Genomic DNA, 54,221 nt, shown 5'->3' with positions numbered 1-54,221 from the left:
GCTCGCCTATGTCTTCCCGCTCGCGCTCGGGGTCGTGCTGGTGACCCAGGAGTACAACTCCCGCACCATCACGGCCACCCTGCTGTCCGAACCCCGGCGGATGCGGGTGTACGGCGCCAAGCTGCTGGTGGGACTCTGCACGGCGTTCGTGTACGGAGCCGTGTCGGTGGGCGCCAGCGCGCTGGCGGCGGCCGCGCTGCTGTCGGGGCACGGGGAGCACTCGTACCTGACGGACCGACCGGTGCTGGGGGCGCTCTTCGGCAGCGTCGTGGTGATGACGCTGTGGGGCGCGATCGGCGTGGGTGTGGGCGCGCTCGTACGCAACCAGGTCGTCGCGATCGTCGGGCTCCTGCTCGTCACGCAGTTCCTGGAGCCGACGCTGCGGATCATGTCCTCGTCGATGGGCCATCCCGGTCTGGGCAACCTCCTGCCGGGCGGGGCCGGGGACATCGCCGGCGGCGGCACGATCATGACGGCGGCGGCGGGCGCCGAGGGCGCCTCCCAGGGCCTCGGGTTCCTGGTGCTCGCGCTGTACGCGGCCGGTATCGGCGCGCTGGGCGGCCTGCGGTTCGCGCGCTACGAGGTGTCCTGACGGGCCGTCCACGGCAACACGAAGCCGGACCGACGACCGTGCACGGCACGGCGGTCGGTCCGGCGTTCTGTGTTCCGGCGCCTTTTGTCAGCCTGCGTCGCGGGTCCGTTCCCTTTTCTGCTGCATGACATTGACCAGACCGAGGACCACCGCGAGCAGCAGTGGAATCGCCACGGCGGTGGGGCTGTCCCCGAACAGCGGCGCGACGAGCGCCAGTATCAGCAGAATCGCCACCGGGGTCCAGCGGAGAGTTTCCTTCTTCTTCCCCATCACGGTCTCCTTCTCTCGTTGTCTCTTACCGCGCGGCGGGAAGGTGCGCGGGCATACGTGCCGCGAGCTGGCTCCGGTCCCGGAAACCGGTTTTCTGCAGGATGTTGGACATATGGAATTTCACCGTGCTCTCGGCGATGTAGAGAGCTCCGGCTATTTCGCTGTTGTTCATGCCCTGGCTCACGAGTGACACGACCTCGTACTCGCGGGCGGTGAGCGCCGGATCGCGGCGCCTGACGCGGGCCGCGGTGTGCGAGGGCAGGTGCGCGGCCTGCTCGGTGTGAGGGCCGCGCAGCAGTGGGCGTACGAGCGTCGGCGAGATCCACCCGTTCCCCGCCGCGACCTCGTGAACGGCCTCCAGAAAGGCCTCGTCCAGGTCGTCCCGATCCACCACTGCGCGGACATCGGCCTTGAGGACACCGAGGTGACGCACATCGGTGCCGTAGGTCAACGCCGCGATGGGCACCGGTTCGTGCACTTCGTCGAGCCGGTCGATGTCCACGACGAGCACATCACAGGGCGGAAGGACCTGACTGCCCTCCACCTCCATCGATTGCCACCCTCTGGTGGCGAAAAGACGCTTGAGTCTTCGTCTCAATGACATTCTGGAGACAATGAGTCCGACCGCCATACAGTCGTCTTCCCTGCCCATTCATGCCCTACTTCCCCCGTACGGCCGCCTGTCGGCGTGCGCGGGTCAACGCGCACGGCGATCCTAGCTTTCCCAGGGAAACCACTGCAACTGGCGGGAGAGTCCAAGGTGGATGCCGATAAAGCCCGGCCATTCGACGGGTCACACCCCCGCCGAGTGGCGGGGGTCGGCGCACCGAATCTCCTCCTGCGGAATGAGCGGGAATGCCCAGGAGGCCTTTCTCGTCACGGCCGGACGGGGAAATCGGCGCGGACGACGAATCCGCCGCCGGGCACGGTCTCCGTACGGAACGTACCGCCGAGAAGGTGCGCCCGCTCCCGCAGACCCACCAGGCCGTGTCCGCCGCCGGGAAGGTCCAGCGGCGCGGTGGACCGGTCGGCGCCGGTGTTGCGCACCTCGACGCGCAGGGCCCCGTCGACCGGCCTCACACGGACATGGACGTCCGCGCCGGGCGCGTGCTTGCGGACGTTGGTGAGCGCCTCCTGGACCGTCCGGTACGCGGCCCGCTCCACGGCCTCGGGCCATCCGCCGGTGGCCCCGGGAGTGTCGAGGCTGACCCGCAGCCCGCTGTCCCGGACGAGCGCGGGCAGATCCGCGAGGCGCGGCTGGGGGGTGAGTTCGGACGTGGCGCCCCCGGTGGCGGCCCTCAGCACCCCCACCATGTGCTGAAGCTCGGCGATGGTATTCACCGACAGCTCGCGTATCACTCCCGCGCTCTCCCGGACGGTGGCCGCGTCCGGCTCACTGACCTGGAGCGCCCCCGCCTGCAGGCTGATCAGGCTGACCTTGTGGGCGACGACGTCGTGCATCTCGCGGGCCAGGCGCGCCCGTTCGGTGGACAGCGTCCGCTCGGCGAGCAGCCGGTGCTCGCGCTCCCGGCTCTCCGTGACCTCCCGCAGCCGTTCGCGGCGCAGCCGGGCCGACCGGCCGAGCACCACCGCGCCGACGGCGAGGACGCAGGAGTCCAGCGCGGCGAGAACGGTCCGGCGGTCGAGCGCGAGGGGGTCGTCGATCGGATACGGAAGGAACTGCGCGAGGGCGACCAGCACCGCGCTCACGCCGCCGACGACGGCGCTGCGGCGGCGGTCGGCAAGGCAGTAGAGGGCGATCAGCGGCGCGAAGGCGATGTAGCCGACATAGAGCCCGGGCAGTCCGACGAGCAGGGCCACCTCGGGGAAGCGGCGGCGCACCACCAGCGCGGCGGCGGCGACCAGGGCGATCCAGATCCCGGGCCCCGGATCGAGACCGTTGACCACCAGTCCGTCGACGGCGGCGACGCCCACGGGCAGCGCGGCGGCACAGGCACGCCACAACCGTCCGGCCCCACACGCCTCCGAACGGCTCACAGCACGTCCCCCGGGGCCCCGAGCATCCCCGCGCGGTCCGCGACCACGGCCGCCTGGACTCGGTTGACACCGCCGAGCTTGCAGAGCACCGAGCTCACATGGTCCTTGACCGTGCCGTGGGAGAGGCGCAGACGGCGGGCGATGTCCCGGTTGGACAGTCCTTCGCCGACCAGCACGAGAACCTGGCGCTCCCGGTCGGTGAGGGCCGCCACCCGGCGGGCCGCGTCGCTCTCGCGGCCGGTGGACAGATAGCCGCCGATCACTGCGCTCGCGGCCTCGGGCGCCAGGATGTTGCCGCCCGTGGCCAGGACCCGTACCGCGTGGACCAGTTGCTCGGGAGCCGTGTTCTTCATCAGTAAACCGGCCGCCCCCACCCGCAGCGCGTCGTGGATGTACTCGGTGGCGTCGAAGGTCATCAGCATCGCCACCGCCGGCGCGGACTCCAGGGCGGTGACCTGCCGCAGGACGGTCAGGCCGTCCACATCGGGCATCCGGATGTCGAGGAGCAGCACGTCCGGCCGGTGGGCCCGCACGGCGTCGAGGGCCTCCGCCCCGCCGCAGCCCGCCACCACCTCGATGTCCCCGGCCGAACCCAGGATCAACTGCAGCCCCGAGCGGACCAGCTGCTCGTCGTCCACGACGGCGACCCGAATCACCTTGCGCTCCTTCACCTGCACCACCAGGAGTCACCGAAGGGTACGGCAGTTCGGAGAACGGCTTCGCGGCCCGGGGAACGACCCGGGCCGCGAAGGAGACGCGATGAAGACGCGACAGGAGAACGGGTGGGAGGTGCGGGCGGCTACGGGCAGCTGTTGCGGAGGTCGCCCGCGTCGGTGCTGCAGCTGTCGAAGCCGAGGCCGCCGTACGCCGCGTCATTGCCACCGACGCCGTCGACGGTGTTGAGCCGGTCGCTGCCCGCCTCGCCGAGCACGGTGTCGTTCCCGGCTTCGCCGTAGAGGGTGTCGGTGCCGTCTCCGCCCGGGGCCCTGTCGTCGCCGGGGCCGGAGTAGACGGTGTCGTTGCCGCCGCCCGCGTTGATGGTGTCGTTGCCGCTGAGGGCGCAGATCACGTCGTTGGCGGCGGTGCCGTTGTCGCCGACCGGGCCGCGCGAGCTCACCGGACGCCGCGTACCACTCGTGCGAGTGAGATGTCGTACGAATTCCCGAGAGGATCCGCCCTCGGTGCGGGGCAGCTCGCCAGGACAGGGCCGCGGCACTCGCGCGGAAAAGAGGTGAACACTCTCAACAGGCTTGATCGACACGGAGATTGGGCCAGGAACAGTCTGCTCCAGCTGCCTGCGGCCGACGCTGACGAGGTGCCATACTGCACGAGCAGCCCTTCGCGCCTCCCCCGTCGCGAAGGGCTGCTCACGTCCGTGGCACCACCCCGGACCTGCCCGGACACCGTCACCGGCACGCCCGTAGCACCGCCGGATCCTGTCCGAGGCGTCGTCAGATCTCCACGGGCAGGGGACTCCCCTCGTGGCCCCCTGTCCGTGTTTTTTCGAGTTAACAGTGACGTAGAGTGTTTGCGCAAGCCCAGCCCTGGCTACGGAGCGACTTGCTCCGCTTTGTCACCGGTGCCGGGCCCGGGGCCGTCGTGGCAAGGTCGGTACAGTACGGCGGACGTGAACGTGGGGGGCCGAGTGGACAGCGGCGGAGAACACACGCCTGAGCTGACGACGTTGCAGCAGAAGGTCGAGTACATGGTCGAGAAGACCTTCCCCGGCCAGAAGGTGTCGGGACGGTTCTTCGCCGACCTCGTCAAGGAGCGGGGCGGCTCCCTCTCCCACAGCTACTTCTCCAACATCCTCGCGGGCAAGGTCACTCACCCCTCCGAGGACATCCTCAAGGCGCTCGGCCTCGGTTTCGGCGTGGACTGGCGGTTCTTCAAGGAGGAGTCCGAGGTCGTCGACGACGTCGTCGCCGGACTGCAGTTCCTCGCCAGGCGGCGCTCCGGGGAGATCAGCGGTCTCGCGGGCCGTGGTGTCGACGACGAGGGACTGCCGCCGGACCTGCTGCGTTTCGCCCTCTCCCTCCTGGAGGAGAGCAAGACGGACACCAAGGGCGGGGGCCCCGGGGAGACCAAGGGCGGCGCCGACGACGGTACGGGCGACGGTACGGCGCGGTAGGGAACGCCCGCCCGGTCACTCGCACGCATTGGCTAAAATCGGCGTCCGATGTCACACACACGCGTGACGACGACCAAGAGGCCTCAATGTCCCTGCGCGAGCTGCGGAAAGAGTGCGAAGCCGGACTGGCTGACCTTCCCATCCCCGCCCCCTTCAGCATCGCCGGGCTCGTGGCCAACATGGAAGCCGCCCGCGGCCGGACCATCGTGCTGCACGAACTCCCCGACCGGCTGGCCCGCGTGAACGCGGCGTGCGGCCTGCGGCTGGCCTCGGGCACCACCAGCCTCGTGCTGTACCGGCGGCGGCCCACGGAGTACCAGACCCAGCACGTCATCCTGCACGAGCTCTGCCACGAGTGGTTCGACCACGGCACCGGCCTCGACGCGGAGCAACTGCGGCGGCTGATGCCCGTCTTCGACACCTCGCTGATCAGCCGCGTCCTCGCGCCGGGGACAGCGCCGGCGGGCACCTCACCACCGGGGACAGCACCCCCCGGTGCCTCACCGCCGGGGACAGTGCCGCCCGGTGCCTCACCGCCGGACGCATCGGCGCTCGGAGACACCGTCATCCAGGCGCGGGCCCAGTACGACACCCACGAGGAGCGGATGGCCGAGTTCGGCGCCTCCCTCATCCCCCGTATGGCGCGCGACGTCACCAGCGACGACATGGTCGGACGCCTCGCCAACTCCCTCTCCCGGCCCGTCGCCCACCGGCGGCAGGGATTCTTCCGCCGCTCATGACCCGGTTCGCCCCGGACCCGGCATGCCCCCCCGACGCCCCCCACACCCCTAGGAACCCGACGTGACCCCCCTCGACCTCGCCGGCTATCTGATAGCCGGGCTCATGACGGCCGTGGCCCTCTGGCGGATGCCCGCCGCGCTGTGGGGCGACGAAGAAGACAAGCGCCGCCGGGCCCTGTGGGGCTGCTACGCGGGGTTCGCCGTCGCCCTGTGGACCAAGACCCACATCGTCCGCATCGGGCTCAACAACAGCTCCGTCACCGACCTCGCGGTACTGATCAAGCACTACACGGCGACCATCGCGATCCTGGCGATCCTCAGCTACATCGTCGCCATCTACGGGCAGTACCCCGACGGCGGTGACATCCCCCGGCACGTGCGGTTCGCCCGGATCATCCAGCAGGTCGCGACCAAGGCGTCCGCCGCCACACTGATCCTGCTGACCGTCCTGTTCTTCACCGTCGTCGACCGGCACGTCCCCTCCGACCGGTTCGTCTCCGACCACGCCGGGCAGTGGGGCGCCACGCTCTACATGACGGTGTTCTACCTGTACTTGGGCGCCGCGTCCGCCGTCTGCGCCTACCAGTGGGCGCTCGCCACCGCCGACGCCCGGCTGCGCCACCTGCGGATCGGCCTCGGCATGATGACCGTCGCCATGTTCATCGGCGTCGGCTACACCGTCAGCCGGACCCTGTTCATGTGGATCAGCGTCGCCGACCACCCGAGCGCCTCCTTCGCCCAGAGCTTCGACAAGATCACCGAGGTGGCGCAGCTCGTCCTCTTCGGCTTCTTCGCCGTCGGCGCCTCCATCCCGGCCTTCAGCAAGGGCTGGCGCCGCGCCAAACTGTGGCGGGCCCAGGCCCGGCTCCACCCGCTGTGGAGGGAGTTGATGGTCGCCTTCCCCGACCAGCCCTTCGCACCGCCCGCCTCCCTTCCCCGTGAGCTGCTGCGCTTCGACACCCCGGCCGACCTGCGGATCGACCGCTGGGCCGCCGACATCGCCGACGCGGTCGAGAAGCTCCGCCACTACGTCCCCGATGGTCTGCTCCCGGCCGCCAAGGAGGCCGCGGCGGGCGACGCGCCGCTGGCGGAGGCGTACTGGATCAAGGCCGCCCTCGCCGCCAAGTCGGACGGGGCGCCGGTCGGAGGGGCGGCGGCGGTCGAAGCACAGCACGCCACGGACCAGGACGGCGAGGTGGCGTGGCTGGTCCGCGTGGCCGCCGCGTACCGCCACGTCGACGACGCCCGCGCGCGTGCCGTCCTCGCAGCGCTGGAGCCGGCGGCATGAGCGGGACGGACCGTACGGTCACCGACGACCAGCGGCCGGTGGCTCGTACGGTCACGGACGTCCTCCAGCCCCGCAATGTCCTTCTCGTCGGCATGCTCGCCATCGGCCTCGCCGCGGCGGGCCACTGGACCGGGCTCCTGTGGGGATTCCTCGGCGCGCTCTGCGCCGGGCTGGTGCCCGCCGGATACATCGAGTGGGAGCGTGGGCGCGGCACTTGGAGCGACCGGCATGTCGTCGACCGCACCAAGCGGGCGCCGATCTTCTTCGTGATCCTCGGTTCCATCGGTGCCGGTTCCGTGGTCATGGTCCTCGGGCGGGCACCCGCGGGGATCCTCACCGCGATGCTGGCCCTGTGGGGGATGACCGTGTGCCTGCTGGCCGTCAACACGGTGTGGAAGATCTCGGTGGACTCCGCCGTCGCCTCGGCGGTCGTGGCGCTGCTCGCGGCGGTGCACTCGCCCTGGTGGCTGCTCGGGTACGCCTTGACGATCGCCGTCTGCTGGTCGCGTGTCGCCCTGGGCTATCACACCGTCGCGCAGACAGTGGCCGGCGCGTCCCTCGGCGCGGCCACCGCGGGCGCGTTCCTGCTCTTCTGAATGCCGGGGCCCTGCACCAGCAAATGACGTACGACGGAATGCCCTGAGAATGACATGGCTCACAGAAAAACCACAGGAGTCGTGAGCAACTGTCCGGTTTGGCGTTCTATGACCACCACGGACTCCCACATTCCGCCCGACTGGGCGGGTAAATGCACCTTCTCCGGGCCCTATTGCGGCCATACGATCATGCGGCAGTCGCTCAGCGTGCCGTCTACCGCGGCGACCGCATTTCAATTCTTCGGATCCAGAGAAGGTCTCCTGTGAAGATCCGCCGCATTCTCGCCACGGCGGTCGTCGCCACCGTGACGACCCCCGCCGTGCTGCTTTCCGTCACCCCCGCGTTCGCCGCGGGCGCCCCCGGCGCTCCTGCCCCGCAGACGCAGCAGACGACGCCCGCCAAGCCCTCCGTCGAGGAGCTCGAAAAGGCCGTCGCCAAGGCGAAGAAGACGTACGAGGAGGCGCTCGCCGCCGAGAGCGCCGCCGTGAAGGCCCGCGACGCGGCCTTCGCCGACGACGCGCCGCTCGCGCTCGCCGCGGACGACGCCCTTAAGGCCGCGAAGGCCGCCGCCGAGGCCAAGACGAACGCCGACAACGCGCTCACGGCAGCCAACAACCACCTCCTGACGCTGCCCGCCACCGCCACGCCCGAGGAGAAGGCCGCCGCCGAGAAGGCCGTCGCCGACGCCCAGGAGGCCGTCAAGGTCGCCGAGAGCGCCAAGACCGAGGCGGACAAGAAGGCCACCGCCGCCGCGGACGCACGGGACGACCAGCGGATCGCCACCCTCCAGGCCGCCACCGCCGCCGAGACGGCCCGCAAGGATGCCGAGAAGGCACTGAAGGCCGCCGAGAAGGCGCTCGCCGACGCCAAGGAGGAGGAAGGCGAGGGCGAGGAGGGCAGCTGCGTCCCCGAGCCGCGTCTGACCACCACCCTGACCGGACTGCCGGGCAAGGTCGTCGCCGGTACGACGGTCGACTTCACGCTGCGGATGACCAACGGCACCGAGCGGACCCTGGACAAGGTCTGGCCGTTCGCGAGCGTCCACGCCTTCGACAAGAAGGGGCTGAAGGACCTCGACAAGCTTCTGCACCTGCAGTGGTCGTCGACCTCGTCCCCCGCGTGGAAGCCGGTTGACGAGAAGCACCCGATCGACGCCGTCAACAAGTTGAAGGCGGGCGCCCACGCCGACTTCAAGCTCCGTCTGAAGGTCGACGCGTCGGCGCCGGCCGGCCAGGGCATGGCCTTCCTCGCCGGCGACTACGCCAACGACGACCTCAGCTGCGGCGGGTCCCCCGAGCTGACCGAGTACGTCTTCCAGCTCCAGGCCGCGGGCACGAAGCCCGGCAAGGTCGAGGACGCCAAGCCGCGGCCCAAGCCGGGCACTTCGAACACCACGGCGCAGGGCGGCCAGTCCACGCAGCCGGTGAACACCACGAACGGCAGCCTCGCCGACACCGGCTCGTCGGACGTCGTCCCGCAGATCGCCCTCGCGGGTGGCGCGGCCGTCGTCCTCGGAGCCGGCGCGATGGTCGTCGTGCGGCGCCGCAAGACGGGCACCAACGCCTAGGTCGTGATCACGGCGACGGGCCCCAGCACCTTCCGGTGCTGGGGCCCGTCGCCGTCCCGCCGCCGAGTGCGTCCGCGTCGCCACCCATGCAGTCGCCCCGTCGGTCGCCTGTTCAGTCGCCTGGTCGGCCGCCCGGTCGGAGGAGAGCCTGACGGCGGTAGAACGACGGGTCGGGCGGGGCGAAGGCCAGCCCGTTCTCGTCGAGCGCGTTGAAGACGGTCAGCCAGCCGTCCGCGAGGCCGAACCCGATGTCCACGCCCCGGCCCCCGGCGTCCCCGCCCGCGCCGCCCCGGCCGGCCTTCTCGTCGAACCACTCCACCAGCTCGACACTGTCGACCAACTGCCCGCTCAGCTCCACGAGTTGGGGCAGCGGGTCGGCGCGCCAGGCGAGCTCGAAGCCGTACCAGCGCACCGGCGACCGCTCCGGATCGAAGGAATTCCAGGTGAGCGAGAGGTCGTCGAACTTCTGGTGGTTGATCTCGACGCGTTCGCCGCCGAAGTCGAGGACGACGGGGCAGTCGGGGAACCACTCGTCGCCCTGAAGGTCCCACACCAGCCAGCTGCGCGTCAGCGGCCGCCCCACGAGCCCGCGCAGCCGCTCGGCGTGGGCGGCGGTCACCGCCCGGCCGCCCTGGAGCCAGTGCGGCCGGTAGCCGTCGATGCCGAAGTCGAACACGTTCCCTCTCGCCTCCACGATCGGGACGGTACCGGGTCACGGCGCGCGCGGACGTGACGAGACGACGCGTCTTGCGCGAGAGGTGCGGCGGGCGTACTCTCGAAGTCGCGCGAGACGATACGTCTCGTCTTTCACTGGACCAGAACCGAAGGAACGCACCCTTGCTCCCTGCCTCACCCGATACCCGCATCGTTCTGTCCGGCGTCACCAAGCGATTCGACGACCGTGTCGTCCTCGACCAGGTTTCTCTCAGCGTCCGGCCCGGCGAGCGGATCGGCGTCGTGGGGGACAACGGCTCCGGCAAGTCCACGCTGCTGCGCCTCCTCGCCGGGAGGGACACCCCCGACAGCGGCACCGTCACCGTCGACTCCCCCGGCGGCCTCGGCCACCTCGCCCAGACCCTCGATCTGCCCGGCACGGCCCTCGTCCAGCACGCCGTCGACCTCGCGCTGGCCGACGTACGGACCCTGGAACGCCGCATCAGGCAGGCCGAAGCCGCGCTGGCGGAATCAGGGCCGCCCGGCGCGGGGCAGGCCGGACTGGACGCGTACGGGGAGCTGCTCGCCGCCTACGAGGCACGCGGCGGCCGCGACGCCGACCGCCGCGTCGACACCGTCCTCCACCGCCTCGGCGAACGGGCCGCACTCGACCGGGACCGGCCCCTCGGCACCCTGTCGGGCGGGCAGCGCTCGCGGCTCGCGCTCGCCGCGACCCTCGCGGCCGACCCGGAGCTGCTGCTCCTGGACGAGCCGACCAACGACCTCGACGACGAGGCCGTCGCCTGGCTGGAGGACCGGCTCCGCGCCCATCGCGGCACGGTCGTCGCCGTCACCCACGACCGCGTCTTCCTGGACCGCGTCACCACCGCGATCCTGGAGGTCGACCAGGACCTGCGGACCGTCCGCAGGTACGGCGACGGTTACGCCGGTTACCTCACCGGCCGGGCCGCCGCCCGCGCCCGTTGGGAGCGGGAGTACGAGGAGTGGCGCGCGGAGCTCGCCCGGAACGCCGCCCTCGCGGACACCGCCATCGACCGCTTCTCCGCGATCCCGCGCAAGGCACCGGCGGCCTTCAGCGGCGCCGGGGCGTTCCGGGCCAGGTCTCGGGCGCACGGAGCGATGAGCCGTATTCGCGCGGCGCGTGAGCGGACGGCGCGGCTGACCGAGAACCCGGTCGCCGCCCCGCCGCGGCCGCTGCGGTTCACCGGCCGGATCGAGGGGGAGGCCTCCGCACCGGTCGAACTCACCGATGTGGAGGTGGCGGGGCGGCTGCGGCTCGGAAGCCTGCGTCTGGCCCCGGGCGAACGGCTCCTCGTCACGGGCCCCAATGGCTCCGGGAAAACCACCCTCCTGCGCCTCCTCGCCGGTGAACTCGCCCCGGACAGGGGCACGGTCCGCCGCCCCGCTCGAGTCGGCCACCTGCGCCAGGACTCCGCCCCGCCGACGGAGACCCGTACGGTCGCCGAGGCGTACGGCCCCGAGCGCGCCGCCCGGTTGCTCGACCTGGGGCTCCTCGCCCCGCGCGACCTGGCAACCCCGGTCTCGGGCCTGTCGACGGGCCAGCGCCGCAAACTCGAACTCTCCGCCCTGACCGCCCACCCCCTCGACCTCCTCCTCCTCGATGAACCGACCAACCACCTGTCTCCCGGCCTGGTCGAGGAACTGGAGGCGGCCCTCGCGTCCTACGCGGGCACGCTGGTCCTGGTGACCCACGACCGCCGCATCCGCGCGGGGTTCACGGGCCGCCGCCTCGAACTGACGGCGGGGGTGATGGCGACGGCGTGAGGGCGGCGGGCGCTCCGGGGCCCGGGGACACCCGGGCCCGTGCGGCGCCCCCCCTGCCCCCTACGCCCGGCGCGCGATGAGGGTTTCGAGGCCGTCGAGGATGCGCTCCAGGCCGAAGTCGAGCGCCTGGTCGCGGCCGCCCGTCGCGTCCACGGAGGCCAGCGTCGCGCCGAGGGCCGGAAAGCGTTCGCCGTGTTCGCGCATCACCTCGCCCAGGGCCAGCGCCAGTTGCTCCTCGGTCCGCTCCCCCGGCCCCGTCGCGCGGGCCTGGGCCGCGATGCCCCGGACATGGCCGGTGAGCAGGACCACCGCGTCCATCCGCTCCGCCCCGGTCAGGCCCGTCCCCTCCAGGGCGACGAGCGCCTCCTCCAGCCAGGCGAGTTCCTTCGGCCCCATCACCCGCGCGCCGAGGGTGGCGTCCAGGAGCCAGGGGTGCTCGTGGAACCAGACCGACAGCCCGTGCGACCAGGCGTCGAGCCGCTCCCGCCAGCCGCCCTCCCGGGCCTCCGTCACTTCGCCGATCGCCGACTCCACCATCAACGCGACGAGTTCCGCCTTCCCGGGCACGTACCGGTAGAGCGACATCTTGGTCTTCCCGAGCCGCTCGGCGACGCGCTGCATGGTCACCGCGCCCAGCCCCTCCGCGTCGGCGATCTCCACGCCCGCCCGCGCGATCCGCTCCAGGGTCAGCGCCGGCTTGGGCCCGCGCGTCGGCCGGGCGGGCGGCCCCCAGAGCAGCCGCACCATCTCGTCCATCCCACCACTCTCCTTCGCCACGCCGCGCTCCACCCTCTCCACCTCACCGTCGCCGGCTCACCGTCTCCGCCGCACGTCTCCGGCCTCGGCCCTTGCGGCGAGGGGAAACTGCGTCTACCGTACACACATCGAAATAGTGTCCCTCAGACGCAGTTATCGGGTTCAGCAGAGGAGCAGCCCCATGAGCAAGAAGGTCCTGATCTCGGGCGCGAGCATCGCCGGCCCGGCCCTCGCCCACTGGCTCGGCCACTACGGATTCGATGTCACCGTCGTCGAGCTCGCGCCGGGCCTGCGCGAGGGCGGCCAGGCCGTCGACTTCCGCGGCGAGACGCACATGACCGTGCTGGAGCGGATGGGAGTCCTCGACCGGCTGCGCGAGCGCCGGACCGGCGGCAGCCCGATGCGCTTCGTCGACGAGAACGGCCGCGAACTCCTGCACCTGCCCGGCGACTTCGCGGGCGGCGACCTCGAGGTCCTGCGGGGAGACCTCGCCCGGGTGCTCCACGAGCACAGCCTCCCGCACGCCCAGTACGTCTTCGGCGACTCGATCACCTCGCTCACCGAGACCGCCGACGGCGTCCAGGTCACCTTCCGCAACGCCGCCCCGGCCACGTACGACCTGGTGATCGGCGCCGACGGCCTGCACTCGAACGTCCGCCGCCTCGCCTTCGGCCCCGAGGAGTCGTACGTCCGCCACCTCGGCCACTACGCCGCCACCTGGAGCTTGCCCAACCACCTCGGCACCGGCCCGGGCGAGGGGTCCGTCGGCTTCAACACCCCCGGCCGGCTCGCCAGCGTCGGCACCGACCGCCTGAACCCCGACCGGGCCGGCGCCTTCTTCGTCTTCGCCTCACCGGAACTCACGTACGACCGCCATGACATCGAAGCGCAGAAGGCCCTGATCGCCGGGGCCTTCGCCGGCCAGGGGTGGGAGGTGCCCCGGCTGCTGGAGTCGCTCAAGGAGGCGCCTGAGCTGTACTTCGACTCCATCAGCCGGGCCGACGTCGACACCTGGTCCAGGGGCCGGATCGCCCTCGTCGGCGACGCCGCCTGCGGCGCCACGATCGGCGGCATGGGCACCGGCACCGGGATCGTGGCCGCGTACGTCCTGGCCGGGGAGCTGGCGCGGCACCCCGACGACCACGCCGCGGCCTTCGCCCGCTACGAGCGACTGCTGCGCGGCTACGCCGAGGGCTGCCAGAAGAGCGGCGACCGCACCGGCCCGTTCCTCGCTCCCGGCACGGCCTGGGGTCTGCGCCTGCGCAACGGCCTGCTGAGCCGTCGTCGCGTTCTGAACTGGATGCTGGAGCAGGGCAAGAAGGTCACCAACACCGTCGATCTGCCCGACTACGGCGCCCTGGTGGAGCGGTGCGCGGCCTGAGCCCGGGAGGGGTCCCGCTCCCCGAGAAACCTGCTGTCGTCCGCGGCCGACCGGCCACCGCCAAGGCCGTGCTGTGCTGGACCGCGAACAAGGAGACGGACCTCGCCGGCTACCGCGTGTACCGCCGGCTCAGCGCCACGAGCTGGGCGAACGTCAGCGGCTCCGCCCTGCTCACCACCCCCTCCTTCACCGACGCGCCGCCCGCCACGGGGCAGACGTTCCTCTACGAGGTCCGCGCCGTCGACAAGGCCGACCGCGAGTCCGTCGGCAGCCTCGACGTGACGGCCACCAGCGTGGACCGGACCGGCCGCCCCGGCCGGCCTCACGGTCACCGGTGACGCGTACCACGCCATGCTGCGCCGGCAGGCCGTCGCCGACGCCGCACGCTACGAGGTCCACGCGGCCTCGGCCTCGGCGGGCCCGTACACGCTGCTCGGAACGGCCACCGAGCCGTCGTACGACGACCACGAAGCGCCCCTCAACGCCCCCCGGTACTACCGCGTCCGCGCCCTCGACGCGCTCGGCAACCCGTCGGTGTTCTCCGCCACGGTCGTCGGTGACGGCGTCGACCGCACACCGTGGCAGCCGCCGACCGACCTGGGCTCCGTCGTTCGCGTCGGCGAGACGCAGGTGTACTGGAAGACGCCCGGGAACTTCACCCAGGAGTGGGACAACGGCGGGCACTACCGCGTGTACCGTTCGCCCGGCAGGTCCCTCGACCCCGCCGCGCTCACCCGCGTGACCTGTGCCGAAGGCAGCGACTCCACGCGCCGCGCATCATCCTCGGACAAGGCGTCCCCTCCCATGGGCTGCCTCCAACCGGCAGCCACACCAGGGTAGATGCGCCAGGCCACCGGCCAGTGCGGCGGTGAAGGCGGGTACCCGGGGTACCCGGCCGTGGCCTTGTTCACCGGTTTCGGTTCTGGCTCAACTTCTCGGGTCAACGGTGGCGTTGGGGTTCTGCAGTTGATGGTCTGCTGCCAACCCGATGCACCGGCTGGTGACTCTCAACTTCACAGGTTGGCGCTGGTGGCGGGCCGCCTGCGGCTGCTGCGCATGGCGGAGACCGCGGCGATGGTCCAGGCCGTCACCCACACGGCGCCGACGAGCAATGCCGCGAGCGCGGTGAGCATATGGGGAGGGGTGGCACCCAGGCTCGGTGCCAGGCCCGCCGCGCGGGCCCCGAACCCGAGGACGCCCGCTCCCACCATTGCGATGCCCGCCCAGGAGACGACGAGCGCCGGCCATCGGACGAGCGGGGTCCGCGGCAGGCGCACGAGGAGCAGCGCAACGACGGCCATCAGCAGGCCGAGGGCCGCGTTGGCCAGTTGGGCGGTCTCGACGTTGGCGACGGCGGCGTAGGCCTCAGCCGGCGCGGGGAAGCCCGGCATGCCCAGCTCGCCCTCCCTCGCCAGGTCCACCTTGCTGACGGTGTAGGCGAGGGCGCCGAGGCAGGCGGTGAGGGCTGCGGCCAGGTGCTGCTTGTGTGATCGGGGCATGGGTTCATCCTGCGGTGAGCAGCGGCCCGGCCACCTCCTCCGCCAGTACCGACTCCCTCCCCCGTCCGGGCGAGGGGGTCTGGCGTCACCGTGCGTCGGGCATGAGCCCGTGAGCCCGTGAGCCAGCTCGGCAGCTCGGCAGCTCTCATGATGCCTTCGGTGTTGTGCCAGCCGACGCAACTTGATCAGGAAGGGGAAGGATGCCGTACTTTCCAAGCGGGGGGCGAGTGGTGCACCGGATCTTCGCGTCGGCTCGGCAGCGCGGCCGCCCTGGGAACGCACCTGTTCTTTCGCGGTCGAAGCGCCGAATCGACATCCGACTTACCTGGCCGACCGCCCCCACCGCTCCCAGGTGCTGCTACTTCTCATCGAAAGCATCTCGCCGAGGCTCACGCCGCCTGACTCACCTCAAATCACCGAGGTCAGTGCGCCGGGCTCGGGGTCTCAACAGGCAATGACAGATCGTCCAAGTGTGTGAGCAGTGCATCCATGCATGCCCGCGGGTTCAGGAGCTGGGGGTGCAGGACGGCGTTGAGGCCGAGCCCATCCAGGAGCGCGGTCAACCGCTCGGTCTGGATGTCGACGTCGAGGCCGGGGCGCAGGGTGCCTGATGTGTTGAGCCGGGCGAGCACGCGGCGCACGAGACTTCTCGTGCCTTCGGCGGCCTGGCGGGACAGGTCGCCGAAGGCCGGGTTGGTGCGGGCGGTCGTGTTGAAGTCCAGGAAGACGGTGACCTCGGCGCGGCGGCGTTCGTCGAGAGGCAGAAGCTCGGCCAGAAGACCGGCTGCGAGCCGGAGCTGTTCCGGGCGGGGGTAGCTGCCCAGATCGCCGATGTTCTCAATGTGTTCGAGCAGTCGACCGCCGACCCGGTCGAGCATCGACTGCATCGCGAACCGCATCAGGTCCTGCTGGCTGGCGAAGTAGTGGCGCAGAGAGCCGATGTTGAGCTGGGCCTCGTCGGCGACGGCTCGCAGTGAGGTGCGCTGCAGGCCATCGCGGACGACGACTCGGAACAACGCGTCGACGACGAGTCGGCGGCGAGCGTCCGGGTCTACGTACTTGGGCATGCACTCGTTTTATCACGCCTGTGATACAAAGGAAGTATCACAGGCGTGATAAAACGGGTGGAGGGTTCTTCGTGGAGACGTATCTCAATCTCATGCTCATCAGGTTCGGCCTGGTCGTGGGCGGCCTCGTGGTGCTGGCGCTGCTGGTCTTCGCCATTGCCCTGACCCTCAAGCGCAGGGGCAGGCTCGATGAAGTGCGCCGCTATGCGGACCCCGTGGTGAGGGCCGGACTGCGTGCCGCCGCCCGACGGTTCGAGGACAGGCAGAGCGGTGCGTCCTGGTCGCGCCGACAAGGTGGTGGGCGATGACCAGCCTTGGGGCGGAGTCGTCCGACCTCCTTCACCACTTGTTGCTGGACCGCGCGATCAAGGTCGCCATCGTGGTCGCGGCCCTGAGCATACTGACGCTCGGGATGACGGTGCTCTGGCGGAGGGCTGGGCGTGCAAAGGACCGTCTCGACTGAGCTGATGGCGCACCCAACCGATCCACAACTGTTGACTATTCCTCCGCCAGGAATCACCGACATCCGCTCTTCGCCCTCACCTACGTAGCCACCTGTGGCCAGGTGTGCCTCAGACTGAGTGCGACGGCGAGTAGGACTTGTCTCAATCTAGATGGGGCAACTGAGGTGGGTTGGGCACTGAGCAGGCCATCCTCGATGAGTTCCAGGAGGGAATCCATGTTCGCGGGGGCTGCGGGCACCAAGCCCTAGATCGGTGGGGCAAGCGAAGACGTTGAGCTCGCCGGAGCGGCACGGTGACCTCGGTGGGGTTGCGGACCGAAAGGCGGGCAGGTCTCGGTCCTAACGGCCAGCCGTCGGGTGCCACTCGCGGCGGAGGAGGCCGAAAACCCAGGAGTCGGAGACGTCGCCGTTGACGACGCAGTCCTCGCGGAGGGTGCCTTCGCGAACGAAGCCGAGCTTCTCCAGGATCCGAGCGGACGCCACGTTGCGGGTGTCGGCCTCGGCCTGGACGCGGTTCAGGTCCAGGGTGTCGAACGCCCACCGCAGGACGGCGTGGGCGGTCTCCGTGGCGTAGCCGTGGCCCCAGGCGGCAGCGGCGAAGACGTAGCCCAGGGACGCGCTGCGGAAGTCCGGGTTCCAGCTGGTCAGGCCGCACCAGCCGATAAACGCGCCGTCGGAGACGCGGTCGACGGCCACCCGCGCTCCCGTGCCTTCCTCCGCGATCGTCCGGCAGGTCGCGATGAAGCGCTGGGCGCAGGCCGGTTCGGTCCAAGGCGGGGAGTCCCAGTAGCGCAGCACGCTGGCGCTGCTGTGCAGCGCGTAGAGCGGCGCCGCGTCGGCGTCGGTGAACGGCCTCAGTCGCAGGCGGGCGGTGCGCAGCTCGGGGGTGGGCAATGGCATGCGGAGCATCCTGCCGCGTCATGCTCGCCCCCGACCATCCGTTTATCCGGACGGTCGGGGCGCGTACGTCCCCGGTGACGCCGGACGCGCCGCATGGGCGGTGAGTCCGCAGTACCGTCCCGGCATGGCGAGCAAACGGCGGCCGTACTGGCGCGCCCTCGGGACGCCGACCAGCCTCGTCCCGTACGGACCCCGGACGGGTGGAGGTACGCCGTCCACTTCACCGGCCCGGCCGACATCGCCGACGGCACTCTCGCTGGTGCCGCGGCAGGGGCCTTCCCCGTCAGCGCGGCCGGGACGGCTCGGAGCGGCCGACGACCGTCCCCGCCCGGTCGATACAGACGACGTCCACGGTGACCGGCGCCCCGCGCAGTACGGCGAGGGCCTGGTCGCGGGCGGTGGCGGCGACCAGATCGCCGAGCGGGACACCGGCGGCGGCGCAGAGCTGGAGCGCCGCGAGCCCCGTGTTGGCGACGGCGATCTCGGCGGCCAGGGCGTCGTCCGCACCGCCCCGGCGGGCCAGTTCGGCGAGGAAACCCTTGTCCACCTGCGAACGGGCCGAGTGCAGGTCGAGATGGCCGGCGGCGAGCTTGGAGAGCTTGGCGAATCCGCCGCAGATGGTGAGCCGGTCGACGGGATGCCGGCGTACGTACTTGAGCACCGCCCCGGCGAAGTCGCCCATGTCGAGCAGGGCGAGCTCGGGGAGGTCGTAGAGCGCGGTGACGGTCTTCTCGGAGGTGGACCCGGTGCATCCGGCGACATGCGTGAGTCCTGCCGCCCGCGCCACGTCGACGCCGCGCCGGATGGAGTCGATCCAGGCGGAGCAGGAGTACGGGACGACGATCCCGGTGGTGCCGAGGATGGAGAGGCCGCCGAGGATGCCGATGCGGGGGTTCCAGGTGGAGCGGGCGATCTCCTCGCCGTGGTCGACGGAGACGGTGATCTCCACGTCGCCGCTGCCGCCGTGGCGCTCCGCGACCCGCGCGATGTGGTCGCGCATCATCTGGCGGGGCACGGGGTTGATGGCCGGCTCGCCCACCTCCAGGGGGAGACCGGGGAGGGTGACGGTCCCGACGCCGGGGCCGGCTCGGAAGACGACCCCGGAACCGGCCGGGAGGGCCCGCACCGTCGCCCGGATCAGCGCCCCATGGGTGACGTCCGGGTCGTCACCGGCGTCCTTGACCACGCCCGCCGTCACGGCGGGGCCGGTGATGTCCTCGACGGCGAGGGCGAAGGCGGGCGTCTGCCCCTTCGGGAGCGTGATGGTCACCGGGTCCGGGAAGTCGCCGGTGAGCAGCGCGGTGTACGCGGCGGTGGTGGCCGCGGTGGCACAGGCACCGGTGGTCCAGCCGGGCCGCAGACCGGTGTGCTTGAGTTGGCCGGTGCGCCCGCCGCTCGCCGTCATGAAGGAATCCCCATGCACGTCCTGATCCTCGGAGGTACGACCGAGGCCCGCGCCCTGGCCGGGCTGCTGCATCCGACGGTACGCGTCACGAACTCGCTCGCGGGCCGGGTCGCGTCGCCGAGGCTGCCGCCGGGCGAGGTGCGGATCGGGGGCTTCGGCGGGGCGGAGGGCCTGGCCGGGTGGCTGCGCGAGCACCAGGTGGACGCGGTCATCGACGCCACCCATCCTTTCGCCGGGACGATCAGTTTCAACGCGGCGTACGCCGCCGACCTGGCCCATGTTCCCCTGCTGGCGCTCCGCCGTCCCGGGTGGGCCCCCGTGGAGGGCGACACCTGGCACCCGGCCGGCTCCCTGGAGGAGGCGGCCTCCCTCGTGGACACCCTCGGCGAGCGGGTCTTCCTGACGACGGGCCGGATGGGGCTGTCGGCCTTCGCGTCCTGCGCCGCCTGGTTCCTGGTCCGCAGCGTGGACGCCCCGGAACCCCCCGCGCCGGCCCGTATGGAAGTCCTCCTGGACCGGGGCCCCTTCTCCCTGGACGGCGAACGGGAGCTTTTGCGGCGCCACCGCATCGACGTCCTGGTGACCAAGGACAGCGGGGGCGCGGCGACGGCCCCCAAGCTCCGCGCGGCCCGAGAGGCGGGCCTCGCCGTGATCATCGTCCGCCGCCCCCCGACCCCGGAGGGCATCCCGACGGCGACGACGCCGGCGGAGGCGGCGGGGTGGGTGGCGGCCCTGGCTCGGGGCGCCTGACCCTGCGCGACGTGGACGCCCGAGCTCGTGGATTACGACGCCATGTCCACACTGCGGCCGACGGGCCTCGGGCAGAGCGAGTGGCCCCCGGCACCGGGGAGGCCTGAGGTGGCGGCGGAGGGTCCGGAGCGGGCGGCGAGACGGGCCGCCGGGGGCTGCCTCAGGCGTCGAAGTCGTACTCCAGCACATAGGAACCGGAGTCGAGCGTCATCTCGTTGACTTCGACGATCCCGCCGTCGCGGGTACGGGCCGTCCGGCAGATCAGGACCACGGGTGTGCCCGCGGGCAGCACCAGCCGCTCCGCCTCCTCGGCGGTCGGCATCCGGCTGCGGATCTCCTCCCGGAAGCGCGCGGGCTCGTGCCCGAGCTCGGCGAGACGGGCGTAGACCCCGCCGGGGCCGGTGTCCTCCCGCGTGATCGCGGAACCTGCCACGAGAGCGGCGGGCAGATAGGACGTGGCGAGGAGCACGGGCTTCCCCTCGAGCACGAAGCGCCGCCTCCTGACACAGACCAACACCCCGGCAGACAGCCCGAGCGCCCCGGCGACCCTGTCCTCGGCCTCCTCCTCGGTGACCTCGACCTGGTCGACGATCAGCGGACGGTCATCGATGTCGACGCCCCATACGGACCGGCCGGACCCCCACTGGTCCCGGGCGAGCCGGGGGATTCCGCGCCTGCGAAGGGGCTTGAAGGCCCGCACGTACACGCCGGCGCCCTTGCGCGCTTCGGCGAGCCCTTCGTTCTGAAGGACGCCCAACGCCTGGCGGGCGGTCATCCGGGCCACCTCGTAGGTGGTCATGAGGTCGTTCTCCCCCGGCAGCCGATCCCCGGGCCCGTACACACCGGTACGGACGGCCTGTTTCAACTCGTCCGCGATCCGCTGGTACTTGGGCCGCCGGTCGTCACCCTGCGCCATGAAACCGATCACTTCCTTCCGCTCCGGACACCCTAAGGGGCCGACCGACTCCCCACTCCGCGACTCGATCGGATGAGTTCTCTAGAGAAGCATGGACACCCCTCCCGGCACTCACTTCACTGAGACGACCTCTCTAGAGATGAAGCTCACGAGTCAGGGAGACAAGCCGTGCTCATTTCCGACCACCGCCGCTTCTCAAAGGGCACCTCAGTAAGGGTCGTCCACCGTCTCTTCGAGCCGCTGCTGCGGCTGTTACTCCCCCCGTCGGGCCGCCGTCGCCGCACCGGCCCCCCGCCGCGCGCGGGTCACGCGGCACCCCCGGCCCCCGTCTCCTTCCCGTGCACCCCTTTGCGCGGTGAGGACAGCAGGCTCGTACGTCCGTATCTGACTGCGTACGAAGAACGGGAAAAGGTCCGGCTTCAGCGGCAGCGGCGGCGAGCCCTCTGGCTCGCCGCCCACGGCGTCGACGTGGGGCCCCGGATGATCCACGGCGTGGAGGTGGCCTGATGGAACAGGAGCCGACGATGGTCCGGCGCTGGAGCCGCAGCCCGCGTTCGGTCGGGCGCGCGCGGGCGGAGTTGCGTGCCGCGCTGGCCGGTTGGGGGCTGAGCCGGATCGAGGACAGTGCCTCGCTCGTCCTCTCGGAGCTGCTCACCAACGCCGTGCGCCATGCGCGCGTACCGGGCCGGGAGATCGAGACCCGCTTCGCCCCCGTCCCGGACGGCCTCCGGATCGAGGTCCACGACGCCTCCGAGGTCCGCCCGCTCATGGCACTGCCGGGCGAGGACGCGAGCGGCGGCTGGGGGCTGCCCGTGGTCGACGTGCTGGCCCACCGCTGGGGCGTCACCGACAGGAACGGGCCGGGCAAGCTGGTGTGGGCGGAACTGTCGACGCGGGCGCCGCAGACCGAGGACGAGGGGCCTCTGGGCTGACGCCACGGGTCGGCTTGGGCCGGCCGCGGCACCGGCCTGGGCCGCCGGGTCAGGCGACCTGTGGTCGTCCTCTGCCCTCAGCCGAGCCGGCGCACCGTCGCAGCTCCTTCGACGTCGCGATGCCGGAGGAGCTGTTCACCGGCCAGGGGCAGAACCGGCTTTCGGTCCTGCTCCCCGGATTGGACCTACTTCCAGATTTCCCGTCCGCCCTGGGGCACGTCATCCGCCCTCGACGTCCTCGGCCTCCCAGCGCAGCAGGTCGCCCGGCTGGCAACTCAGCACCTCGCAGAGCGCGGCGAGCGTCGCGAAGCGCACCGCCTTGGCGCGGCCGTTCTTGAGTACCGCCAGGTTGGCGGGGGTGATCCCTACGCGGTCCGCGAGCTCGCCCACGGACATCTTCCGCCTGGCCAGCATCACGTCGATGTCGACGGCGATCGGCATCAGATCACCTCGTCCAACTCGGCCCGCATCTGCGACGCTTCGACGTCACGCGCGACAGCCTGGGCGAGCAGCATCCGCAGCACGAGCACGAAGAGCGCGACCCCCAGGATGGCCACGCCAATCCCGCCCATGATGACGGTGACACCCGGGTCTTCCCGCTGGCCCGGCGCATTGAGGGCCGTGACCGCGAACCACACCAGGGCAGCCGCCACGATCGCGCCGATCACGACGTCCACATACCGGAAGGCCGCGTGGGAGAACACGGTTCCGCGTCGCACCATCGTCACCAGCCGCCATACGCAGACCAGGCCGACCTGGGCCGACACCAAGCCCAGGATCGTGAGCACGCGCAGCGGGGTCAGCGGGAGCGACCCGTCCTCCGGGTCGGTGGCCAACGCCCACACCATTAGCGCCTGTACGCACACGGTGCCGGCGAGCACCACCACAAGCACGGCGCGCAGCGCGGCCACTGTCAGCTTTCCCATAGCCCACCCTTCCATCGAGTCACGATGGGAATCTATCGACTATCGATAGATGGAGCAAGGGCTGGGATGAAGGGTGGGCGGCGGTTTCGCATCGCGGCGGGATGTCGGCCGCCTCCCGTGACAAGGCGGCTGCGGCGGCACGTGGCCCGGGGCCTCCTCAATGGGCCCGGGGCCTGGGGCGCGGGCGCTGGAACACACCGGTAGCGCGGGGGTGGGGCCGCACGCGCCAGCCGGGGCCGTGGCACGGGGTGGTTGGCGTGCCCGATCCGGGAGGCCGGGCCCCGGGCAGGACCGGGGTCCGGGCCGGAAACCAGCCACCCCCCGGTCCGCCCCGGCCACCGCGTGGCCCGGCCCGTTCCTACCCCTCCGGGTACCGCCTCGGGGTCCACGCCACCATGGCGCCGTCGCCGCGGCGGACCGCCTGGGTCTGGGAGGAGCCGATCAGGAGCAGCGTGCGCATGTCGACCTCCGTCGGGTCCAGGTCCACCAGTGGGAGCACTCGGACCGATTCCGAGGGGCCGCCGACGTCGCGGGCCACGACCACCGGGGTGTCCGGGGCGCGGTGTTCCAGGAGGAGTTCGCGGGCCTTCGCCACCTGCCAGGTGCGGCTGGCGGAGCCGGGGTTGTAGAGGGCGAGGACCAGGTCGGCCGTCACGGCCGCGCGCAGGCGTTCCGCGATGACCTCCCAGGGCTTGAGCCGGTCGGAGAGCGAGATCGTCGCGTAGTCGTGGCCCAGCGGGGCGCCGGCGCGGGCCGCCGCCGCGTTCGCCGCCGTCACGCCCGGCAGGACCCGTACGGGAACGTCCGCGTACGCCTCCTGCGACGCCACCTCCAGTACCGCCGTGGCCATCGCGAAGATGCCCGGGTCGCCGCCCGAGACGACGGCGACGCGCCGCCCCCGACGGGCCAGGTCCAGGGCGAACTCGGCCCGTTCGGACTCGACCTTGTTGTCGGAGCCGTGCCGGCGCTGCCCCGGCCGTACGGGCACCCGGTCCAGATACGTCGTGTATCCGACGAGGTCGTCCGCGTTCGCCAGCGCCCCCCGGGACTCCGGCGTGAGCCAGGGCGCGCCCGCCGGGCCCGTGCCGACGACGACGACCTCGCCGCGCTCGCGCGCCTCGGGGACCACCGCGTCGATACGGGACGGCAGCACGGCCACCGAGAAGTACGGGACCGAGTCCGCGTCGATGTCCGCCAGGGACCCCGTCCGCTCGCCCTCCATCGTGGCGCGTTCGACGTACCGCGCGTCCTCCAGGCGTCCCGCGCGCTCCAGCGCGCGCCGGACCGTCGGGAAGGTGCGGCCGAGCTTCATCACCACCGCCGAGTCGGTCGCGGCGAGACGGGCCGTCAGCTCCTCCTCCGGCAGCGTGCCGGGGATGATCGTCAGGACCTCCTCGGCCTCGCACAGCGGGGTGCCGAGCCGGGCCGCCGACGCGCTGACGGAGGTGACACCGGGGACGACCTCGGTCGGGTAGCGGTGCGCGAGCCGCTTGTGCATGTGCTGGTACGAGCCGTAGAAGAGCGGGTCGCCCTCCGCGAGGACGGCGACCGTGCGGCCGGCGTCGAGGTGCTCGGCGAGCCGGGCCGACGCCTCCTCGTAGAAGTCGTCGAGCGCGCCCCGGTAGCCGCCGGGGTGGTCCGTCGTCTCGACGGTGAGCGGGTACATCAGCCGCTCCTCGATGTGGTCCTCGCGGATGTGCGCGGCCGCGATCGAGCGGGCGATCGACCGGCCGTGGCGCGCGGAGTGGTACGCCACGACGTCCGCCTCGGCGATGACCTGGACGGCCCGTACGGTCATCAGGTTCGGATCGCCGGGGCCGAGGCCCACTCCGTACAGCTTCCCGAGCAAGGGCTGCCCGCTCATTCCACCTCACTCGCAATCGCGTTGATCGCGGCCGCGGCCATCGCGCTGCCGCCCCGGCGTCCCCGGACCACCAGGTGGTCGACGCCCGACACATGTGCGGCGAGCGCGTCCTTGGACTCGGCCGCTCCGATGAAGCCGACCGGTATGCCGATGACGGCGGCCGGGCGGGGCGCGCCCTGCTCGATCATCTCCAGGAGGCGGAAGAGCGCGGTGGGCGCGTTGCCGATGGCGACGACCGACCCCTCGAGGCGGTCCCGCCACAGCTCCAGGGCGGCGGCGCTGCGGGTGGTGCCGAGGTCGGCGGCGAGCCCCGGCACGGACGGGTCGGAGAGTGTGCAGAGGACGTCGTTGTCGGCGGGCAGGCGCTTGCGGGTCACGCCGCTCGCGACCATCTGCGCGTCGCACAGGATGGGCGCCCCGGCGCGCAGCGCCTCGCGGGCGCGGGCCACCACCTGGGGCGTGTAGGCGAGATCGCGGACGAGGTCGACCATCCCGCAGGCGTGGATCATCCGTACGGCGACCTGGCTGACGTCGGCGGGCAGGCCCGCGAGATCCGCCTCGGCGCGGATGGTGGCAAAGGACTGGCGGTAGATCTCCGCGCCGTCCTTCTCGTAGTCGAACACTCTGCTCTCGCTCATCTCGTGGTGCCGGGAGGGGTACGGGGACGGGTACGGGCCGCCGAGACCGCGGCGGCCAGTGAGGTACGGGGGGTGGGGACGCCGTTCACGTCGTACTGGCCGTCGGCCGTCGCGACCACATCCACCCACGCGCCGTGCGGATGGCCGCAGCGCCGCTCGCAGCCGGAGAAGTGGACGGGCAGCCCGCCGGGGCCGGGGGCGAGGCCGCCGGTGAGGCCGGGGGCGGCGTCCGCGCGGACGTCGGAGAGGGACTTGGCGCAACCGGGGCGCCCGGTGCAGGCGCCGACGCCGGCCCAGGGCGATTCGGGGGTGGTGATCAGGCCCTCGGCCGCGAGCTCCCGCAGCCGCGCCCCGGCGGCGGCGCGGTCCGCGAAGCCGGTGACGACCGCGCCGCGCCACGGGGTGAGCCGCACTTCGCCGGTGTCCACGGCGGGCAGCAGGGCCCGCAGTTGGGCGACGGAGAGGCGGCCGAGCGGCGCGAGGACCGACAGCGCGGTGTCGCCGAGGAGGCCGGGGGCGGGGGGCGCGCCGGTGGGCAGGGGCGCGGGGGGTACGGGCTCCGCCGCGATCCCCGCCCGCTCCGCGTACGCCGCCACGTCCGGTTCCTGCCCGGCGGGCAGCTCGCGCACGCGCCAGGCGCCGTTTCCGGCCGCGCGGGCGGCCGCGAGGAAGGCCTCCGCCGCGACGAGGGCGGCCCGGGGGGCGTCGGCGGCGGCGACACGGAAGGCACGGCCGCCGACGTGCAGGGTCACCCGCGCGGCACCCGCCGTGGCCGGTGACACATCGATGCGCTCCGGCGCCGCGTCCGCAGCCCCCCGCGCCGCGCCGGCGAGCTCCCGTGGCACCTCCGCGAGCTCCGGTGCCGAGGACTCGTGCGCCGGAATCGCCGCCCCCCGCGCCGCACCCCCGATCCCCCGGGGCACGTCCCCGGTCTCTGCGATCAAGGTCACATCGCCGGCCAGTCCCGCCACATCCCCCCGTCCGTCGTCGAGGACGAAGAGAAAACGACCGGAAAGCGCCGCCGCCCAGTCCGTCGCGCACAGCAGCGCGTCGAGCTCCCGGGCCCACAACTGCACGTCGCCGGAGCCCAGTCCGTCCAGACCCGCCGCCGGGGACGCCACCACGTTCCGGACACGCTCGTGCGTCTCGGAGGGCAGCAGACCGGCCTCCGCGAGGAGCTCGGCGAGATCCGCCCCACAGCCCTCGCCCAGGCCCCGCAGCTCGGCGTTGCCACGCGAGGTGATGCTGAGATGCCCGTCACCCAGAGTCTCCGCTGCGTCGGCCAGCGTGAGTACCTGACGGCGCGTCAACCTGCCTGCGGGCAGGCGGAGTCGGGCCAGGCGCCCGTCATCGGCGGGGTGCAGCCGGAGCGCCCCGGGACAGGCGTCGCCACGGTCCCGTATGAGAGGTTCGCCCCTGTTGGGCGTTGTGGGTGGGGTGGGCGGCATGGCGGCGAGCATACCCACGTGCTCGCGGGCGCCCCCCTGCCCGGTACGGGCAGCCTCTACTATGCAGAACGGCACAGGGTCCACGACCCTAGGGAGGAAGCCCGGTGAGATTCCGGCGCGGTCCCGCCACTGTGAGCCGGCCGAAAGGTCCGGTGAGTCAGGAACTCCCGCCGTCCATACGACCACCCGGGGCGCGGACAACCCCGAGGAAGGGCCTGCGCACGTGATCCTGCTGCTGTCGCACTCCGACACCGACCTGCTCAGCGCCCGCGCGGCCGGCGGTCCGGTCGCCTACCGGTTCGCGAACCCGTCCCGGCTGACGACCGGCGACCTGCCCGCCCTCCTGGAGGACGCCGACCTGGTCGTCGTACGCCTCCTCGGCGGCGTCCGCGCCTGGGAGGAGGGACTGGACGTCCTCCGCGCCGCCCAGAAGCCGCTGGTCGTCCTCACCGGCGAACAGGCTCCCGACGCGCAGCTGATGGAGGCCTCCACCGTCCCCATCGGTGTCGCGACCGAGGCGCACGCCTACCTCGCGCACGGCGGACCGGACAATCTGGAACAGCTCGCCCGCTTCCTGTCCGACACGGTCCTGCTCACCGGCCACGGCTTCGAGCCGCCCGCCGCCGCGCCGACGTGGGGCCCGCTGGAGCGCACTCCCGGACGCACCGACGGCCCGACCGTCGCCGTGCTCTACTACCGCGCCCACCACATGAGCGGCAACACCGCCTTCGTCGCCGAGCTCTGCGCCGCCATCGAGGACAAGGGCGCCCAGGCGCTGCCGCTGTACGTGGCGTCCCTGCGGGCTCCCGAGCCCGAACTGCTGCGGCGCCTCGGCTCCGTCGACGCGATCGTCACCACCGTGCTCGCGGCCGGCGGCACCAAGCCCGCCGAGGCGCAGGCCGGCGGCGACGAGGAGGCCTGGGACGCGGGCGCGCTCGCCGCCCTCGACGTACCGATCCTGCAGGCGCTGTGCCTGACCGGCCCGCGCAGCGCCTGGGAGGAGAACGACGAGGGCCTCTCGCCGCTCGACGCCGCCAGCCAGGTCGCGGTGCCCGAGTTCGACGGCCGCCTCATCACCGTCCCCTTCTCCTTCAAGGAGATCGACGAGGACGGCCTGCCCGCGTACGTCGCCGACGCCGAGCGCGCGGCCCGGGTCGCCGGGATCGCCGTGCGCCACGCGCGTCTGCGGCACATCCCGAACGCCGAGAAGCGCCTCGCGCTGGTCCTCTCCGCGTACCCGACCAAGCACTCCCGCATCGGCAACGCGGTCGGCCTCGACACCCCCGCCTCCGCCGTCGCCCTGCTGCGCCGCCTCCAGACCGAGGGATACGACTTCGGCCGGGAGGAGGTACCCGGTCTCGTCTCCGGCGACGGCGACGAGCTGATCTACGCGCTGATCGAGGCGGGCGGCCACGACCAGGACTGGCTCACCGAGGAGCAGCTCGCCCGCAACCCGGTCCGTATCCCGGCCGCCGACTACAAGCGCTGGTACGCGACCCTGCCGGCCGAACTCCGGGAATCGGTCGAGCGGCACTGGGGCCCGCCGCCCGGCGAGATGTTCCTGGACCGCTCCCGCAACCCGGAGGGCGACATCGTCCTCGCCGCGCTGCGGCGCGGCAATCTGCTGGTCCTCATCCAGCCGCCGCGCGGCTTCGGCGAGAACCCGATCGCGATCTACCACGACCCCGACCTGCCGCCGTCGCACCACTACTTGGCCGCCTACCGCTGGATCGCCGCCTCGGCGGACGACGGCGGTTTCGGCGCCGACGCCATGGTCCACCTGGGCAAGCACGGCAACCTGGAGTGGCTGCCCGGCAAGAACGCGGGTCTGTCCGCCGCGTGCGGCCCCGACGCCGCCCTCGGTGACCTGCCGCTGGTCTACCCCTTCCTCGTCAACGACCCGGGCGAGGGCACGCAGGCCAAGCGGCGCGTCCACGCGACCCTCGTCGACCATCTCGTACCGCCGATGGCGCGGGCCGAGTCCTACGGTGACATCGCCCGCCTGGAGCAGCTGCTCGACGAGTACGCGGCGATCTCCTCGATGGACCCGGCGAAGCTTCCGGCGATCCGCGCGCAGATCTGGACGCTGATCCAGGCCGCCAAGCTCGACCACGACCTCGGGCTCGAAGACCGCCCCGACGACGACGGGTTCGACGACTTCCTGCTCCACGTCGACGGCTGGCTGTGCGAGGTCAAGGACGCGCAGATCCGCGACGGCCTGCATGTCCTCGGCGGCGCCCCGACCGGCCCCGAGCGGGTCAACCTGGTGCTGTCCATCCTTCGCGCCCGCCAGATCTGGGGCGGAACGCAGGCGCTCCTCGGCCTGCGCGAGGCGCTGGGCCTGGACGAGTCGGCCGCGACCCGCACCGCCGCCGACGAGACGGAGGCCGCCGCCCGCGCGCTCGTCCAGGCGATGGAGGACGCCGACTGGAACCCGGGATCCGTCGCGACCGTGGCCGCCGGTCATCCCCAGGCGGTCGTCGACATCCTCGACTTCGCCGCCCGCCAGGTCGTGCCGCGCCTCGCCGCGACGACCGACGAACTCGACCACGCCGTCCACGCGCTGAACGGCGGCTTCGTCCCGGCTGGGCCGTCCGGCTCGCCGCTGCGCGGCCTGGTCAACGTGCTTCCCACCGGCCGGAACTTCTACTCCGTCGACCCGAAGGCCGTCCCCTCGCGTCTCGCGTGGGAGACCGGCCAGGCACTGGCCGACTCGCTGCTGGAGCGCTACCGCAGCGACAACGGCGACTGGCCGACCTCCGTGGGCCTGTCCCTGTGGGGCACGAGCGCGATGCGCACCTCCGGCGACGACGTCGCCGAGGCCCTGGCCCTGCTGGGCATCCGTCCCGTCTGGGACGACGCCTCGCGCCGGGTCAACGGCCTGGAGGCGATCCCGCTCGCGGAGCTGGGCCGTCCCCGTATCGACGTCACGCTGCGCATCTCGGGCTTCTTCCGGGACGCCTTCCCGCACACCATCGCGCTGCTCGACGACGCGGTGCGGCTCGCGGCGTCGCTCGACGAGCCGGCCGAGCAGAACCACGTACGGGCCCACACGCAGGCGGACCTGGCGGAGCACGGCGACGAGCGGCGGGCCACCACCCGGATCTTCGGCTCCCGGCCGGGGACGTACGGCGCGGGCATCCTCCAGCTCATCGACTCCCGGGACTGGCGCACCGACTCCGACCTCGCCGAGGTGTACACGGTGTGGGGCGGCTACGCGTACGGCCGCGAGCTCGACGGGCGTCCGGCTCGCGAGGAGATGGAGACCGCGTACAAGCGGATCGCGGTGGCCGCGAAGAACACGGACACCCGCGAGCACGACATCGCGGACTCGGACGACTACTTCCAGTACCACGGCGGCATGGTGGCGACCGTGCGCGCGCTGCGGGGCACGGCCCCCGAGGCCTACATCGGCGACTCGACCCGCCCCGAGACCGTCCGCACCCGGACCCTGGTCGAGGAGACGTCCCGCGTCTTCCGGGCACGCGTCGTCAACCCGCGCTGGATCGAGGCGATGCGGCGCCACGGCTACAAGGGCGCGTTCGAGCTGGCGGCGACCGTGGACTACCTCTTCGGGTACGACGCGACGACCGGGGTCGTGGCCGACTGGATGTACGACAAGCTCACCGAGGCGTACGTCCTCGACCCGGAGAACCGCGCCTTCCTCCAGGAGGCCAATCCGTGGGCGCTGCACGGCATCGCGGAGCGCCTCCTGGAGGCGGAGTCCCGGGGCATGTGGGCCAAGCCGGACCCGGAGGTCCTGGAGCGGCTGCGGCAGGTCTTCCTGGAGACCGAGGGCGACCTGGAGGACGACGAGTGAACCTGACGGTGGGCGGCGAGGACGAGCAGCTCGAGGAGCGGCTCGGCGACGAGCTGACCGCCTTCAACCAGCGGACGACCGGTGCCTACGACGAGGCCGGCCTGTCCGTCCGGGTCACCGACGCCGACGGCGAGCTCATCGGCGGGCTGACGGGCGCGACCTGGGGCGGCTGCGGTTTCATCAAGCTGCTGTGGGTGCGCGCCGACCACCGGCACGGCGGCTGGGGCAGCAAGGTGATGCGCGCGGCCGAGGAGGAGGCGCGACGCCGCGGCTGCACGCGGATGACCGTCTCCTCGTACTCCTTCCAGGCCCCGCCCTTCTATCTGCGCCACGGCTATGTGGAGACGGGCCGCACGCCGGGAATTCCGGGCGGGCACAGCGACGTGACCTTCTGGAAGCCGCTGGACGGGGCCGCGCTCTCCTTCCAGCTCGCCGTGCTCGTCGACTTTCCCGAGGACGCGGCGGAAGCGGCCCTTCGCTACGAGGACGCCGTCCTGGCGCTCCTGCCCGCCCACGGCGGACGCCTGGAGCGGCGCCTGCGCACGGGCGACGGCCTCGCGGAGGTGCACCTGCTGCGCTTCCCGGACAAGGAGGCGTACGAGTCGTTCCTGGCGTCTCCGCAGCGCGCGGCGCTGGGGACGGCCGGGGGAATCACGGCGCGGGTGCTGGAAGTGACCGAGGTCCACGGCTCCTGAGGCAGCCCGGGCGGAAACCCGGATGCCTCGATCCGTCCTCTTCCGTACCGTTCTCCGGCGTGGAACCTCTCACCGAACAACAGATCCGCGGCTCGTTCGCCAACTGCTCCAAGGGTGAGGCCGCCCGCCTCAAGCTCCCCCTCGACTTCGGGGAGCTGCCCTGGGCCGACCTCGACTTCCTGGGCTGGCGCGACCCGGGCGCGCCCCTGCGCAGCCACCTCGTGGTGCCGGGAGCCGACGGCGGCCCCGTCGGCATCACCCTGCGGACCCCGGACAAGGTCCGCACGAGCGCGATCAAGTCGAGCCTGTGCCAGTTCTGTCTGACCGGCCACGCCTCCTCCGGGGTGTCCCTCTTCGCCGCGCCGCGGGCGGGCGCGGCGGGCCGCCAGGGAAACACCGTCGGCATCTACGCCTGCGCCGACCTGGCGTGCCCTCTCTACGTCCGGGAGAAGCGGCAGCCGGCGACGCGGCCCCGCTACGAGGAGACGCTCACGCTCGACGAGCGGGTCGAGCGGATGACGGGCAACGTGGGGGCGTTCGTGGCGAAGGTCCTCGAAACGCGCTGAGCGCCGCCGCGAGGGGGCTCGGGCCGGCCTCGGACGGGCTCAGCAGACGTGCCGGTCCCGTTCCGGGTCGTACAGGTGGCTGTCCCGGAACTGGGAGGCGGCCAGCGTGCGGCCCACCAGAATCACCGCCGTTTTCGTGATCCCCGCCGCCTTGGTCTGCGCGGCGATGTCGTCCAGGGTGCCCCGCAGCACCACCTCGTCCGGGCGGCTCGCCATCGCGACGACCGCCGCCGGGCAGTCGGCGCCGTAGTGCGGGAGCAGTTCGCCGACGACCCGGTCGACGTAGCGGGCGGCCAGGTGCAGGACCAGGAGCGCGCCGCTGCGGCCCAGGGTCGCCAGGTCCTCGCCGGGCGGCATGGGGGTGGCCTGCTGGGCGATGCGGGTGAGGATGACCGTCTGGCCGACCGTGGGGACGGTCAGCTCCCGCTTGAGCGCGGCGGCAGCCGCCGCGAACGCGGGGACGCCGGGGACGACTTCGTAGTCGATGCCCTCCGCGTCGAGGCGCCGCATCTGCTCGGCGACCGCGCTGAAGACGGACGGGTCCCCGGAGTGCAGCCGGGCCACGTCCTGGCCCTCCGCGTGCGCGCGGACGATCTCGGCGACGATCTGGTCCAGGTCCAGCTGGGCGGTGTCGACGAGGCGTGCGTTGGGCGGGCACTCGGCGAGGAGTTCGCGGGGGACGAGGGAGCCGGCGTACAGGCAGACCCCGCAGGACGCGAGCGTACGGGCGCCGCGCACCGTGATCAGGTCGGCGGCCCCGGGGCCCGCGCCGATGAAGTAGACGGTCATGCTGATGCTTCTTTCTTGGTGACGGACCACTGGGTGACCGGCATCGCCTGGCGCCAGCCGGTGAAGCCGCCCACCGGGACGGCGTGGGCGACCGCGAGCCGTACGAGTTCGCCGCCGTGCGTCCGGTACCGGTCGGCGAGCAGCGCCTCGGACTCCAGGGTGACGGTGTTGGCGACCAGCCGGCCGCCCGGGGGCAGCGCGTCCCAGCAGGCGTCCAGGAGACCGGGAGCGGTGAGCCCACCCCCGATGAACACGGCGTCGGGCGCGGGCAGTTCGGTCAGCCCGGCGGGGGCTGCGGCGGTGACGACACGGAGGGCGGGGACACCCAGGGCGGAGGCGTTGCGGGCGATGCGGGCGGCCCGCTCCGGGTCCCGCTCGACGGTGATCGCCCGGCAGGAGCGGTGGGTGCGCATCCACTCGATACCGATCGAGCCCGAGCCTCCGCCGATGTCCCACAGCAGCTCGCCGGGCGCGGGCGCGAGCGCGGCGAGGGTGGCGGCGCGGACGTGGCGCTTGGTGAGCTGGCCGTCGTGCTCGTACGCCTCGTCGGGCAGTCCGGCCGAGGCGCCGAGCCGCAGGGCGCCGGGGGCGCGTACGCAGTCGACGGCGATGACGTTGAGGGCGTCGCCCGGAGCCCGGTCCCACGTGTCGGCGGTTCCGTGCAGCGCGTTCTCCCGCTCGGAGCCCAGCTGCTCCAGGACGGTCAGCCGGCTGGGTCCGAAGCCCCGCTCGCGCAGCAGCCCGGCCACCTCGCCGGGTGTCGTGGCGCCCGCGCTGAGGACGAGGAGGCGCCGCCCGTGGTGCAGGGCGGCGGCCAGGGACGCGAGGGGCCGGCCGACGAGGGTGACGGTCCCGGTGTCCTCCAGGGGCCAGCCGAGGCGGGCGCAGGCGTACGAGACGGAGGAGGGGTGGGGCAGGACCCGGAGGCGGTCCGCGCCGGCGATCTCGGCGAGGGTGCGGCCGATCCCGTAGAACATGGGGTCGCCGCTGGCCAGGACCGCGAGGCGGCGGCCGGCGTGGGCGGCCAGCAGACCGGGGACGGAGGGGCGCAGCGGTGTGGGCCAGGCGATCCGTTCGCCGGCGCACTCGGCGGGCAGCAGGTCCAGCTGACGGGGGCCGCCGAGGACGGCTTCGGCGTCACGCAGGGCGGCCCGGGAGGGGCCGGGGAGGCCGTCCCATCCGTCCGCGCCGATCCCGACGACGGATATCGCTGGTGGGGGTACGGAGCTCACGTCGGCGAACTCTACGGGAGGGGTATGGGACGCCTACCTCTGGGCGTTCTCACCGACGTAGAAGAGGAGCCAGACGAATCCGGCGAAGGCGTGCGTGGCGAAGACGTACACGAAGACGCGCAGGGCGACGCCGCGTTCCTTCCAGCGCTCGTGGTCCCCGTCCTTCTCGCTCATGGGGACCAGGGTACGGGCCGGGGAATAGGGGCGCGGGCCGTGCGGTTGAGAGGGTCAGTTTAAGATTCAACCAAATAAAGCAGACGGATCCAGCCGGATCGCCCGCGAGAGGTGAGCACGATGCAGTTCGGGATCTTCACCGTCGGTGATGTGACGACCGACCCGACCACCGGTCGTACGCCGACCGAACACGAGCGGATCAAGAACACGGTCGCCATCGCCCTCAAGGCGGAGGAGGTCGGTCTCGACGTCTTCGCGACGGGTGAGCACCACAACCCGCCCTTCGTGCCGTCCTCGCCGACGACCCTGCTGGGCCACATCGCCGCGCGCACCGAGAAGCTGATCCTCTCCACGTCCACGACGCTGATCACCACCAATGACCCGGTGAAGATCGCCGAGGACTACGCGACGCTCCAGCACCTCGCCGACGGCCGCGTCGACCTGATGATGGGCCGGGGCAACACCGGCCCGGTCTACCCGTGGTTCGGGCAGGACATCCGCCAGGGCATCCCGCTCGCCATCGAGAACTACGCCCTCCTCCACCGGCTGTGGCGCGAGGACGTCGTCGACTGGGAGGGGAAGTTCCGCTCGGCGCTCCAGGGCTTCACCTCGACCCCGCGCCCGCTGGACGGCGTCCCGCCGTTCGTCTGGCACGGCTCCATCCGCTCCCCCGAGATCGCCGAGCAGGCCGCGTACTACGGAGACGGCTTCTTCGCCAACCACATCTTCTGGCCCAAGGAGCACACCGAGAAGATGGTCCGCCTCTACCGGCAGCGCTACGCCCACTACGGCCACGGCACTCCCGAGCAGGCCGTCGTCGGTCTGGGCGGTCATGTCTTCATGCGCAAGAACTCCCAGGACGCGGTACGGGAGTTCCGGCCCTACTTCGACAACGCGCCCGTCTACGGGCACGGCCCGTCCCTGGAGGAGTTCAGCTCGCAAACCCCGCTGACCGTCGGCTCCCCGCAGCAGGTCATCGACCGCACCCTGTCCTTCCGCGAGTACGTCGGCGATTACCAGCGGCAGCTGTTCCTGCTCGACCACGCCGGGCTCCCCCTGAAGACTGTGTTCGAGCAGCTCGACATCCTCGGCGAAGAGGTCGTGCCGGTGCTGCGCAAGGAGTTCGCCAATCTGCGACCGGCCGGTGTGCCCGCGACCGCGCCGCTCCACCCCGCCGTACGCACCCAGGAGGCCTGACCCCATGCACACGCTGCCCACGCTGAAGCTGGTGGCCGTATCCGCCGGTCTGAGCCGGCCGTCGTCCACGCGGCTGCTCGCCGACCGGCTCGCCAGGGCTGCCGAGGAGCGGCTCACCGAGCGGGGCCGGCCGGTGGAGGTCCAGGTCGTGGAACTGCGCGACCACGCCGTCGACATCGCGAAGAATCTGGTCACCGGCTTTCCGTCGCCCGAGCTCGGGGCCGTCGTCGACGCGGTGACCGGCGCGGACGGGGTGATCGCCGTGTCGCCCGTCTTCACCGCCTCCTACAGCGGACTCTTCAAGTCGTTCTTCGATCTGATCGACCCCGAGGCGCTGAGCGGGAAGCCGGTCCTGATCGCGGCGACCGGAGGCACGGCCCGCCACTCGCTCGCCCTCGACCACGCGCTGCGGCCGCTGTTCGCCTATCTGCGGGCGCTGGTCGTGCCGACCGCGGTGTACGCGGCGTCGGAGGACTGGGGCTCTGGCGGCGACGAGTGGACGGCGGGCCTGCCGTCCCGGATCGACCGGGCCGGCGGCGAGCTGGCGGAGCTGATGGAGGCCCGTCCGGCTCCGGCTCGGGAGGAGGACGAGGTCGTCCCCTTCGCCGATCAGCTGGCGGAGCTGCGCCTGAAGTAGCGGGCGGCGAACCAGGGTGCGGGGGCGGACTTCGATCGGGTTCGCCCCCCGCCTGTGAGATCCCGGGGGTCGGAGTTCGCTCCACCCGGTCTCCGACCGCGGCGGGGTGTGCGCCAGACGGGCGACGGCCCTCCGCGGGCGGAGGAGCCCCGCCCGCGGAGGGCCGTCGTACGCGTTCGGTTCAGGTGCCGCGCACGCTCGGGTACCCGTCAGCGCAAGCTCGGGGACCCGTCACTCGCGTGTGTAGAAGACGTAGAACGCCACACAGAACATCGCCGCGGCCATCGCGAGCGCCAGCGCCGTCGACTGGAGCACGCTGGCGTGGGACAGGCTGAAGAGGAAGCCCACCGCGATGCCGGTCAGCGCGGCGTAGGCGGCGGCCCGCAGCTCGCGCGGCAGCGACTTCTGCGTACGGCCCAGGAGGAAGCATGCCCCGGCCAGGACCGCGCCCGAGACCACGCCGAGCACGACGATTCCCCAGGTGATGACCCCGCCGCCGCGCTCGACGGCCGCCGTGTACAGGCCGTAGATCACGCCCAGAGTGAGGGGCAGCGCCCAGCCGAGTGCGCTGTGCCGGGCCCGGTGCCGTGCTTGGTGCCGCGGGGGCACCACTGATTGTGTGGCCATGGCAGGAGCTCCTTCGCGCTCGGACACTCTCACTTCCCTCAAGGGCACACCCGGCGGCGGCGGCAGCGCAAGTGGATCAGGCCCCGGCCCCTGGCCGTACCGGCGCCGAGGATCTCCAGCTGCCCGAGGTCGTGGTCGAGGACGTGCAGCCCGGCGGGGTCGGTGAGGGCGCGGTGGTCTCTCATGGGCGGTCCGTCAGGGAAGAGACAAGGCCGGCGAGCCGGCCGAGCGCGTCGGCCAGGATCCCGGGCGGCGGTGACGCCAGACCGATCCGGACCGCGTCCGGGGCGCTTCCGGAGCCGACGGCGAACGCGCTGCCCGGGGTCACCGCGACGCCCTCGGCGGCCGCCGCGGCGACGAAGGTCTCGGCGCGCCAGGGCGCGGGAAGGCGCCACCAGCAGTAGTACGCCCGGGGATCGGTGACGAGGTCGAAGCGGCCCAGGTGACGGCTCACCAGGCGGTGCCGCGCCTCGGCGTCGGCGCGCTTGGCGGCGACGACCTCGGCGACCGTCCCGTCCTCCGACCAGCGCGTGGCCGCCGCCAGCGGGAAGCCGGCCGCCGTCCACGCGCCGGACCGCAGGGTCTGGGCGAGGCGCTCCCGGTGGGCGGCGGGCGGCACGAGATAGCCGACGGTCAGACCCGGGGCCAGCCGCTTGGAGAGGCTGTCCACCAGGATCGTGTGCTCGGGAGCGTGCGCGGCCAGCGGGGCGGGGGAGTCCGGCGCGAGAAAAGCCCAGGTGGTGTCCTCGACCGCGGTCAGTCCCGACTCCCGCAGCACGTCCGCGAGGTCCTGGCGCCTGCGCTCCCCCGCTGTCAGCGCGAGCGGATTGTGCAGGGTCGGCTGGACGTAGACGGCGGCGAGCGGCGCGGTCCGGTGCGCGGCGGCCAGCGCGTCGGGCCGCATTCCCTCCTCGTCGACCGCGAGGGGCACGAGCCGTACGCCGAGCCGCTCCGCGACCGCCTTGACCAGCGGATATGTCAGCGCCTCCACGCCCAGCCGGCCGCCCGGCGGTACGAGCGAGGAGACAGCCGCCGCGATGGCCTGGCGGCCGTTGCCGGCGAAGAGCACCCGGTCCTCGTCGGGCACCCAGCCGGCCCTCGCCAGGACGGTGGCCGCGGCGGCGCGCGCCCCGGGCGTACCGGCCGCGGCCGCCGGCCGGGTCACCTCCGTCAGCACGTCCGGGCGCGCCAGGGCGGCGAGCGCCCGGCCCATCAGCTCCGACTGGCCGGACACGACGGGGTAGTTGAGCTGGAGGTCCACGGGGGCGACCCCGGCGGCCTCGGCGAGCGCGGGCCCGGGCTGCGGCGGCGCCGCCCGGACGAAGGTGCCGCGTCCGACCTCGCCCACGACCAGGCCCCGGCGGACCAGCTCCCCGTAGACCCGGATCGCCGTGGACGGCGCGATCCGGTGGCGGCGGGCGAAGGCGCGCTGGGTGGGCAGCCGGTCGCCGGCCCGCAGCCGCCCGGCGGCGATGTCGGCCGCGATCCGGTCGGCGATCCTCCGGTAGTCCATACGCCCCTCCCGCGTCGTGCGCCGCCCCGACGGCATTGCACCGAGAGCAAAGATTTTATTGCACCGAGTCAGGAGGGCTGCCTAGCCTCGGGCCATGCCTTCCGCGCAGATCAACGGAGTTCCCGTCGGCTACGAGGACGAAGGCACCGGCCCCGCGCTGGTCCTGGTCCACGGCCATCCCTTCGACCGCACCATGTGGCAGCCGCAGCTCGCCGCGTTCGCCACCACCCACCGGGTGATCGCCCCCGACCTGCGGGGCTACGGCACCTCGGGCGTCACCCCCGGTCTCACCCCGCTGTCCTTGTTCGCCGACGACATCGTGGCTCTCCTGGACCACCTGGAGGTGGACCGTTTCGTGCTCGGCGGCCTGTCCATGGGCGGCCAGATCGTCATGGAGTGCTACCGCACCCACCCCGACCGCGTCCGCGGCCTGATCCTCGCCGACACTTTTCCCGCCGCCGAGACGCCCGAGGGCAGGGCCGCGCGGAACGCGCAGGCGGACCGGCTGCTCGCCGAGGGGATGAAGGGGTACGCGGACGAGGTCCTGGACAAGATGGTCGCCCCGTACAACACGCACGCGGCGCCCCACGTCCTCCGGATGATGCTGAACGCCCCGCCCGAGGGCGCGGCGGCCGCGCTGCGCGGGCGCGCCGAGCGCCCTGACTACCGCGAGCTGCTCACCCGGGTCACGGTCCCGGCCCTGGTGGTGGTCGGCCGCGACGACACCTACACGCCGGTCACGGACGCCGAGGCGATGCACGCCGCGCTGCCGCAGTCGACGCTCGCCGTGATCGAATCCGCGGCGCACCTGCCGAATCTGGAACGCCCCGAGGAGTTCAACGCGGCACTCGGGGACTTCCTGGCCACGCTCGACGCCCCCGGGTCCGCTACGCCGGGCGCGTCGCCCGAACGGCCCAGCTGAAAGGTCGACCCGGCGGATCCGCCCGACCATGAGTTCCATGAGCCAGAACACCGCACGCTCCCGGCCCACCCGCACCTCCGACCCTGCCCACGACGGCTGGGCCGCCGGAGGCACCCTCTTCGCCGGCATCCTGATGCTGGTGACGGGCATCCTGGACGTCTTCCAGGGCATCGCGGCGATCGCCGAGGACGACGTCTACACCCGCATCGGCGACTACGTCTTCGCCTTCAACCTCCCCACCTGGGGCTGGATCCACCTGATCCTCGGCATCGTTCTCGCCGTCACCGGCTGGGGCATCCTCAAGGGCGCCGAGTGGGCCCGGGCCGTGGGCATCGCCCTGGTCGCGCTCAACCTGGTGGCCCAGTTCCTGTTCCTGCCGTACCACCCGGTGTGGGCGGTGTTCGGGATGGCCGTCTCGGTCTTCGTCATCTGGGCCCTGGCGACGGGCGGGACGCGGCACACGGTCTGACCTCCGTCCCGACGTAATACGGAAGGAACCGGCACCCGAGGCGCCGGTCCCTTCCGCGCACGGCCTCCGTACGCTCGGCGTCATGCGTGACGACACCGGGCGCGGGATCGCGTCATCCGGGCGGCCGCCCACCCTCTTCCTGCACCCGCCCCGCACCAGCACCGCCGAACTGCTGGGACAGGCCGCCGTCCGACGGGGCTTGCGGGTGACCGGGGCCGTCGAGCGGGCGGCCGGGGAAGGGGTCCACTGGTACGGAGGGCCGCTCGCCGCCGACCGGATGGCCGACCGCCTCGGTGTCGGCCTGCTGGAGCCGGACGACGGCTGGCTCACCCGGCTGCCCCGCCAATGGGTACGGCGGGACATCGGGCTGACGACGCTCGGCGCGGCCCGCGAGAGGGACCGGCCCGCGTTCGTGAAGCCGCCGTCGGCCAAGCACGACTCGCTGCCCGCCGCCGTGTACGCGGACGGCACCCGGCTGCCGCGCGACCTGCCGGACGACACTCCCATACTCGTCAGCGGTGTCGTCTCCTTCGCCGCCGAGTACCGGCTGTTCGTCCTCGACGGGGAGGTCGCCTCGGGCAGCCGCTACGCCGTCCACGGACGCCTCGACCCCGCGCCCGTCGACGCACGGGCCCAGGACTTCGCACGGGCGTTCCTCGACGCGTGCGCGCCGTCGCTGCCCAGTGCCACCTGTGTGGACATCGGGCTGCTGGCCGATGGCGAGTGGGCCGTGGTGGAGGCCAACATGCCGTGGTTCGCCCACAGTTACGCCGCCGACCCCGGCCGCGTCCTCGACGTGGTGCTGCGGGCCGCCGGTCCCCGGGACCGGGTCGGCGACGCGGACCGGGGGTTCCTGCGGCAGACCGGATGACCCGTCCGACCTCCCAGCGATGGCGCCCGCCGTGCCCCGGCCGCACCGTGGAGGGATGAGAGCCTGCCGCAGCGCCGTCGCCCCGCTGACCGCCGCCCTCGTCCTGGCCGCCGGGGCCGTCGGGTGCACCGAGGAGGACCGGGCCAGGGTCGGGGAGAGCGTCGCGTCCGCGACCGCGGACGCCGCGTCCAGGATGGCCGAGATCAAGGACGGGGTGGACGGGAAGGCGGACGTGCGGGCGGGAGCGGTCAAGGCCGACGGCGACCGGACCACCGCCGCGGTCACCGTCACCAACAGCACGGACAAGAGCGCCGACTACACGATCGCCGTGAACTTCCGCGACAGCGGCGGGAATCTGCTCGACACCGTCGTGCTGAACGTGAACGACGTCCCGACGGGCGAGTCGAAGACCGGCACCGCCCGCAGCAACCGCTCGCTGAACGGGGCCACGAAGGCCGAGATCGGCCAGGCACTGCGGCACTGAGGGCGCGCCTGCGGAGCTTCGCCGCCGAGCCCGTCGAGGCATCCGGCCGGGGCCGGGCCGCCCGGCGGGCACCCGGCCACGCCGCGGGCGGCCCGCCAGGGACCCCGCCCGACGCCCGCGCAGGACACGGCGCCGCCCCCGCCGCAACCCCGGATCGCGCCACACCGTCCTTGGAGAGCGTGACGTCCTTGGAAAGCGTGAAGCACTCGTCGCGGGCGACCGCCTGGGCCGCCGCCCTGCTGCTCGCCGGGCCCGCCGTCGTCGTCGGATGCCGGCTGGCCGGCACGGACGGGATCACGCCCGTGCCGCAGCTGCTCGCGTTCCTGCCGTGGCTGACCGTCCCGGCCGGGCTCGCGCTGCTGCTGGCACTGGCCGCGAGGCGGGCTCTCCTCGCGCTGCTCTCGCTCGCCGTCCTCGCCGTCGGCGGATGGTTCGTCCAGCCGTACGGACCCAGCTCCACCGACGCCGAGGGCCCGGTCGTGGCGAAACTGCGGGTGCTCACCTCCAATGTGGAGTTCGGGCGGGCCGCCCCCGAACTGATCGAGGCTATCCGCCGGCAGCGGCCCACCACCGTCTTCGTGTCGGAGTGCGACCGCCCCTGCGCGGCCGCACTGGACGCGGCGCTGCGCACCGCCTATCCGTACCGGGCCCAGGTCGCCGCGGACGGATCCGCCGGGTCGGTGATCCTGAGCGTCCACCCGCTGACGGAGGAAGCCCCGGTCCCCGGCGTCATGGGGATGCCCGGCGCCACCGCACGGATCGGCGGCAGGGACGTACGCCTCCAGCTCGCGCATCCGATGCCTCCGCTGCCCGGCCGGACCGCGCTGTGGCAGAGGGAGCTGGGCCGGCTGCGGGCGTTCGCGGTGGAACACCGGGGCCGGCCCACCCTCCTCGCCGGGGACTTCAACGCCTCCGCGGACCACGCCGCCTTCCGCCGCGTGCTCGACGCCGGGCGGCTGCACGACAGCGCCCGTCTCACGGGCGCCCCCCGGACCCCGACCTGGCCGCGCGGCGGCCCGCTCCCCCCGTTCGCCCAGATCGACCATGTGCTGGTCAGCGACGACTTCTCGGTACGCGGCGTCCGCTTCCTGGACGTCGGCCCCTCCGACCACCGGGCCCTGCTGGCCGACCTCGACCTGCATGCCGGCGGCTGACGCGCCACGCTGGAGGACATGGACAACGAACAGATCCTGGGCACCATCGGCGACCTCGTCTCCGAGGAACGCGCCCTGCGCGACCGGGTCGGCGGGCTCTCGGACGAGGAGCAGGCACGGCTGGCCGGGATCGAGGTACAGCTCGACCAGTGCTGGGACCTGCTGCGCCAGCGGCGGGCGAAGGCCGAGTACGGCGACGACCCGAACTCGGCGGCGGTCCGCCCGGCCGCGGAGGTCGAGGGGTACGAGAGCTGAGCCCGGGCCGGGCCCCGGGCCGCCGCCCGCCCCCGCGAGGCCTCACATGACGACGGCAAGGACGCGGACCGCACGGCTCTCCCCGCCCCAGTGGCTGGTGCAGGGCCTGCGCCCCCAGCCCGCGCCCATCCCCTGGGCCTCGGTCGCCCGGGCCTCGGTCGCCCTCTCCGCCCCGCTCGCCGTCGGTCTGGCGGCGGGCCGGCCCTCGTACGGCGCCCTCGTCTCCATGGGCGCCCTCTCCGGGGTCATCGGTGACACCGCCGACGCCTACCGGATGCGCTTCCTGAACATCGCCGTCCCCCAGCTCTTCGGCGCGGCCGGCATCCTGCTCGGCTCGCTGGTGTACGGCGAGGGCTGGTTCGCGGTCGCGGCGCTCACCCTGGTCGCGCTGGTCTCCGGGATGATCTCGTCGATCGGCGCCATCGCCTCCGTATCCGGTCTGCTGCTGCTCCTCAACACCGTCGTGGGTGCCGGACTGCCCCTGCCGGGCCCCTGGTGGAAGGCGCCGCTGCTGCTCACCCTCGGCGGGGCGGTCGTTCTCGCGCTGACCCTGCTCGGCTGGCCGCTGCGCGGCGGGGTCCCCGAACGGGCCGCCGTCGCCGCCACCTACCGGTCCGTCGCCGACGTCCTCGCCGCCGCGGGCACCGACGCGTACGAGGAGAAACGCCAGGCCGTCACCCAGTCCCTCAACCAGTCGTACGACCTGGTCCTCGGCCGACGGGCCCGCGAGCACGGCCGCGCCCCGGTCCTGGTCCGGCTGCTCGCCCAGCTCAATGTGGTCATCCCGCTGGTCGAGGCCGCCCCCGCCGCGCATCAGCGGGCCAGGAGGCTCGGGCCGCTGCCGGAGGCGATCCCGGCGGCCGTACGGGAGCTGGCCGACGCCGTCGAGGAGGGCCGCACCGGGATGCCCGCGCTCGACCTGCCGCCGCCGGCCACGCCGGCCGAGCGGGCCGTCGACCACGCCCTGCGGCACGCGGCCACCGTCGTGCACGCGGCCGAACCCGACGCCTACAACGTCGACGACCGGCTCGGCCGGCCCGCGGCACTGCGGGTCCGGATCCGGCGGGCCGTGCGCGGGGCGCTGCTCTCCGGGGCCTCGTGGCGGTACGGGCTGCGGCTCGCGCTGTGCATCGGTCTCGCCCAGTCGCTGGTGTCGCTGATCGACGTCCCGCGTTCGTACTGGGTCGCCCTGACCGTCACCTTCGTCCTCAAGCCCGACTTCGGGTCGGTCTTCTCGCGGGCGGTCATGCGCGCCTTCGGCACGGCGGCCGGTCTGGTCGTCGCGGCGGCCGTGCTCGCCGAGGTGCCCCGGGGGTGGTGGGACGTGCCGGTGATGGTGGTCCTCGCCGCGCTGATCCCGGCGTTCTCGGCCAAGGGGTACGCCTTCCAGACCGCCGCGATCACCCCGGTGATCCTGCTGCTGTCCGATCTGCTGAACCGGCAGGGCTTCGGCCTGGTGCTGCCCCGCTTCTGGGACTCCCTCATCGGCTGCGGGATCGCGCTGGTCGCCGGATATCTGCTCTGGCCGGAGAGCTGGCGGACCCGGATCGGCGACCGGCTCGCCGACGCCGTCGCCGACACGGCCTCGTACGTGTCCCACGCGTTCGGGCCCGTCAGCCCCGGTGCCGACCGGGCCGCGCGCCGCCGCCTGGTGGCCCCTGGTCGTCGCCGTCGAACGGATCGTGGACGCGACGACGGCCGCGCGGGTCCGCGTCGACCACGGGGCACCGCCACCCGCGCCGGTCGAAGTCACCGCCGTCATCGACCAGTTGCGCGCTCTGGCGGACGGCCTGCGCACCAGTGACGTCCTGGTCGGAGTACGGGCCGAACCGGAAGGCGACGACGAGGGCGTTCTCGCCCCGCTGCGCCGGGAGGTGCGGGCGGCGCGGGCGATCGCCGCGCCCGGCCCGGTGGCGGGATAGCCGCCCGCCGACCGGGGCGTCCCGGGAAAACGGAATCCTCCACACCGCCGTCACCGCATTCCACCCGGGCGACTACGATGCGCACGATTCACCCCACGCGCGCCCGGCGCCCCACCGGTCCGACCGTGCGCACTCTTCTCGTCCTGACTTACCGCCACATGACGTGCCACACGAGGACATTCGCCATGCGCAAGAACACCGGCAGAGACACTGGCAGAGGGCTGCAGCCCAACGTCCTCGGCACGTTCGACACCATCGTCATGGCGGTCGCGGGAAGCGCCCCCGCCTACTCCCTCGCCGCCACCACCGCCGTCCTCTTCGGCGCGGTCGGACTCGCCGGGCCGGCCGCGCTCCTCTACTGCGCGATCCCGATGCTCGGCATCGTCCTCGCCTACAGCCGCCTCGGCCGGATCGACGTCAACGCGGGCGCCGGATACTCGTGGGTCGGCCGCACGCTCCACCCGTTCCTGGGGTTCCTTTCCGGCTGGGCCCTCGTCGTCTCCGCGACGCTCTTCATGGTCGCCGGTTCGCTGCCGGCCGGGGCGATGACCCTCGCCCTCTTCGATCCCGAACTGGCCGAGCACACCGGTCTGTCCGCGGCGGTCGGCGCGGGCTGGTTCCTGATGATGCTGCTGGTCGTCCTCGGCGGCGCCCGGCTCACCGTGCGCGCGCAGCTCCTCATGTCCGGTGTGGAACTGGTCGTCCTGCTGGCGTTCATCCTCGCCGCGCTCGTCCACCGGGGCAGCGCCCGGGCCTTCGACTGGTCGTGGCTCGGCTTCGGCCACTTCGAGGGGGCGGGCGGCTTCGCCTCCGGCGCGCTGATCGCCGCGTTCTACTACTGGGGCTGGGACGTCACCAGCAATCTCAGCGAGGAGACCCGCGACAGCCGCCGCACCGCCGGTCTCGCGGCGCTCGTCGGCGTCGGCGTGGTCTTCCTGCTCTTCGAGGCGTTCACCATCGCGGTCAACGTCCTGCTGACCTCCGGGCAGATCAAGGAGAGCGGAGCCGGAGTGCTCGCCGCCCTCGGACAGGAGATCTGGCCCGGCGTCGGCGGGAAACTCCTCGTCGCGGCCGTCATGCTCTCCACGGTCGCCACCCTGGAGACCACCCTCATCCAGGTGACCCGCTCGCTGTTCGCCATGGGACGCGACCGCACCCTGCCCGCCGCGCTCGGCACCGTCCACCGCCGCTGGAACACCCCCTGGGTGGCGATCGCCGTGGTCGGCGGGGCCGCCGCGCTGATGTTCGTCGCGGCGACCGCCCTCGGCTCGGTGGGCGACATCCTCAGCGCGGCGGTCAGCGCCATCGGCCTGTTGATCGCGTTCTACTACGGTCTCGCGGGCATCGCCGCGGTCGTCGCCTACAAGTCGATGCTCCTGACGTCCGTACGGAACTTCCTGTTCGGCGGCGCCTGGCCGCTGCTCGGTTCCGCGTTCATGTTGTGGGTGTTCGCCGAGTCGCTGGCGGAGCTGTCGACCGCCTCCGTCGCGATCGGGCTCGGCGGGCTCGTGGCCGGGGTGGCGCCGATGCTCTGGTACTGGCGCAGAGGCAGCGCCTACTACCGCCCCGCGAAACTCGACGCGGCGCGAGCACTGGCGGCCGCGGAGCCGTACAACCCTTCGGGCCGCGGCGGTGGCAGTCGCACCGGCGAGGCCCTGGCCACCGACTTCTGACACCGAGGGAGGAACGTGGATGGCCTCTCGCCGCCGCCCCGCACGCTTCGTACCGGACTTCGACCCCGACTTCGGCGACCGCCCGCTCACCGAGGCTCGGCACGACATCGTCATCGGCCGCTGGCAGGGCGTCCGCGATCTGCTGCGCGCCACGGGCGACCACTGGCCGCGCCGCACCCACCGGCTGCGGCTGCTCTCCCACGCCGCGGCGGGCAGCTCCACCGTCGAGGCCTGGCGGGCGGCCGAACCCGACAACCCCGACGCGGCCGTGCTGCGGGCCGCCACCGAGGTCGTCCGGGTCTTCAACGAGGCGATCGCGGTGGGCCGGGGCACCTGCGTGGAGCGCGCGCGGCTCGACGCCGCCGTGATGGCGTGCCTCGGCGCGGCCGACGCCCGGCCCACTGACCCCATGCCCTGGGTGTCGCTGCTGACGGTGGCCCGGCTGTACGAGGGCGGCGTCGGGCGGCACGAACTGCGCCGCTGGTGGGACGAGTTGCGACGCCGCGACCCGTACAACACCGAAGGCCACGCCCAGCTGCTGCGCTACTGGTCGGCCCGGTGGCACGGCACGCACGGCGCCATGTACGACTTCGCGCGGGACGCCGCCGGGGTGGCGCCGCCCGGGTCGCCGCTGCCGGTTCTGGTACAGGTCGCGCGGGTGGAGGAGTACCGCTACATCGCCGAGGGATCCAGGGGCCGCGCTCCGGTGCGCGGCTTCGACCAGCACTGGAAGCACGAGCTGGCGGTGACGGAGATCCGGCGGACCTGGGAGCGCTGGATCGGCGGCCGCACACCGGGGCCGGTCGCGCCCGAGGAGGTCGCCGATCTCAACTATCTCGCGCACGCCGCCTGTTACGCGAACGAGCGGGAGATCGCCCGGGGAGTGCTCGGGCTCCTCGGGGCACGAGCGGCACCGGTGCCGTGGGCGTACACGGGCGAGCCCCGGGAGCAGTTCACCCGGTTCCGGGAGAGCGTGGGCGTGGTCTGAGGGCCGTCCGCTCGCACCTGACGCGGGGGCGGACTTCGGTCAGACGCCGATGCCGTTGCCGTCCGCGCGCCAGACGGCGACCACCGAGGGGCGGACGATCCGGCCCGGCCCGTCCGGCCACACCGACGCGGGCTGCTCGACGGACGCGCCGTCGACCTCGCCCGGGTGCTGCACGGAGACCAGGACACGGCGGTCCTGGACGAGCGGGCCACAGGTCTCGGCGCCGGCCGGGACGGTGAGGAACTGCTTCAGCTCACCGCGCCGCTCGCCGTGGGTGGCGACGGCGAACAGGCCGTCGTGCGAGCCGAGCTGGTTGCCGTCGGTGGAGATCCACAGGTTGCCGTACGGGTCGAAGGCGACATTGTCCGGGCAGGAGATGGGGCTGACCTTCTCCTTGGGGAAGCCCGCGAAGTACGTCGCCGGATCGTTCGGGTCGCCCGCGACCAGGAACAGACGCCACGCGAAACCGTCACTCGCCGGGTCGTCCCAGTGCTCGGCGAGCTCCAGGATCTGGCCGTGCTTGTTGGCGTTGCGCGGGTTGGCCTCGTCGGCGGGGGCCTTGCCGGCCGCGCCGCGGTCCTTGTTGTTGGTGAGCGCGACATAGACGCGGCCGGTGCGCGGCGACGGCTCGACGTCCTCGGGGCGGTCCATCTTGGTGGCGCCGACCTTGTCACCGGCGAGGCGGGTGAAGACGTACACCTCCTCGGCGGTCATCCCGGGGACGTGCGAGACATCGCCGGTGGCGAGCGGGATCCACTGGCCGCTGCCGTCGAACTCGCCGTCGTTCGGGAGCTTGCCCGTGCCGTCGGTCTCGGCGGCCGGGCTGTCGCCGGTGAGCTTGGCGACGTAGAGGGTGCCCTCGTCGAGCAGCGTGAGGTTGTGCTCGCGGGCGGCCCGGGAGTTCCCCTTCTTCATCCGCTTCGACGAGACGAACTTGTAGAAGTAGTCGAAGCGCTCGTCGTCACCCATGTAGACGACGGGACGGCCGTCCTCGGTGAGTCGCGGCTGCGCGGCCTCGTGCTTGAAGCGGCCGAGCGCGGTGCGCTTGCGGGGCGTGGAGTCCGGGTCGTACGGGTCGAGTTCGACGACCCAGCCGAAGCGGTGGACCTCGTTGGGCTCCTGTGCCAGGTCGAAGCGCTTGTCGAACCGCTCCCACTTGCGCTCGCTGGCGCCGGCGCCGACGCCGTAGCGCTTGTCCGTGGCGCTGGAGCCGCCTGCGAAGTACTGGTTGAAGTTCTCCTCGCCGTGCAGCGTCGTCCCCCACGGGGTGGTGCCGCCGGCGCAGTTGTTGAGCGTGCCGAGCACCTTCGTACCCGACGCGTCGGCCGAGGTCCGCAGCAGCGGCGACCCGGCGGCGGGGCCGGTGAGCCGGAACTCGCCGGTCGCGGTGAGACGGCGGTTGAGCGGGTGCCGCGTCACGGCGGTGAGCTTGCCGGTGCGGTGCTCCTCCTGGACGACGACGACCGACAGACCGTGCGCGGCCCAGGCGATCTCGACCTGCTCGCGGGTCGGGTTCGCGGCGTCGTAGCCCTTGAACATCAGGACTTCGTCGGTGTACTCGTGGTTCGCGACGAGGACCTGGCGGCCGTGCTCACCGCGCAGCGGGAGCAGCGAGAGAAAGTCGTTGTTGTAGCCGAACTGGCCGGCCTGGGCCTTCGCGGTCTGCTTGTCGGGGTCGAAGGCGGGGGCGCCGCGGAGAATCGGCTCGCCCCAGCGGATGACGACGTTCTGGGCGTAGCCGTCGGGGACGGTGACCTTGTCGTCCCGGTTGGGGGCCACGGGCACGAAGCGCAGACCGCGGGCCGCGTCCTTCCCGGGCCTGCCGCCGCGGCGGTCCTCGGCCGGGGCGGCGGCGACGGCGGGGGTGCCGCCCGCGCCGACGACCGCGCCGCCGGCGGCGGCCGCGACGGTGACCACGGCGGCGGCGCGCATCAGCGAGCGGCGCGAGTAGGCGCCGGCTATGACGTCGCCGACGTACTCGTTGTCACTGGTGTTGGGCACCTCGTGGAAACAGGCGTCGCCGCAGCGGAAACGGCAGGTCAGGGCGGAGCGCCCACCCGCGTGGGAGTGGGTGCTCAGCAGCGGCAGCAGATGGCGCACGTGGTCCTCCTCCGGCGCGATCCGCGCCGACATGGTGCCGACATGGTGTCGGTGTTCCGTCCGGCGGTGACGTTATGTGCGCTCATGTGCACCGCGGCTGCGGGAGGATGAACGAGGGATGAATCCAGGGCGACTGGGGCGCGATTGACGTAATTGACCCTTGCCTTTTGCCGACGCACGGGGCCGCTAACCTTACGTGTCCGCCCTGGCCAGGGATGATTCCTACCAGTACGGACATACACCGCACCCAACTCATGCGAAAGGCCTCGCCCATGGGCATTCGGAGCTTGCTGCGCAAGGTGTTTGGTCGCGACCATGCGGAGCGTAACGAGTCGGCGGCAGCCTCCGTCCCGGCCCAGACGGAACGCACGGCCCAGGACGCGCCCGCGCAGGCGTCGGTCCCCGCACAGGAACGACCCCGGGAGCAGGCGCAGGACGCCGCCTCTTCGCCGGTGGAGAAGGCGGCGGCGGACCTGGTGGCGGCCTCCTTCGACAACCCGAAGCCGCTCACGACGGCGACGACGGCACCGACGGTGCCGGCGGCGCGGGAGGAACCGGAGCCGGCGAAGGAGCCGGAGGCGGTGGTTTCCGCCACCGAGGAGCCGGCCGCGGAGCCGGAGGTGGTGGAGTCGGAGGCGGTGGAGTCGGTCGAGACGGCTGAGGCGGTCGAGACCCCTGAGAAGGTCACGGTGCCCGAGGTCCTGCCCGAGGCCGAGCCGGAGCCGGAGGCCGAGCCGGTCGCTCCGGAGCCCGAGGCCGTCGCGGCCCCGGAGACCCCCGAGACGGTCGAGGCTGCCGAGCCGGAGGCCGAGCCGGTCGCTCCAAAGCCCGAGGCCGTCGCGGCCCCGGAGACCCCCGAGACGGTGGAGGCTCCCGAGCCCGTCACGGAGCCCGAGACACTTCCCGAGCCCGAGCCCGACACGGTCGAGGCAGCCGAGACGGTCGCGGCCGTGGCGCCGGAGGCCGCCGAGGCCCCCGAGACCGTCGGGGAAGCCGCGCCGGAGACCGCCGCCACCGCCGGCAAGCCCGCTCTGGCCCTCGCCCGGGTCAAGAGCCGCGCGCCCCAGCTCGCCGACGCCTACAAGGCCGCCGGCGCGGTCCTCAAGAAGCAGGGCCTCACGGGCACCCGCGCCCGGGTGTACCTGGTGCTCGACCGGTCGCTGTCCATGCGCGGGTTCTACAAGGACGGGAGCGCCCAGCACCTCGCCGAGCAGACCCTCGCCCTCGCCGCGCACCTCGACGAGGACGCGACCGTGCCGGTGGTCTTCTTCTCGACCGAGATCGACGGCACCGGCGAGCTGACCCTCGACAACGTCGACGGCCGGATCGAGGTACTGCACGAGTCCCTCGGCCGGATGGGGCGGACGAACTACCACCGCGCCATCGAAGAGGTCCTGGCCCAGCACGAGAAGGCCGGCCCGCAGCGGCCCGCGTTCGTCGTGTTCCAGACGGACGGTGCCCCGGAGTCCCGTACGGCCGCCACCCAGGCGCTCGCCGACGCGGCCGGCAGGCCGGTCTTCTGGCAGTTCGTGGCGTTCGGCGAGGAGGACGCCAAGGGCTTCGACTACCTGCGCAAGCTCCAGGCGGAGAACGCGGGCTTCTTCCACGCGGGCCCGACGCCCGCCGAGACCCCGCACCCGGCGTTCTTCCGCGCGCTGCTCGCCGCCTGGAAGGGCGACGGCACGGACGACGCCGGCACCGGGGCCGACAGCGAGACGAAGGGCTAGGAGCCGGACCTCGCCGTCACCGGGAGCGTCACGGTGACGGCGAGGCCGCCCCCCTCGGGGCCCGGCACGGCCGTGACCGTGCCGCCGTGGGCCATCGCGATCGAGCGGACGATGGAGAGCCCGAGGCCCGCGCCGGGGCCCATCCGGTCCCGCCCCTCGCCCCGCCGGAAGGGCTCGAAGAGCCCGGGGATGTCCGAAGCGGCGACCGGCGGGCCCGTATTGGTCACGACCAGTACGCCGCCCTCCACGGCCACCTCGGCCCGCCCGCCCGGCACGTTGTGGGCGAGCGCGTTGGCGAGCAGGTTCCCCACCAGCTGGGCGAGCAGGGCCCGGTTGCCCCGTACGACCCCGCCGCGCCCCGCCACCGCCCGCAGCCCGTGCCGCTCGGCCTCCTCCGTGACGACCTCCCCCAGGTCGACGTCCTCGCGCTCCTCCAGACCCCGTTCGCTGCGCGCGAGCACCAGCAGCCCTTCGATCAGTCGCTCACTGCGCCGGTTGCTGTCCAGCAACACCCGCCTGGTCGCGGCGAGTTCGTCCGCCGACGCCGACTCGTCCAGGCCCACCTGGATCGCCGTACGCTGCGTCGCCAGCGGGGTCCGCAGCTCGTGGGAGGCGTTCGCGATGAACCGCCGCTGACTGTCGAAGGCCGCCTCCAGACGCCCGAGCAGCGCGTCGATCGTGTCGCCGAGCTGCTTCAGTTCGTCGTCGGGGCCGCTCGCCGCGATCCTCCCCCAGACCCCGTCCGAAGGGGCTCCCACGCCCAGATCGCGCTCGGACAGCTCGCGCGCCCTCTCCGTCATGGTGTGCACGGGGCGCAGCACCCGCCCCGCGGTCCACCAGCCCACGGCGACCGCGCACAGCGCCATCGCGAGGAGAGCGAACGACGACCAGATCAGCATCTGCTGCCAGGCCACGTCCTGAACGGTGTCGGTGAGCCGGTAGGCCATCACCCGCGAGACCTCCGACGCCTCCGACGCCTCGGACGCGGGGGAGGCGGGCATGAAGACCCCGGGGACGGACTCCGAGCGGAGTTCGGCGACCCGGTTCTCCGTCCCCGCCCGGGACAGCAGGTTCACGATCACCAGCAGGCCGGCCCCGAGGACCAGGAAGGCCCCGCCGTAGACGAGCGCGATCCGCGTACGGATGGTGGACCCCGGGCCGATCACAGCGCGTATCCCACACCCTGGACCGTACGGATCACGGACGGCTCCCCCAGCTTCCCGCGCAGCTTGCTCATGCAGACCCGTACCGCGCCCGTGAACGGGTCGGCGTGCGCGTCCCAGGCCCGCTCCAGCAGCTCCTCGGCCGAGACCGCGGCCCCGTCGGCCTCCAGCAGGATCTGGAGCACCGAGAACTCCTTCGGTGAGAGATCGAGGTCCCGGCCGTCCCGGGAGGCCGTCCTGCGTACGGTGTCCAGCCGCAGCCCGTCGCGTTCCAGCAGCGGCGGTACCGGACGGGCGCTGCGCCGCCGCAGGGCCCGCACCCGGGAGACCAGCTCGGGAAACTCGAAGGGCTTGCCCAGATAGTCGTCGGCGCCCAGGTCCAGGCCCTCGACCCGGTCCTCCACGGACGCGGAGGCGGTCAGCATCAGGATCCGCGTCCGGGACGCCCCGGCGACCAGCTCCCGCGCGACGTCGTCGCCGTGGACGCGCGGAAGGTCCCGGTCGAGGACGACCACGTCGTAGTCGTGCAGCCCGAGGTAGGCGAGGGCCGCGTCCCCGCTGTAGACGGTGTCGACGGCAAATCCCGCCCGCCGCAGCCCGGTGGCGACGAGCTCCGCGAGCACCTGCTCGTCCTCCGCGACCAGTACCCGCATGCTCTCGTCCTCGCTCACGCCGCCGCTCCCCCGTCCTCCCCGGATGAGCCTTTCTACGCGAGGGGAGGTTTCGCAAATGTCTCCGCCTCTTATCGATGTGAATGGATCTTCAACGGACCGTTAGGATTTCGACCATGGCGGCCACTGGATCCGAGAAGCAGGGGGCGAAGGCGTACTACGTCTCGACCCCCATCTACTACGTCAACGACGCTCCTCACCTGGGCCACGCCTACACGACCGTCGCAGGCGACGTGCTCACGCGCTGGCACCGTCAGCGTGGCGAGAAGGTGTGGTACCTCACCGGCACGGACGAGCACGGTCAGAAGATCATGCGCACCGCGGAGGCGAACGACGTCAGCCCGCAGGCGTGGTGCGACAAGCTCGTCGAGGAGGCGTGGAAGCCCCTCTGGGAGCACCTGAACATCGCGAACGACGACTTCATCCGTACGACGGAGAAGCGGCACACGGACCGTGTGCAGGAGTTCGTGCAGGACCTGTACGACAAGGGCGAGATCTACAAGGGCGGGTACGAAGGCCCGTACTGCGTGGGCTGTGAGGAGTACAAGCTCCCCGGCGACCTGATCGAGGACGAGCAGGGCGTGAAGCTCTGCCCGATCCACAAGAAGCCGGTGGAGATCCTCAAGGAGGAGAACTACTTCTTCAAGCTCAGCGAGTACGGCCCGAAGCTGCTTGAGTTCTACGAGGCCAACCCCGGCTTCATCCAGCCCGAGTCCGCCCGCAACGAGGTCCTGAACTTCGTCAAGCAGGGCCTGCAGGACCTGTCGATCTCGCGCTCCACCTTCGACTGGGGCATCCCGATCCCCTGGGACCAGAAGCACGTCATCTACGTGTGGGTCGACGCGCTCCTGAACTACGCGACGGCCGTCGGCTACGGCGCGAACCAGGAGAAGTTCGACGAGACCTTCCCGGCCAACGTGCACCTGGTCGGCAAGGACATCCTCCGCTTCCACGCGATCATCTGGCCGGCCATGCTGATGGCCCAGGGCCTGCCGGTCCCGGGCAGGATCGCCGCGAACGGCTGGCTGATGGTCGGCGGCGAGAAGATGTCGAAGTCGAACCTGACCGGCATCAAGCCGCAGGACCTGACCTCGCACTTCGGCGTGGACGCGTACCGCTGGTACTTCCTGCGGGCGATCGCGTTCGGCCAGGACGGGTCCTTCTCGTGGGAGGACTTCACCGCCCGCTACACCTCCGAGCTCGCCAACGACTACGGCAACCTCGCCTCGCGCGTCGCCGCGATGGTCGGCAAGTACTTCGGCGGGACCCTGCCGGAGGCCACGGCGTCCGGCGAAGCCGAGAAGGCGGTCGCGGAGGGCATGGCGAAGGCCGTGTCCGAGGCCGACCGGAAGATCGGCGAGGAGCTGGACTTCCAGGGCGGCATCCTGGCGATCTTCGACTTCGTGAAGCAGGTCAACGGCTACATCACGGAGCAGGAGCCGTGGAAGGTGGCCAAGGACGACTCGGACGAGGGCCGGGCCCGACTGGCGACGATCCTCTACACCGCGGCGGAGTCGCTGCGCGCGGTGGCGGTCCTGCTGAACCCGGTCATGCCGGAGACCTCCCAGGCCCTGTGGGACTCCCTCGGCGCCGAGGCGGCCGACCTGGGTCCGCTGGCCGCCCAGCGCGTCCAGGACGCGGGCACGTGGGGCCTGCTCCCGGTGGGCGCGACGGTGACGAAGGGCGCGGTGCTGTTCCCGCGTCTGGAGGAGCCGAAGAAGGACTAGGGCCTCCTGCGGGGACACGCGGGGGTCTGGGGGTCGCCCCCAGAGGACACAGCCCGCGTCTGGAGGAGCCGAAGAAGGACTAGGGCCTCCTGAGGCGCCAAGAAGGACTCGTCCGTACGGTGACGGGGACCCCCCCCCCCCCCCCCCCTCCCCCCCCCCCTTCCCCCCCTCCCCCCCCCCCCCCCCCCCCCCCCCCCCTTCCCCCCCCCCCCCCCCCCCCCCCCCCCCCCCCCCCCCCCCCCCCCCCCCCCCCCACG

The 54,221-nt window shown here is 72.5% G+C and carries 56 protein-coding genes, 1 pseudogene and 1 riboswitch (1 of these 58 running past the window's edge); of the genes and pseudogenes, 31 read left to right on the top strand and 26 right to left on the bottom strand.

Annotated features, from left to right (window positions below):
- Positions 1-592, top strand: partial view of an ABC transporter permease gene (locus ACZ5VC_RS15565; protein WP_469120564.1) — the 3' portion only. The gene continues 260 nt to the left of window position 1, outside the view; the window shows 592 of its 852 coding nt (coding positions 261-852); the start codon falls outside the window, past its left edge; its stop codon occupies positions 590-592.
- Positions 593-679: 87 nt separating this feature from the next.
- On the opposite strand, the gene ACZ5VC_RS15560 is transcribed toward ACZ5VC_RS15565, so the two are convergent.
- From ACZ5VC_RS15560 to ACZ5VC_RS15540, 5 genes are all read right to left on the bottom strand, one after another.
- On the bottom strand, positions 680-862 hold the full coding sequence (locus ACZ5VC_RS15560; RefSeq protein WP_469120563.1) for a hypothetical protein: 183 nt from the start codon (positions 860-862) through the stop codon (positions 680-682).
- A gap of 25 nt (positions 863-887) precedes the next feature.
- Positions 888-1,412 (bottom strand): LuxR C-terminal-related transcriptional regulator, encoded by a 525-nt coding sequence (locus ACZ5VC_RS15555; protein ID WP_469120562.1) that lies wholly within the window; start codon positions 1,410-1,412, stop codon positions 888-890.
- A gap of 326 nt (positions 1,413-1,738) precedes the next feature.
- The gene (locus ACZ5VC_RS15550; RefSeq protein ID WP_469120561.1) at positions 1,739-2,860 is read right to left on the bottom strand and encodes a sensor histidine kinase; all 1,122 of its coding nucleotides are present in this window, start codon (positions 2,858-2,860) and stop codon (positions 1,739-1,741) included.
- Entirely contained in the window at positions 2,857-3,516 is a 660-nt protein-coding gene (locus ACZ5VC_RS15545) for a response regulator (protein WP_469120813.1), read from the bottom strand. Before ACZ5VC_RS15545 ends, ACZ5VC_RS15550 begins: the two co-directional genes overlap by 4 nt.
- 143 nt (positions 3,517-3,659) lie before the next feature.
- The gene (locus ACZ5VC_RS15540) at positions 3,660-3,977 is read right to left on the bottom strand and encodes a calcium-binding protein (RefSeq protein WP_469120560.1); all 318 of its coding nucleotides are present in this window, start codon (positions 3,975-3,977) and stop codon (positions 3,660-3,662) included.
- A gap of 528 nt (positions 3,978-4,505) precedes the next feature.
- Here ACZ5VC_RS15540 and ACZ5VC_RS15535 point away from each other — a divergent pair.
- The 5 genes from ACZ5VC_RS15535 (at position 4,506) to ACZ5VC_RS15515 (ending at position 9,183) form a co-directional block, all read left to right on the top strand.
- On the top strand, positions 4,506-4,991 hold the full coding sequence (locus ACZ5VC_RS15535) for a hypothetical protein (RefSeq protein WP_469120559.1): 486 nt from the start codon (positions 4,506-4,508) through the stop codon (positions 4,989-4,991).
- Positions 4,992-5,077: 86 nt separating this feature from the next.
- Entirely contained in the window at positions 5,078-5,731 is a 654-nt protein-coding gene (locus tag ACZ5VC_RS15530; RefSeq protein WP_469120558.1) for a toxin, read from the top strand.
- A gap of 61 nt (positions 5,732-5,792) precedes the next feature.
- A complete protein-coding gene (locus ACZ5VC_RS15525; protein WP_469120557.1) occupies positions 5,793-7,019 on the top strand; it encodes an MAB_1171c family putative transporter in 1,227 nt (408 codons plus the stop codon).
- Positions 7,016-7,615: a hypothetical protein gene (locus ACZ5VC_RS15520; protein WP_469120556.1), complete on the top strand. Its 600-nt coding sequence runs from the start codon at positions 7,016-7,018 to the stop codon at positions 7,613-7,615. The genes ACZ5VC_RS15525 and ACZ5VC_RS15520 overlap by 4 nt, the downstream gene beginning before the upstream one ends.
- 263 nt (positions 7,616-7,878) lie before the next feature.
- Positions 7,879-9,183, top strand: coding sequence for a peptidase (locus tag ACZ5VC_RS15515; RefSeq protein WP_469120555.1), 1,305 nt, complete (start codon positions 7,879-7,881; stop codon positions 9,181-9,183).
- A 112-nt stretch (positions 9,184-9,295) separates the two neighbouring features.
- Here ACZ5VC_RS15515 and ACZ5VC_RS15510 read toward each other — a convergent pair whose 3' ends face one another.
- A complete protein-coding gene (locus tag ACZ5VC_RS15510) occupies positions 9,296-9,877 on the bottom strand; it encodes a hypothetical protein (protein ID WP_469120554.1) in 582 nt (193 codons plus the stop codon).
- Positions 9,878-10,047: 170 nt separating this feature from the next.
- On the opposite strand from ACZ5VC_RS15510, the gene abc-f reads away from it, so the two are divergent.
- Positions 10,048-11,643 carry a ribosomal protection-like ABC-F family protein gene (gene abc-f, locus ACZ5VC_RS15505; RefSeq protein WP_469120812.1) on the top strand — a complete coding sequence of 532 codons (1,596 nt, stop codon included), beginning with the start codon at positions 10,048-10,050 and terminating at the stop codon, positions 11,641-11,643.
- Positions 11,644-11,703: 60 nt separating this feature from the next.
- On the opposite strand, the gene ACZ5VC_RS15500 is transcribed toward abc-f, so the two are convergent.
- Positions 11,704-12,399 carry a TetR/AcrR family transcriptional regulator gene (locus tag ACZ5VC_RS15500; RefSeq protein ID WP_469120553.1) on the bottom strand — a complete coding sequence of 232 codons (696 nt, stop codon included), beginning with the start codon at positions 12,397-12,399 and terminating at the stop codon, positions 11,704-11,706.
- 181 nt (positions 12,400-12,580) lie between these two features.
- Here ACZ5VC_RS15500 and ACZ5VC_RS15495 point away from each other — a divergent pair, with 181 nt between their 5' ends.
- The 3 genes from ACZ5VC_RS15495 to ACZ5VC_RS15485 are packed head-to-tail and all read left to right on the top strand — an operon-like array spanning position 12,581 to position 14,620.
- Positions 12,581-13,780, top strand: a complete 1,200-nt coding sequence (locus ACZ5VC_RS15495) for an FAD-dependent monooxygenase (RefSeq protein ID WP_469120552.1) — start codon at positions 12,581-12,583, stop codon at positions 13,778-13,780.
- Positions 13,768-14,118: a hypothetical protein gene (locus ACZ5VC_RS15490; RefSeq protein WP_469120551.1), complete on the top strand. Its 351-nt coding sequence runs from the start codon at positions 13,768-13,770 to the stop codon at positions 14,116-14,118. The genes ACZ5VC_RS15495 and ACZ5VC_RS15490 overlap by 13 nt, the downstream gene beginning before the upstream one ends.
- 13 nt (positions 14,119-14,131) lie before the next feature.
- Positions 14,132-14,620, top strand: a complete 489-nt coding sequence (locus ACZ5VC_RS15485; RefSeq protein ID WP_469120550.1) for a hypothetical protein — start codon at positions 14,132-14,134, stop codon at positions 14,618-14,620.
- A 173-nt stretch (positions 14,621-14,793) separates the two neighbouring features.
- Here ACZ5VC_RS15485 and ACZ5VC_RS15480 read toward each other — a convergent pair whose 3' ends face one another.
- Positions 14,794-15,279 carry a hypothetical protein gene (locus tag ACZ5VC_RS15480; RefSeq protein ID WP_469120549.1) on the bottom strand — a complete coding sequence of 162 codons (486 nt, stop codon included), beginning with the start codon at positions 15,277-15,279 and terminating at the stop codon, positions 14,794-14,796.
- Positions 15,280-15,701: 422 nt separating this feature from the next.
- Positions 15,702-16,346, bottom strand: coding sequence for a TetR/AcrR family transcriptional regulator (locus tag ACZ5VC_RS15475; protein WP_469120548.1), 645 nt, complete (start codon positions 16,344-16,346; stop codon positions 15,702-15,704).
- Positions 16,347-16,417: 71 nt separating this feature from the next.
- Here ACZ5VC_RS15475 and ACZ5VC_RS15470 point away from each other — a divergent pair, with 71 nt between their 5' ends.
- Both ACZ5VC_RS15470 and ACZ5VC_RS15465 read left to right on the top strand, forming a co-directional pair.
- Positions 16,418-16,654, top strand: a complete 237-nt coding sequence (locus tag ACZ5VC_RS15470) for a hypothetical protein (protein WP_468709173.1) — start codon at positions 16,418-16,420, stop codon at positions 16,652-16,654.
- Complete coding sequence (locus ACZ5VC_RS15465; RefSeq protein ID WP_469120547.1) at positions 16,651-16,809, top strand: hypothetical protein; 159 nt, start codon at positions 16,651-16,653, stop codon at positions 16,807-16,809. Before ACZ5VC_RS15470 ends, ACZ5VC_RS15465 begins: the two co-directional genes overlap by 4 nt.
- A 339-nt stretch (positions 16,810-17,148) precedes the next feature.
- Here the strand turns inward: ACZ5VC_RS15465 and ACZ5VC_RS15460 are convergent, their stop codons facing one another.
- Positions 17,149-17,709 (bottom strand): GNAT family N-acetyltransferase, encoded by a 561-nt coding sequence (locus ACZ5VC_RS15460; RefSeq protein ID WP_468709171.1) that lies wholly within the window; start codon positions 17,707-17,709, stop codon positions 17,149-17,151.
- A 283-nt stretch (positions 17,710-17,992) separates the two neighbouring features.
- Positions 17,993-19,114: a cobalt-precorrin-5B (C(1))-methyltransferase gene (locus tag ACZ5VC_RS15455; protein WP_469120811.1), complete on the bottom strand. Its 1,122-nt coding sequence runs from the start codon at positions 19,112-19,114 to the stop codon at positions 17,993-17,995.
- Positions 19,115-19,126: 12 nt separating this feature from the next.
- On the opposite strand from ACZ5VC_RS15455, the gene ACZ5VC_RS15450 reads away from it, so the two are divergent.
- Positions 19,127-19,864 carry a cobalt-precorrin-6A reductase gene (locus tag ACZ5VC_RS15450; RefSeq protein ID WP_468709170.1) on the top strand — a complete coding sequence of 246 codons (738 nt, stop codon included), beginning with the start codon at positions 19,127-19,129 and terminating at the stop codon, positions 19,862-19,864.
- A gap of 160 nt (positions 19,865-20,024) precedes the next feature.
- Here ACZ5VC_RS15450 and ACZ5VC_RS15445 read toward each other — a convergent pair whose 3' ends face one another.
- Positions 20,025-20,780 carry a GntR family transcriptional regulator gene (locus ACZ5VC_RS15445; RefSeq protein ID WP_469120546.1) on the bottom strand — a complete coding sequence of 252 codons (756 nt, stop codon included), beginning with the start codon at positions 20,778-20,780 and terminating at the stop codon, positions 20,025-20,027.
- 168 nt (positions 20,781-20,948) lie between these two features.
- On the opposite strand from ACZ5VC_RS15445, the gene ACZ5VC_RS15440 reads away from it, so the two are divergent.
- On the top strand, positions 20,949-21,287 hold the full coding sequence (locus ACZ5VC_RS15440; protein ID WP_469120545.1) for a hypothetical protein: 339 nt from the start codon (positions 20,949-20,951) through the stop codon (positions 21,285-21,287).
- Positions 21,287-21,712, top strand: coding sequence for an ATP-binding protein (locus ACZ5VC_RS15435; protein ID WP_469120544.1), 426 nt, complete (start codon positions 21,287-21,289; stop codon positions 21,710-21,712). Before ACZ5VC_RS15440 ends, ACZ5VC_RS15435 begins: the two co-directional genes overlap by 1 nt.
- Before the next feature lie 219 nt (positions 21,713-21,931).
- On the opposite strand, the gene ACZ5VC_RS15430 is transcribed toward ACZ5VC_RS15435, so the two are convergent.
- From ACZ5VC_RS15430 to ACZ5VC_RS15410, 5 genes are all read right to left on the bottom strand, one after another.
- Positions 21,932-22,153 (bottom strand): helix-turn-helix domain-containing protein, encoded by a 222-nt coding sequence (locus ACZ5VC_RS15430; protein WP_469120543.1) that lies wholly within the window; start codon positions 22,151-22,153, stop codon positions 21,932-21,934.
- On the bottom strand, positions 22,153-22,638 hold the full coding sequence (locus ACZ5VC_RS15425) for a DUF2975 domain-containing protein (RefSeq protein WP_469120542.1): 486 nt from the start codon (positions 22,636-22,638) through the stop codon (positions 22,153-22,155). Before ACZ5VC_RS15425 ends, ACZ5VC_RS15430 begins: the two co-directional genes overlap by 1 nt.
- A gap of 358 nt (positions 22,639-22,996) precedes the next feature.
- Entirely contained in the window at positions 22,997-24,502 is a 1,506-nt protein-coding gene (locus ACZ5VC_RS15420) for a precorrin-2 C(20)-methyltransferase (protein ID WP_469120541.1), read from the bottom strand.
- The gene (locus tag ACZ5VC_RS15415) at positions 24,499-25,140 is read right to left on the bottom strand and encodes a precorrin-8X methylmutase (protein WP_469120540.1); all 642 of its coding nucleotides are present in this window, start codon (positions 25,138-25,140) and stop codon (positions 24,499-24,501) included. Before ACZ5VC_RS15415 ends, ACZ5VC_RS15420 begins: the two co-directional genes overlap by 4 nt.
- Positions 25,137-26,600, bottom strand: coding sequence for a cobalamin biosynthesis protein CobG (locus tag ACZ5VC_RS15410; RefSeq protein WP_469120539.1), 1,464 nt, complete (start codon positions 26,598-26,600; stop codon positions 25,137-25,139). The genes ACZ5VC_RS15415 and ACZ5VC_RS15410 overlap by 4 nt, the downstream gene beginning before the upstream one ends.
- Positions 26,601-26,640: 40 nt before the next feature.
- Positions 26,641-26,774, top strand: a riboswitch (cobalamin riboswitch).
- Positions 26,775-26,811: 37 nt separating this feature from the next.
- On the opposite strand from ACZ5VC_RS15410, the gene cobN reads away from it, so the two are divergent.
- From cobN to ACZ5VC_RS15395, 3 genes are read left to right on the top strand one after another with little or no spacing between them, the layout of a single operon-like run.
- Positions 26,812-30,408 (top strand): cobaltochelatase subunit CobN, encoded by a 3,597-nt coding sequence (gene cobN / locus ACZ5VC_RS15405; RefSeq protein ID WP_469120538.1) that lies wholly within the window; start codon positions 26,812-26,814, stop codon positions 30,406-30,408.
- Entirely contained in the window at positions 30,405-31,103 is a 699-nt protein-coding gene (locus ACZ5VC_RS15400) for a GNAT family N-acetyltransferase (protein ID WP_469120537.1), read from the top strand. The genes cobN and ACZ5VC_RS15400 overlap by 4 nt, the downstream gene beginning before the upstream one ends.
- Before the next feature lie 59 nt (positions 31,104-31,162).
- Positions 31,163-31,669 carry an FBP domain-containing protein gene (locus ACZ5VC_RS15395; protein ID WP_469120536.1) on the top strand — a complete coding sequence of 169 codons (507 nt, stop codon included), beginning with the start codon at positions 31,163-31,165 and terminating at the stop codon, positions 31,667-31,669.
- A 39-nt stretch (positions 31,670-31,708) separates the two neighbouring features.
- On the opposite strand, the gene cobM is transcribed toward ACZ5VC_RS15395, so the two are convergent.
- The 3 genes from cobM to ACZ5VC_RS15380 are packed head-to-tail and all read right to left on the bottom strand — an operon-like array spanning position 31,709 to position 33,864.
- Positions 31,709-32,458, bottom strand: a complete 750-nt coding sequence (gene cobM / locus ACZ5VC_RS15390; RefSeq protein WP_469120535.1) for a precorrin-4 C(11)-methyltransferase — start codon at positions 32,456-32,458, stop codon at positions 31,709-31,711.
- Positions 32,455-33,690 carry a precorrin-6y C5,15-methyltransferase (decarboxylating) subunit CbiE gene (gene cbiE, locus ACZ5VC_RS15385; protein WP_469120534.1) on the bottom strand — a complete coding sequence of 412 codons (1,236 nt, stop codon included), beginning with the start codon at positions 33,688-33,690 and terminating at the stop codon, positions 32,455-32,457. The genes cobM and cbiE overlap by 4 nt, the downstream gene beginning before the upstream one ends.
- Positions 33,691-33,723: 33 nt before the next feature.
- Complete coding sequence (locus ACZ5VC_RS15380) at positions 33,724-33,864, bottom strand: DUF6126 family protein (RefSeq protein ID WP_469120533.1); 141 nt, start codon at positions 33,862-33,864, stop codon at positions 33,724-33,726.
- Between the two features lie 120 nt (positions 33,865-33,984).
- Here ACZ5VC_RS15380 and ACZ5VC_RS15375 point away from each other — a divergent pair, with 120 nt between their 5' ends.
- Together ACZ5VC_RS15375 and ACZ5VC_RS15370 are read left to right on the top strand one after the other, a co-directional pair.
- Positions 33,985-35,061, top strand: coding sequence for an LLM class flavin-dependent oxidoreductase (locus ACZ5VC_RS15375; protein WP_469120532.1), 1,077 nt, complete (start codon positions 33,985-33,987; stop codon positions 35,059-35,061).
- A 4-nt stretch (positions 35,062-35,065) separates the two neighbouring features.
- Positions 35,066-35,698 carry an FMN reductase gene (locus tag ACZ5VC_RS15370; protein WP_469120531.1) on the top strand — a complete coding sequence of 211 codons (633 nt, stop codon included), beginning with the start codon at positions 35,066-35,068 and terminating at the stop codon, positions 35,696-35,698.
- Between the two features lie 231 nt (positions 35,699-35,929).
- Here the strand turns inward: ACZ5VC_RS15370 and ACZ5VC_RS15365 are convergent, their stop codons facing one another.
- From ACZ5VC_RS15365 to ACZ5VC_RS15355, 3 genes are read right to left on the bottom strand one after another with little or no spacing between them, the layout of a single operon-like run.
- Positions 35,930-36,325, bottom strand: a complete 396-nt coding sequence (locus ACZ5VC_RS15365) for a hypothetical protein (protein ID WP_469120530.1) — start codon at positions 36,323-36,325, stop codon at positions 35,930-35,932.
- 38 nt (positions 36,326-36,363) lie between these two features.
- Complete coding sequence (locus ACZ5VC_RS15360; protein WP_469120529.1) at positions 36,364-36,510, bottom strand: hypothetical protein; 147 nt, start codon at positions 36,508-36,510, stop codon at positions 36,364-36,366.
- Positions 36,507-37,838 carry an aminotransferase-like domain-containing protein gene (locus ACZ5VC_RS15355; protein ID WP_469120528.1) on the bottom strand — a complete coding sequence of 444 codons (1,332 nt, stop codon included), beginning with the start codon at positions 37,836-37,838 and terminating at the stop codon, positions 36,507-36,509. Before ACZ5VC_RS15355 ends, ACZ5VC_RS15360 begins: the two co-directional genes overlap by 4 nt.
- Positions 37,839-37,932: 94 nt before the next feature.
- Between ACZ5VC_RS15355 and ACZ5VC_RS15350 the strand changes: the two genes are divergently transcribed.
- The 9 genes and pseudogenes from ACZ5VC_RS15350 to ACZ5VC_RS15310 all read left to right on the top strand — a co-directional run bounded on the left by ACZ5VC_RS15350 (position 37,933) and on the right by ACZ5VC_RS15310 (position 46,576).
- On the top strand, positions 37,933-38,760 hold the full coding sequence (locus tag ACZ5VC_RS15350) for an alpha/beta fold hydrolase (protein WP_469120527.1): 828 nt from the start codon (positions 37,933-37,935) through the stop codon (positions 38,758-38,760).
- A 37-nt stretch (positions 38,761-38,797) separates the two neighbouring features.
- Entirely contained in the window at positions 38,798-39,229 is a 432-nt protein-coding gene (locus ACZ5VC_RS15345) for a DUF7144 family membrane protein (protein WP_469120526.1), read from the top strand.
- Positions 39,230-39,311: 82 nt separating this feature from the next.
- Positions 39,312-40,100 (top strand): ATP-grasp domain-containing protein, encoded by a 789-nt coding sequence (locus ACZ5VC_RS15340; protein WP_469120525.1) that lies wholly within the window; start codon positions 39,312-39,314, stop codon positions 40,098-40,100.
- Between the two features lie 55 nt (positions 40,101-40,155).
- Complete coding sequence (locus ACZ5VC_RS15335; protein ID WP_469120524.1) at positions 40,156-40,584, top strand: hypothetical protein; 429 nt, start codon at positions 40,156-40,158, stop codon at positions 40,582-40,584.
- A 170-nt stretch (positions 40,585-40,754) separates the two neighbouring features.
- On the top strand, positions 40,755-41,738 hold the full coding sequence (locus tag ACZ5VC_RS15330) for an endonuclease/exonuclease/phosphatase family protein (protein ID WP_469120523.1): 984 nt from the start codon (positions 40,755-40,757) through the stop codon (positions 41,736-41,738).
- A gap of 18 nt (positions 41,739-41,756) precedes the next feature.
- Positions 41,757-41,993 carry a DUF2630 family protein gene (locus ACZ5VC_RS15325; RefSeq protein ID WP_468709134.1) on the top strand — a complete coding sequence of 79 codons (237 nt, stop codon included), beginning with the start codon at positions 41,757-41,759 and terminating at the stop codon, positions 41,991-41,993.
- Between the two features lie 46 nt (positions 41,994-42,039).
- Positions 42,040-43,915, top strand: a pseudogene (locus ACZ5VC_RS15320) (FUSC family protein).
- A 185-nt stretch (positions 43,916-44,100) separates the two neighbouring features.
- The gene (locus tag ACZ5VC_RS15315) at positions 44,101-45,588 is read left to right on the top strand and encodes an APC family permease (RefSeq protein WP_469120522.1); all 1,488 of its coding nucleotides are present in this window, start codon (positions 44,101-44,103) and stop codon (positions 45,586-45,588) included.
- Between the two features lie 19 nt (positions 45,589-45,607).
- Positions 45,608-46,576: a hypothetical protein gene (locus ACZ5VC_RS15310; RefSeq protein WP_469120521.1), complete on the top strand. Its 969-nt coding sequence runs from the start codon at positions 45,608-45,610 to the stop codon at positions 46,574-46,576.
- Positions 46,577-46,615: 39 nt separating this feature from the next.
- Here ACZ5VC_RS15310 and ACZ5VC_RS15305 read toward each other — a convergent pair whose 3' ends face one another.
- Positions 46,616-48,676 carry a PhoX family protein gene (locus tag ACZ5VC_RS15305; protein ID WP_469120810.1) on the bottom strand — a complete coding sequence of 687 codons (2,061 nt, stop codon included), beginning with the start codon at positions 48,674-48,676 and terminating at the stop codon, positions 46,616-46,618.
- Between the two features lie 272 nt (positions 48,677-48,948).
- On the opposite strand from ACZ5VC_RS15305, the gene ACZ5VC_RS15300 reads away from it, so the two are divergent.
- A complete protein-coding gene (locus ACZ5VC_RS15300) occupies positions 48,949-50,403 on the top strand; it encodes a VWA domain-containing protein (RefSeq protein WP_469120520.1) in 1,455 nt (484 codons plus the stop codon).
- On the opposite strand, the gene ACZ5VC_RS15295 is transcribed toward ACZ5VC_RS15300, so the two are convergent.
- Both ACZ5VC_RS15295 and ACZ5VC_RS15290 read right to left on the bottom strand, forming a co-directional pair.
- On the bottom strand, positions 50,400-51,569 hold the full coding sequence (locus ACZ5VC_RS15295) for a sensor histidine kinase (RefSeq protein WP_469120519.1): 1,170 nt from the start codon (positions 51,567-51,569) through the stop codon (positions 50,400-50,402). The two genes, ACZ5VC_RS15300 and ACZ5VC_RS15295, sit on opposite strands and share 4 nt — an antisense overlap.
- Positions 51,566-52,219 (bottom strand): response regulator transcription factor, encoded by a 654-nt coding sequence (locus ACZ5VC_RS15290; protein ID WP_469120809.1) that lies wholly within the window; start codon positions 52,217-52,219, stop codon positions 51,566-51,568. The genes ACZ5VC_RS15295 and ACZ5VC_RS15290 overlap by 4 nt, the downstream gene beginning before the upstream one ends.
- A gap of 134 nt (positions 52,220-52,353) precedes the next feature.
- Here ACZ5VC_RS15290 and metG point away from each other — a divergent pair, with 134 nt between their 5' ends.
- Positions 52,354-53,964, top strand: coding sequence for a methionine--tRNA ligase (gene metG, locus ACZ5VC_RS15285; protein WP_469120518.1), 1,611 nt, complete (start codon positions 52,354-52,356; stop codon positions 53,962-53,964).
- Positions 53,965-54,221 lie beyond the last annotated feature (257 nt).

Source organism: Streptomyces sp. NPDC033174, assembly GCF_055577795.1.
The sequence above is the reverse complement of the archived record's forward strand: the minus strand, read 5'-3'. Positions and strand labels throughout refer to the sequence as shown.

Excerpts from the sequence above, each read along its gene's own strand:
- ACZ5VC_RS15560 (WP_469120563.1), bottom strand. The coding sequence starts at position 862 with ATGGGGAAGAAGAAGGAAACTCTCCGCTGGACCCCGGTGGCGATTCTG.
- ACZ5VC_RS15555 (WP_469120562.1), bottom strand. The coding sequence starts at position 1,412 with ATGGAGGTGGAGGGCAGTCAGGTCCTTCCGCCCTGTGATGTGCTCGTC.
- ACZ5VC_RS15530 (WP_469120558.1), top strand. The coding sequence starts at position 5,078 with ATGTCCCTGCGCGAGCTGCGGAAAGAGTGCGAAGCCGGACTGGCTGAC.
- ACZ5VC_RS15520 (WP_469120556.1), top strand. The coding sequence starts at position 7,016 with ATGAGCGGGACGGACCGTACGGTCACCGACGACCAGCGGCCGGTGGCT.
- ACZ5VC_RS15500 (WP_469120553.1), bottom strand. The coding sequence starts at position 12,399 with ATGGACGAGATGGTGCGGCTGCTCTGGGGGCCGCCCGCCCGGCCGACG.
- ACZ5VC_RS15495 (WP_469120552.1), top strand. The coding sequence starts at position 12,581 with ATGAGCAAGAAGGTCCTGATCTCGGGCGCGAGCATCGCCGGCCCGGCC.
- ACZ5VC_RS15485 (WP_469120550.1), top strand. The coding sequence starts at position 14,132 with ATGCTGCGCCGGCAGGCCGTCGCCGACGCCGCACGCTACGAGGTCCAC.
- ACZ5VC_RS15480 (WP_469120549.1), bottom strand. The coding sequence starts at position 15,279 with ATGCCCCGATCACACAAGCAGCACCTGGCCGCAGCCCTCACCGCCTGC.
- ACZ5VC_RS15475 (WP_469120548.1), bottom strand. The coding sequence starts at position 16,346 with ATGCCCAAGTACGTAGACCCGGACGCTCGCCGCCGACTCGTCGTCGAC.
- ACZ5VC_RS15465 (WP_469120547.1), top strand. The coding sequence starts at position 16,651 with ATGACCAGCCTTGGGGCGGAGTCGTCCGACCTCCTTCACCACTTGTTG.
- ACZ5VC_RS15460 (WP_468709171.1), bottom strand. The coding sequence starts at position 17,709 with ATGCCATTGCCCACCCCCGAGCTGCGCACCGCCCGCCTGCGACTGAGG.
- ACZ5VC_RS15455 (WP_469120811.1), bottom strand. The coding sequence starts at position 19,114 with ATGACGGCGAGCGGCGGGCGCACCGGCCAACTCAAGCACACCGGTCTG.
- ACZ5VC_RS15450 (WP_468709170.1), top strand. The coding sequence starts at position 19,127 with ATGCACGTCCTGATCCTCGGAGGTACGACCGAGGCCCGCGCCCTGGCC.
- ACZ5VC_RS15445 (WP_469120546.1), bottom strand. The coding sequence starts at position 20,780 with ATGGCGCAGGGTGACGACCGGCGGCCCAAGTACCAGCGGATCGCGGAC.
- ACZ5VC_RS15435 (WP_469120544.1), top strand. The coding sequence starts at position 21,287 with ATGGAACAGGAGCCGACGATGGTCCGGCGCTGGAGCCGCAGCCCGCGT.
- ACZ5VC_RS15430 (WP_469120543.1), bottom strand. The coding sequence starts at position 22,153 with ATGCCGATCGCCGTCGACATCGACGTGATGCTGGCCAGGCGGAAGATG.
- ACZ5VC_RS15425 (WP_469120542.1), bottom strand. The coding sequence starts at position 22,638 with ATGGGAAAGCTGACAGTGGCCGCGCTGCGCGCCGTGCTTGTGGTGGTG.
- ACZ5VC_RS15420 (WP_469120541.1), bottom strand. The coding sequence starts at position 24,502 with ATGAGCGGGCAGCCCTTGCTCGGGAAGCTGTACGGAGTGGGCCTCGGC.
- ACZ5VC_RS15415 (WP_469120540.1), bottom strand. The coding sequence starts at position 25,140 with ATGAGCGAGAGCAGAGTGTTCGACTACGAGAAGGACGGCGCGGAGATC.
- ACZ5VC_RS15410 (WP_469120539.1), bottom strand. The coding sequence starts at position 26,600 with ATGCTCGCCGCCATGCCGCCCACCCCACCCACAACGCCCAACAGGGGC.
- cobM (WP_469120535.1), bottom strand. The coding sequence starts at position 32,458 with ATGACCGTCTACTTCATCGGCGCGGGCCCCGGGGCCGCCGACCTGATC.
- ACZ5VC_RS15380 (WP_469120533.1), bottom strand. The coding sequence starts at position 33,864 with ATGAGCGAGAAGGACGGGGACCACGAGCGCTGGAAGGAACGCGGCGTC.
- ACZ5VC_RS15375 (WP_469120532.1), top strand. The coding sequence starts at position 33,985 with ATGCAGTTCGGGATCTTCACCGTCGGTGATGTGACGACCGACCCGACC.
- ACZ5VC_RS15370 (WP_469120531.1), top strand. The coding sequence starts at position 35,066 with ATGCACACGCTGCCCACGCTGAAGCTGGTGGCCGTATCCGCCGGTCTG.
- ACZ5VC_RS15365 (WP_469120530.1), bottom strand. The coding sequence starts at position 36,325 with ATGGCCACACAATCAGTGGTGCCCCCGCGGCACCAAGCACGGCACCGG.
- ACZ5VC_RS15360 (WP_469120529.1), bottom strand. The coding sequence starts at position 36,510 with ATGAGAGACCACCGCGCCCTCACCGACCCCGCCGGGCTGCACGTCCTC.
- ACZ5VC_RS15355 (WP_469120528.1), bottom strand. The coding sequence starts at position 37,838 with ATGGACTACCGGAGGATCGCCGACCGGATCGCGGCCGACATCGCCGCC.
- ACZ5VC_RS15350 (WP_469120527.1), top strand. The coding sequence starts at position 37,933 with ATGCCTTCCGCGCAGATCAACGGAGTTCCCGTCGGCTACGAGGACGAA.
- ACZ5VC_RS15345 (WP_469120526.1), top strand. The coding sequence starts at position 38,798 with ATGAGCCAGAACACCGCACGCTCCCGGCCCACCCGCACCTCCGACCCT.
- ACZ5VC_RS15340 (WP_469120525.1), top strand. The coding sequence starts at position 39,312 with ATGCGTGACGACACCGGGCGCGGGATCGCGTCATCCGGGCGGCCGCCC.
- ACZ5VC_RS15335 (WP_469120524.1), top strand. The coding sequence starts at position 40,156 with ATGAGAGCCTGCCGCAGCGCCGTCGCCCCGCTGACCGCCGCCCTCGTC.
- ACZ5VC_RS15325 (WP_468709134.1), top strand. The coding sequence starts at position 41,757 with ATGGACAACGAACAGATCCTGGGCACCATCGGCGACCTCGTCTCCGAG.
- ACZ5VC_RS15315 (WP_469120522.1), top strand. The coding sequence starts at position 44,101 with ATGCGCAAGAACACCGGCAGAGACACTGGCAGAGGGCTGCAGCCCAAC.
- ACZ5VC_RS15310 (WP_469120521.1), top strand. The coding sequence starts at position 45,608 with ATGGCCTCTCGCCGCCGCCCCGCACGCTTCGTACCGGACTTCGACCCC.
- ACZ5VC_RS15300 (WP_469120520.1), top strand. The coding sequence starts at position 48,949 with ATGGGCATTCGGAGCTTGCTGCGCAAGGTGTTTGGTCGCGACCATGCG.
- ACZ5VC_RS15290 (WP_469120809.1), bottom strand. The coding sequence starts at position 52,219 with ATGCGGGTACTGGTCGCGGAGGACGAGCAGGTGCTCGCGGAGCTCGTC.
- metG (WP_469120518.1), top strand. The coding sequence starts at position 52,354 with ATGGCGGCCACTGGATCCGAGAAGCAGGGGGCGAAGGCGTACTACGTC.